General features: G+C 65.7%; 54 protein-coding genes and 1 tRNA gene (1 of these 55 running past the window's edge). 26 read left to right on the top strand and 29 right to left on the bottom strand.

The window, feature by feature from the left end; all coding sequences use genetic code 11:
• A protein-coding gene (locus ACR65K_RS05225; RefSeq protein ID WP_056333882.1) for an undecaprenyl-diphosphate phosphatase crosses the window boundary here: on the bottom strand, positions 1-117 show its start. It extends 717 nt beyond the left edge of the window; 117 of the gene's 834 nt are visible here — the first part of the coding sequence; its start codon is at positions 115-117; the stop codon falls past the left edge of the window.
• Positions 118-168: 51 nt separating this feature from the next.
• Here ACR65K_RS05225 and ACR65K_RS05220 point away from each other — a divergent pair, with 51 nt between their 5' ends.
• Positions 169-1101, top strand: coding sequence for an aldo/keto reductase (locus ACR65K_RS05220; RefSeq protein WP_056333879.1), 933 nt, complete (start codon positions 169-171; stop codon positions 1099-1101).
• Between the two features lie 25 nt (positions 1102-1126).
• Here the strand turns inward: ACR65K_RS05220 and ACR65K_RS05215 are convergent, their stop codons facing one another.
• Positions 1127-1393 carry a hypothetical protein gene (locus tag ACR65K_RS05215; protein ID WP_056333876.1) on the bottom strand — a complete coding sequence of 89 codons (267 nt, stop codon included), beginning with the start codon at positions 1391-1393 and terminating at the stop codon, positions 1127-1129.
• A gap of 40 nt (positions 1394-1433) precedes the next feature.
• Here ACR65K_RS05215 and ACR65K_RS05210 point away from each other — a divergent pair, with 40 nt between their 5' ends.
• The gene (locus tag ACR65K_RS05210; RefSeq protein WP_018771130.1) at positions 1434-1667 is read left to right on the top strand and encodes a DUF5703 family protein; all 234 of its coding nucleotides are present in this window, start codon (positions 1434-1436) and stop codon (positions 1665-1667) included.
• 23 nt (positions 1668-1690) lie between these two features.
• Here the strand turns inward: ACR65K_RS05210 and ACR65K_RS05205 are convergent, their stop codons facing one another.
• Together ACR65K_RS05205 and ACR65K_RS05200 are read right to left on the bottom strand one after the other, a co-directional pair.
• Positions 1691-2851 carry an acyl-CoA dehydrogenase family protein gene (locus ACR65K_RS05205; RefSeq protein ID WP_440151616.1) on the bottom strand — a complete coding sequence of 387 codons (1161 nt, stop codon included), beginning with the start codon at positions 2849-2851 and terminating at the stop codon, positions 1691-1693.
• Positions 2852-2863: 12 nt separating this feature from the next.
• Positions 2864-4168 carry a M20/M25/M40 family metallo-hydrolase gene (locus tag ACR65K_RS05200; RefSeq protein ID WP_440151615.1) on the bottom strand — a complete coding sequence of 435 codons (1305 nt, stop codon included), beginning with the start codon at positions 4166-4168 and terminating at the stop codon, positions 2864-2866.
• A gap of 169 nt (positions 4169-4337) precedes the next feature.
• Between ACR65K_RS05200 and ACR65K_RS05195 the strand changes: the two genes are divergently transcribed.
• From ACR65K_RS05195 to ACR65K_RS05185, 3 genes are all read left to right on the top strand, one after another.
• Positions 4338-4420, top strand: a tRNA-Leu gene (locus tag ACR65K_RS05195).
• A gap of 143 nt (positions 4421-4563) precedes the next feature.
• Positions 4564-4737 (top strand): hypothetical protein, encoded by a 174-nt coding sequence (locus ACR65K_RS05190; RefSeq protein WP_440151613.1) that lies wholly within the window; start codon positions 4564-4566, stop codon positions 4735-4737.
• A gap of 195 nt (positions 4738-4932) precedes the next feature.
• Positions 4933-5496, top strand: a complete 564-nt coding sequence (locus ACR65K_RS05185; protein ID WP_440151612.1) for a hypothetical protein — start codon at positions 4933-4935, stop codon at positions 5494-5496.
• Positions 5497-5614: 118 nt separating this feature from the next.
• Here the strand turns inward: ACR65K_RS05185 and ACR65K_RS05180 are convergent, their stop codons facing one another.
• Entirely contained in the window at positions 5615-6343 is a 729-nt protein-coding gene (locus tag ACR65K_RS05180) for a PspA/IM30 family protein (RefSeq protein ID WP_440151610.1), read from the bottom strand.
• Positions 6344-6658: 315 nt separating this feature from the next.
• On the opposite strand from ACR65K_RS05180, the gene ACR65K_RS05175 reads away from it, so the two are divergent.
• Together ACR65K_RS05175 and ACR65K_RS05170 are read left to right on the top strand one after the other, a co-directional pair.
• Positions 6659-8998 carry a hypothetical protein gene (locus ACR65K_RS05175; protein WP_440151608.1) on the top strand — a complete coding sequence of 780 codons (2340 nt, stop codon included), beginning with the start codon at positions 6659-6661 and terminating at the stop codon, positions 8996-8998.
• 190 nt (positions 8999-9188) lie between these two features.
• Entirely contained in the window at positions 9189-10223 is a 1035-nt protein-coding gene (locus ACR65K_RS05170; RefSeq protein WP_440151607.1) for an AAA family ATPase, read from the top strand.
• An 805-nt stretch (positions 10224-11028) separates the two neighbouring features.
• Here ACR65K_RS05170 and ACR65K_RS05165 read toward each other — a convergent pair.
• Positions 11029-12309 (bottom strand): alpha/beta fold hydrolase, encoded by a 1281-nt coding sequence (locus ACR65K_RS05165; RefSeq protein WP_440151606.1) that lies wholly within the window; start codon positions 12307-12309, stop codon positions 11029-11031.
• Positions 12310-12799: 490 nt separating this feature from the next.
• Positions 12800-13261 carry a GatB/YqeY domain-containing protein gene (locus ACR65K_RS05160; RefSeq protein ID WP_056333858.1) on the bottom strand — a complete coding sequence of 154 codons (462 nt, stop codon included), beginning with the start codon at positions 13259-13261 and terminating at the stop codon, positions 12800-12802.
• Between the two features lie 448 nt (positions 13262-13709).
• Here ACR65K_RS05160 and ACR65K_RS05155 point away from each other — a divergent pair, with 448 nt between their 5' ends.
• Entirely contained in the window at positions 13710-15149 is a 1440-nt protein-coding gene (locus ACR65K_RS05155) for a phospholipase D family protein (protein WP_440151604.1), read from the top strand.
• A gap of 128 nt (positions 15150-15277) precedes the next feature.
• Positions 15278-16303: an NADPH:quinone reductase gene (locus ACR65K_RS05150; RefSeq protein ID WP_440151602.1), complete on the top strand. Its 1026-nt coding sequence runs from the start codon at positions 15278-15280 to the stop codon at positions 16301-16303.
• Between the two features lie 13 nt (positions 16304-16316).
• On the opposite strand, the gene ACR65K_RS05145 is transcribed toward ACR65K_RS05150, so the two are convergent.
• From ACR65K_RS05145 to ACR65K_RS05130, 4 genes are all read right to left on the bottom strand, one after another.
• A complete protein-coding gene (locus tag ACR65K_RS05145) occupies positions 16317-16508 on the bottom strand; it encodes a three-helix bundle dimerization domain-containing protein (protein WP_056333853.1) in 192 nt (63 codons plus the stop codon).
• A gap of 167 nt (positions 16509-16675) precedes the next feature.
• Positions 16676-16906 carry a hypothetical protein gene (locus ACR65K_RS05140; protein WP_056333850.1) on the bottom strand — a complete coding sequence of 77 codons (231 nt, stop codon included), beginning with the start codon at positions 16904-16906 and terminating at the stop codon, positions 16676-16678.
• A 74-nt stretch (positions 16907-16980) separates the two neighbouring features.
• Positions 16981-17952 (bottom strand): glycosyltransferase family 9 protein, encoded by a 972-nt coding sequence (locus ACR65K_RS05135; protein WP_056333847.1) that lies wholly within the window; start codon positions 17950-17952, stop codon positions 16981-16983.
• Positions 17949-19091, bottom strand: a complete 1143-nt coding sequence (locus ACR65K_RS05130) for a glycosyltransferase family 9 protein (protein WP_056333844.1) — start codon at positions 19089-19091, stop codon at positions 17949-17951. The genes ACR65K_RS05135 and ACR65K_RS05130 overlap by 4 nt, the downstream gene beginning before the upstream one ends.
• Before the next feature lie 204 nt (positions 19092-19295).
• Between ACR65K_RS05130 and ACR65K_RS05125 the strand changes: the two genes are divergently transcribed.
• From ACR65K_RS05125 to ACR65K_RS05105, 5 genes are all read left to right on the top strand, one after another.
• Positions 19296-19598 (top strand): DUF4193 domain-containing protein, encoded by a 303-nt coding sequence (locus ACR65K_RS05125; protein WP_018761323.1) that lies wholly within the window; start codon positions 19296-19298, stop codon positions 19596-19598.
• A 157-nt stretch (positions 19599-19755) separates the two neighbouring features.
• A complete protein-coding gene (locus tag ACR65K_RS05120; protein ID WP_056333841.1) occupies positions 19756-20505 on the top strand; it encodes a M50 family metallopeptidase in 750 nt (249 codons plus the stop codon).
• Between the two features lie 20 nt (positions 20506-20525).
• Complete coding sequence (locus tag ACR65K_RS05115; RefSeq protein ID WP_056333838.1) at positions 20526-21578, top strand: glutathione S-transferase family protein; 1053 nt, start codon at positions 20526-20528, stop codon at positions 21576-21578.
• 45 nt (positions 21579-21623) lie between these two features.
• Entirely contained in the window at positions 21624-22733 is a 1110-nt protein-coding gene (locus ACR65K_RS05110) for a serine hydrolase domain-containing protein (RefSeq protein ID WP_056333835.1), read from the top strand.
• 93 nt (positions 22734-22826) lie between these two features.
• Entirely contained in the window at positions 22827-23879 is a 1053-nt protein-coding gene (locus ACR65K_RS05105) for an FUSC family protein (protein WP_056333833.1), read from the top strand.
• Positions 23880-23903: 24 nt separating this feature from the next.
• Here the strand turns inward: ACR65K_RS05105 and ACR65K_RS05100 are convergent, their stop codons facing one another.
• The 3 genes from ACR65K_RS05100 to ACR65K_RS05090 are packed head-to-tail and all read right to left on the bottom strand — an operon-like array spanning position 23904 to position 27517.
• Complete coding sequence (locus ACR65K_RS05100; protein WP_056333830.1) at positions 23904-24815, bottom strand: MaoC/PaaZ C-terminal domain-containing protein; 912 nt, start codon at positions 24813-24815, stop codon at positions 23904-23906.
• A complete protein-coding gene (locus tag ACR65K_RS05095; protein ID WP_440151598.1) occupies positions 24812-26152 on the bottom strand; it encodes a 3-oxoacyl-ACP reductase in 1341 nt (446 codons plus the stop codon). Before ACR65K_RS05095 ends, ACR65K_RS05100 begins: the two co-directional genes overlap by 4 nt.
• Positions 26153-26161: 9 nt before the next feature.
• Positions 26162-27517: an acetyl-CoA C-acetyltransferase gene (locus ACR65K_RS05090; RefSeq protein ID WP_440151597.1), complete on the bottom strand. Its 1356-nt coding sequence runs from the start codon at positions 27515-27517 to the stop codon at positions 26162-26164.
• Between the two features lie 93 nt (positions 27518-27610).
• Here ACR65K_RS05090 and ACR65K_RS05085 point away from each other — a divergent pair, with 93 nt between their 5' ends.
• Complete coding sequence (locus tag ACR65K_RS05085; protein WP_440151917.1) at positions 27611-28306, top strand: TetR/AcrR family transcriptional regulator; 696 nt, start codon at positions 27611-27613, stop codon at positions 28304-28306.
• A 1-nt stretch (position 28307) separates the two neighbouring features.
• On the top strand, positions 28308-30419 hold the full coding sequence (locus ACR65K_RS05080; RefSeq protein ID WP_440151596.1) for an acyl-CoA dehydrogenase family protein: 2112 nt from the start codon (positions 28308-28310) through the stop codon (positions 30417-30419).
• Positions 30420-30501: 82 nt separating this feature from the next.
• Here the strand turns inward: ACR65K_RS05080 and glgA are convergent, their stop codons facing one another.
• Positions 30502-31707: a glycogen synthase gene (gene glgA, locus ACR65K_RS05075; RefSeq protein WP_056333817.1), complete on the bottom strand. Its 1206-nt coding sequence runs from the start codon at positions 31705-31707 to the stop codon at positions 30502-30504.
• A gap of 102 nt (positions 31708-31809) precedes the next feature.
• On the opposite strand from glgA, the gene glgC reads away from it, so the two are divergent.
• The 3 genes from glgC (at position 31810) to ACR65K_RS05060 (ending at position 35243) form a co-directional block, all read left to right on the top strand.
• Positions 31810-33219: a glucose-1-phosphate adenylyltransferase gene (gene glgC, locus ACR65K_RS05070; protein WP_440151595.1), complete on the top strand. Its 1410-nt coding sequence runs from the start codon at positions 31810-31812 to the stop codon at positions 33217-33219.
• Positions 33220-33305: 86 nt separating this feature from the next.
• Positions 33306-34757, top strand: coding sequence for an SDR family NAD(P)-dependent oxidoreductase (locus ACR65K_RS05065; RefSeq protein ID WP_440151593.1), 1452 nt, complete (start codon positions 33306-33308; stop codon positions 34755-34757).
• A gap of 18 nt (positions 34758-34775) precedes the next feature.
• Positions 34776-35243, top strand: a complete 468-nt coding sequence (locus ACR65K_RS05060) for a pyridoxamine 5'-phosphate oxidase family protein (RefSeq protein WP_056333809.1) — start codon at positions 34776-34778, stop codon at positions 35241-35243.
• A 49-nt stretch (positions 35244-35292) separates the two neighbouring features.
• Here ACR65K_RS05060 and ACR65K_RS05055 read toward each other — a convergent pair whose 3' ends face one another.
• The 3 genes from ACR65K_RS05055 to ACR65K_RS05045 are packed head-to-tail and all read right to left on the bottom strand — an operon-like array spanning position 35293 to position 38684.
• Positions 35293-36144, bottom strand: coding sequence for a transglutaminase family protein (locus tag ACR65K_RS05055; protein ID WP_056333806.1), 852 nt, complete (start codon positions 36142-36144; stop codon positions 35293-35295).
• Positions 36141-37067 (bottom strand): alpha-E domain-containing protein, encoded by a 927-nt coding sequence (locus tag ACR65K_RS05050; protein WP_018761308.1) that lies wholly within the window; start codon positions 37065-37067, stop codon positions 36141-36143. Before ACR65K_RS05050 ends, ACR65K_RS05055 begins: the two co-directional genes overlap by 4 nt.
• Before the next feature lie 60 nt (positions 37068-37127).
• The gene (locus ACR65K_RS05045; RefSeq protein WP_056333803.1) at positions 37128-38684 is read right to left on the bottom strand and encodes a circularly permuted type 2 ATP-grasp protein; all 1557 of its coding nucleotides are present in this window, start codon (positions 38682-38684) and stop codon (positions 37128-37130) included.
• A 191-nt stretch (positions 38685-38875) separates the two neighbouring features.
• On the opposite strand from ACR65K_RS05045, the gene ACR65K_RS05040 reads away from it, so the two are divergent.
• Both ACR65K_RS05040 and pepN read left to right on the top strand, forming a co-directional pair.
• On the top strand, positions 38876-39856 hold the full coding sequence (locus ACR65K_RS05040; RefSeq protein ID WP_056333800.1) for a YeiH family protein: 981 nt from the start codon (positions 38876-38878) through the stop codon (positions 39854-39856).
• Positions 39857-39889: 33 nt separating this feature from the next.
• On the top strand, positions 39890-42526 hold the full coding sequence (gene pepN, locus ACR65K_RS05035; protein WP_440151591.1) for an aminopeptidase N: 2637 nt from the start codon (positions 39890-39892) through the stop codon (positions 42524-42526).
• Between the two features lie 78 nt (positions 42527-42604).
• On the opposite strand, the gene lplAB is transcribed toward pepN, so the two are convergent.
• From lplAB to ACR65K_RS05010, 5 genes are all read right to left on the bottom strand, one after another.
• A complete protein-coding gene (gene lplAB / locus ACR65K_RS05030; protein ID WP_440151589.1) occupies positions 42605-43702 on the bottom strand; it encodes a lipoate-protein ligase LplAB in 1098 nt (365 codons plus the stop codon).
• A gap of 98 nt (positions 43703-43800) precedes the next feature.
• Complete coding sequence (locus ACR65K_RS05025; protein ID WP_018771158.1) at positions 43801-44058, bottom strand: type B 50S ribosomal protein L31; 258 nt, start codon at positions 44056-44058, stop codon at positions 43801-43803.
• 156 nt (positions 44059-44214) lie between these two features.
• Complete coding sequence (locus tag ACR65K_RS05020; RefSeq protein WP_440151588.1) at positions 44215-45021, bottom strand: TrmH family RNA methyltransferase; 807 nt, start codon at positions 45019-45021, stop codon at positions 44215-44217.
• Positions 45022-45028: 7 nt separating this feature from the next.
• Positions 45029-45814, bottom strand: coding sequence for a sulfite exporter TauE/SafE family protein (locus tag ACR65K_RS05015; protein WP_440151586.1), 786 nt, complete (start codon positions 45812-45814; stop codon positions 45029-45031).
• Positions 45815-45834: 20 nt separating this feature from the next.
• The gene (locus ACR65K_RS05010; protein ID WP_056333785.1) at positions 45835-46620 is read right to left on the bottom strand and encodes an ABC transporter ATP-binding protein; all 786 of its coding nucleotides are present in this window, start codon (positions 46618-46620) and stop codon (positions 45835-45837) included.
• Between the two features lie 125 nt (positions 46621-46745).
• Here ACR65K_RS05010 and serB point away from each other — a divergent pair, with 125 nt between their 5' ends.
• Positions 46746-47639 carry a phosphoserine phosphatase SerB gene (serB, locus tag ACR65K_RS05005; RefSeq protein WP_440151585.1) on the top strand — a complete coding sequence of 298 codons (894 nt, stop codon included), beginning with the start codon at positions 46746-46748 and terminating at the stop codon, positions 47637-47639.
• A 74-nt stretch (positions 47640-47713) separates the two neighbouring features.
• On the opposite strand, the gene ACR65K_RS05000 is transcribed toward serB, so the two are convergent.
• Together ACR65K_RS05000 and ACR65K_RS04995 are read right to left on the bottom strand one after the other, a co-directional pair.
• On the bottom strand, positions 47714-48475 hold the full coding sequence (locus tag ACR65K_RS05000; protein WP_440151584.1) for an SDR family oxidoreductase: 762 nt from the start codon (positions 48473-48475) through the stop codon (positions 47714-47716).
• 141 nt (positions 48476-48616) lie between these two features.
• Positions 48617-49342: a beta-ketoacyl-ACP reductase gene (locus tag ACR65K_RS04995; protein ID WP_056333780.1), complete on the bottom strand. Its 726-nt coding sequence runs from the start codon at positions 49340-49342 to the stop codon at positions 48617-48619.
• A gap of 154 nt (positions 49343-49496) precedes the next feature.
• Between ACR65K_RS04995 and ACR65K_RS04990 the strand changes: the two genes are divergently transcribed.
• The 3 genes from ACR65K_RS04990 to ACR65K_RS04980 are packed head-to-tail and all read left to right on the top strand — an operon-like array spanning position 49497 to position 51055.
• On the top strand, positions 49497-49922 hold the full coding sequence (locus ACR65K_RS04990) for a DUF3099 domain-containing protein (RefSeq protein ID WP_056333776.1): 426 nt from the start codon (positions 49497-49499) through the stop codon (positions 49920-49922).
• Positions 49919-50179 carry a hypothetical protein gene (locus ACR65K_RS04985; RefSeq protein ID WP_440151582.1) on the top strand — a complete coding sequence of 87 codons (261 nt, stop codon included), beginning with the start codon at positions 49919-49921 and terminating at the stop codon, positions 50177-50179. Before ACR65K_RS04990 ends, ACR65K_RS04985 begins: the two co-directional genes overlap by 4 nt.
• Complete coding sequence (locus tag ACR65K_RS04980; protein WP_440151581.1) at positions 50180-51055, top strand: SURF1 family cytochrome oxidase biogenesis protein; 876 nt, start codon at positions 50180-50182, stop codon at positions 51053-51055. It abuts the gene before it with no gap.
• 436 nt (positions 51056-51491) lie between these two features.
• Here ACR65K_RS04980 and ACR65K_RS04975 read toward each other — a convergent pair whose 3' ends face one another.
• Complete coding sequence (locus ACR65K_RS04975) at positions 51492-53090, bottom strand: ABC-F family ATP-binding cassette domain-containing protein (protein WP_056333766.1); 1599 nt, start codon at positions 53088-53090, stop codon at positions 51492-51494.
• A 211-nt stretch (positions 53091-53301) separates the two neighbouring features.
• Here ACR65K_RS04975 and ACR65K_RS04970 point away from each other — a divergent pair, with 211 nt between their 5' ends.
• Positions 53302-54366 carry a spore photoproduct lyase family protein gene (locus tag ACR65K_RS04970; RefSeq protein WP_440151579.1) on the top strand — a complete coding sequence of 355 codons (1065 nt, stop codon included), beginning with the start codon at positions 53302-53304 and terminating at the stop codon, positions 54364-54366.
• Between the two features lie 26 nt (positions 54367-54392).
• On the opposite strand, the gene ACR65K_RS04965 is transcribed toward ACR65K_RS04970, so the two are convergent.
• The 3 genes from ACR65K_RS04965 to ACR65K_RS04955 all read right to left on the bottom strand — a co-directional run.
• Positions 54393-55409, bottom strand: coding sequence for a DUF808 domain-containing protein (locus ACR65K_RS04965; RefSeq protein WP_440151578.1), 1017 nt, complete (start codon positions 55407-55409; stop codon positions 54393-54395).
• 90 nt (positions 55410-55499) lie between these two features.
• On the bottom strand, positions 55500-55937 hold the full coding sequence (locus tag ACR65K_RS04960; protein ID WP_440151577.1) for a VOC family protein: 438 nt from the start codon (positions 55935-55937) through the stop codon (positions 55500-55502).
• Positions 55938-55972: 35 nt separating this feature from the next.
• The coding region (locus tag ACR65K_RS04955; protein ID WP_440151576.1) for an LGFP repeat-containing protein at positions 55973-56216 on the bottom strand (244 nt) is incomplete at its 5' end.

Below are 56216 nucleotides of genomic sequence, written 5' to 3'. Positions count from 1 at the left end.
GTCCTCCGCGTTGGGGAGGAACTCCCCCACGATCCGCAGGTGTGCGCTCGATGAAATAGGTAGAAATTCGGTCAGTCCCTGCACTAGGCCCAGCAGGGCCGCTTCAAACCAGTTCACGCTAAGACCCTACGGCATGGCAGGAGGGCATCTGCCCGTAAGCTTGCTGCTATGCAGCAGCGTTACGTGGGGAACAGTGGATTGCGAGTCTCTGCCCTCTCCCTGGGCACCCGGTCCTGGGGCGGGGAAACTGATGAACAGGACGCGTCCGAGCTGCTGCGTACTTTCCTTGACGCCGGCGGCCGGCACGTGGACACCTCGGCGTCCTACGCGGGCGGGGGCTCGGAGGCGATCCTTGGCTCGCTCCTGGGTGATGTTGTGTCCCGGACTGAGATTTCCATCTCCACCAAAGCGGGGATGACGACGCCGGACGGGCGCCGTGCGGTGGACACGTCACGCAACGCAATGCTCACCGGACTTGACGCGAGCCTGGCCAGGTTGGGCACCGACTATGTAGACCTCTGGTTTGCCGAGGCGTGGGATGGCAATGTTCCCCTCGATGAAACGCTGGCTGCGCTGGAATTCGCGGTACGGACCGGGCGGGCGCGGTACGCCGGAATTTCGAACTTCAAGGGCTGGCAGGCGGCGAAGGCCGCGGCCACCAGCAGTGTGCCGTTGGTGGCTGTCCAGGCCGAATATTCCTTCCTTGAGCGGACTGCAGAGGCGGAACTGATCCCGGCAGCCGAGGACGCCGGGATGGGCCTGATGGCCTGGGCTCCGCTGGGCAGGGGTGTCCTTACCGGGAAATACCGGGGCGGCATTCCCGGAGGATCACGCGCGGCGTCGGCCAGCGAAGCGGCCTATGTGGAGCCTTACCTGGAGGAGAAGCCATCGCGCATCGTTGATGCCGTGTGCATGGCGGCCAACGGCCTGGGCCGGAGCCCGCAGGATGTCTCGCTGTCATGGCTGCTGTCACAGCAGGGAGTTGCCACCGCCATTGTGGGCGCCCGCACACCTGTGCAGTTGAAGGAGATCCTCGACGTCCAGCCCGCGCCGCTGCCGCCGCAGATTGCGCGCGCCCTGGAGGATGTTTCCGCCTTTTAGAGCCGGCCGCATTCGACCGGGGCTGCTATTCCTCGACGATTTCCAGGTCCTCGTCCTCATCCACGTCGGCTTCTTCGTCCTCTTCGTCCTCGTCGTCAAAGACCTGCAACGGAGTGACCTCGTTGTAGGCCTCGTAGAGCGCGTCCTCGTAAACTTCGAAGGCATCGGCAACGGCGAAGAAAGCTGACTCCACTGAGGGGTCACCGTCCCCGCGGCGGTTCGATGCTGCTATAAGGTGTTCTTCCAAAGCGGTGGTCAGGGACGAAAGCGCGACACGCGGATCGATGCTCATGACTTCACGTTAGCCGGAAAAGGACGAAAATGGAGAGCAAATGAAGGAACAATTTCTCACCAGCTCGGTCCAGCGGGAGCGGGATTATTTGCGGCAGTACGAGTACCTCGTACTGACCGTCAGCCCTGATGACTCCCTGCCGGAGGCACGCCGGCGCCTGGTGGAACACTCCGAATACGGCAAGTGGGAATTGGAACGCAGCAAGCTCTACGTGGGCGGCGGCAGGCGCTTTTGGCTCCGGCGCCGGGTGATGCAGGTCCAGCGGACCGTCTAGGGAATGACAGTCCAGCGGACCCTCTAATTTTCCAGCGGGCCCAGCCAGGCGTTGGCCACGGTGTTGTGTGCGGATTCGTCGTCGGAGGGGTGGAACATTCCCGCGAGCACGTCCCGGTAGAGCCGCTCCAGCTCGGAGCCCCTGAAGTAGCTCGATCCCCCGCTGACGCGGATGGCGAGGTCCACCACGCGCCGCGCCGTTTCGGTGGCATTCACTTTCAGCCCCACCAGTTTGGGGAACCATTGGGCCCCGTGGTCGGCCAGGGCGTCGACGTCGGCCGTGACTGACCGGAGCTGCGGGTACAGGGTGTCCATGGCCATGGCAGCGTCCGCCACTTTCCAGCGGATGTCCGGGGCCTGTGCGTAGCTGCGTCCACCGTTCTTGAACGAGGTGCGGCGCTTGACCGCCTCCACGCCCACGGCCAGTGCGCGTTCACCCAGCCCGGTGTAGACGGCGGCCAGGAGGCTTTCGAAGCACGCGAAGATCGCGAAGATCAGCGGGTCGGCGTTGGGGCCGACAGGCAGCTTCCGGAAGATCCGGTCCGGCGGGACTGTCACGCCGTCAAGGACCGTAGTGGCGGACTGGCTGGCCCGCATGCCCAGGGTGTCCCAGTCGTCCAGGATCCGGTAGCCGGGCGTTTCACGGCTGATGAACCCGTGGACGAGCTCCCCGGCCCCGTCACGCGCAGCAGCATCCTTCCCGAAAATTCCCAACCGGGTCCAGGCCGGCGAGAGGCTGGTGAAGATCTTGGTCCCGGTGAACGAGTAGCTGCCATCCGGATCCGGCGTGGCCACCGTCCGTGAGTCAAAGAGGACTGAGTCGTTGCCCGCCTCCGAGTTGCCAAACGCGAAGAGTTCGCCCTGGGCGGCTTCCTTGAGGACGAAGGCCAGGGAGTGGTCGCCGCGGGCTGCGAGGACGTGCGCGACGCCGGTCCACACCAGGTGCATGTTGACGGCCAGCGCGGTGGCCGGGGCGGCCGTTGCCAGCCTGCGCTGGCACTGCGCCGCCGCTTCGAGCCCAAGGCCCGGGCCGCCGTCGGACGCTGGCACGAAAAGCTTCAGGTACCCTGCCGCCGCAAGCTCCCGCAGGTCCTCGTGGAAAAAGGCGTTGTCCTGATCGTACCCTGCGGCGCGGCCCCGGATGCGCTCCAAGAGCTCATCCGGCAGCAGGTCCTCTGGAGTCACGGTAGATCCCTCTTAGTAGTTGGTGAGCAGCGTGTTCAGCACCCGGGCGCCGAACTTGAGGGAGTCCGCGGGCACACGCTCGTCCACGCCGTGGAACATGCCGGTGAAGTCCAGCTCGTCCGGGAGCATGAGGGGTGCGAAGCCGTAGCCGGTGATGCCCAGCCGGCTGAGCGACTTGTTGTCCGTACCGCCGGACAGCGTGTAGGGCAGCACTTTTGCGCCGGGGTCCTCTTTGTGCAGGGCATCGATCATAGAGTCCACCAGGTTGCCTGCGAACGGGACCTCGAGGGAGACGTCGTTGTGGACATAGCTGACGTCCACTCCGTTGCCGGCGAGTTCGCGCACGATTTCGAGGACCTGCTGTTCCTGGCCGGGCAGGGTGCGGCAATCAACCAGGGCCTCGGCAGACTCGGGGATGACATTGTGCTTGTAGCCGCCCTTGAGGAGCGTCGGGTTCGTGGTGTTCTGCAAGGTGGCCCCGACGAACCGGGCCACGGTGCCAAGCTGGTTGAGCAGGAGATCAGGATTGTCGGCGTCGAACTCGACGCCCGTGAGTTCTGTCACTCCGTCAAGGAACTGGCGGGTGGTGGGCGTGAGCTCGATGGGCCACTTGTATTCACCGATGCGCGTTACGGCGGCTGCCAGGCGGGTCACGGCGTTGTCCGTGTTGATCTGCGAGCCGTGGCCTGCCCGCCCGTGTGCAACGAGCCGGAGCCAGGAAATGCCCTTCTCCGCCGTCTGCAGCAGGTAGGTCCGCTGCCCGCCAATAGTTGCGGAGAATCCGCCCACCTCGGAGATGGCCTCGGTGGCGCCTTCGAAAAGTTCCGGGCGGTTGTCCACGGCATAGCGCGCGCCGTAGACGCCGCCGGCTTCCTCGTCAGCGAAGAACGCAAAGATAATGTCCCGCTTGGGCTTCCTGCCTTCCCGGGCGAAGTTCCGCAGGACTGAAAGGATCATGGCGTCCATGTCCTTCATGTCGACGGCGCCGCGGCCCCAGATGAGGCCATCCTTCAGTTCCGCACCGAACGGGTCCACAGACCACTGGTCGCGAAGCGCGGGAACGACGTCAAGGTGGCCGTGGACCACCAGGGCACTGGCAGAGGGGTCCTCCCCTGCCATCCTGGTGACAACGTTGGCCCTGCCGGGGGCGGATTCGAAAATCTCCGCTTCCAGGCCCACTTCCTCAATGAGTCCTGCGGCATACTCTGCCGCGGCACGCTCCCCCGGCCCTGACCCGTCGCCGTAGTTGGAGGTGTCGATCCGGATGAGTTCCTGGCAGATCCGGACAACTTCATCCTCGGGCAGGACGTCAGGCATTGGAGGCTCCTTGGTAGGGAATGACTGCTTGGCACGAGCTGAATCGCTGTCCTCAGCCTACCTACTCGCCTCGATTCGTTGTTCCCGGAAAGTCATGTTAGAGTTTTTCTCGCTGCTTCGGAGAGGCGCGAAACGCTGAAAGGCGGGACGGCTTCCCGGATTACCACCTGCGCGGGTGGCGGAATGGCAGACGCGCTAGCTTGAGGTGCTAGTCCTCGAAAGGGGGTGGGGGTTCAAGTCCCCCTCCGCGCACAAACGGAAGCCCCGGAAAATCTGTGATTTTCCGGGGCTTTCCTGTATCACGAGCCATGCGAGGCCTGGTTCCAACCATGCATGTATGGGACGGTGCGGAGTTGCGTCCCGGATTCCCGCCTTTTAAGTCCTAGGCTTTCGGCATGAACCCCTTAGTGGCGATCGGACTGGTGCTCCTGGCCGCGATTGCCTGGATGGGCACCATCCTGACCTTACTGATTGCCTTGGTCAAGGCCCGGAGCCGGCCGGCCGACCCCAGGAGCGCTACCCAGACCATGGAGAACCTCAACTCCAATGAGAGGGTTACCCAAATTTAGGTGGGTGCCGGATGTCGCGGAGCTGACGCGGACCGTCCGGGAGAGCGCCCGCAATCACCAAACCACGCAGCGAGCAAGACCCGGAGTCAAGGTTCCAGGTGCTGGCCCGGGTGGTGGGAGAAGCCATCACATGGCCAGCTTGGGCGACCGCCACGGCTGTTGCTTTGAATCGCGGGCGTGGCGACCATGGGAAGCATGGACAAGAAAGGCCTCGGCGCCCGCCTGGCCGTTACGCTGTGCCTTCTGGTGCCGATAGCCGCCACGACGGGGTGCGCCTATGACTACCCGGATCCGGCGAGCACGCCGACAGCCGAACGCGGCCGCCCTGCGACAACTGACCCGTCACTGGTCACGGAATCAGCCACAGGACCCGCTGATCCTCTGGTCCTTCAGCGCGAAGCAAGAAACTACCAGGACCTGGACGCACTCCTGAAAGCCGTGCCCGGGCCGGTCCTCCTCTTCCAGGAGGGTCCAATGGATGGCCCGGCCAGAGGCTTTGGGGGCAGGGAACAGGTGCCAGTTGCGGGCCAGTACACGGTCACTGCTGCCTGCGTCGGTGCCGCCAGCGCCACCATCTTTATCCGGCAGGAGCATCCCACGGTCACCCTCTGGCCCGTCGAGCTCACAGCTGACTGTCCAGGAACCACATCCCAAGTCATCATGCTTCAGCAAGGCTACGTTTCCGCGCACCTCTCCCTGCCAAGCCCGGGCGATAGGCCCCGGACCGGGGCAGTCGCCGGAGTACGTGTGACCGGTTAAAGCCCTCACCCCGTGGTCGGCGCCGCTTCTCCACGAAGTTGAAAGGGCGGCGTCCCCGTTGTCTCCCATAAATTATGCTGTCCGGCGAGGGATCCAGGACCCATGTATAAGCCGCCCCTTAGTAGTCGATGGCTTTCCGGTCGATGGACTTGAGGGCGGCGAGGCGGGCTTCCACTTCGGTCTGCTCCCCGAGGTCTTCCAGGGACGCGAACCGGGCCTCCAGGGACGAAGCGGCTAGTTCCTGCTGGCCGCGGACAGTGGCTTCCTGCCGGCGGATGTTCTCCTCGTACCGGCCGATCGCCGACGTCGGGTCTCCGGCGTCAAGGGCCTTGAGCGCATCGTGGACCTGGGACTGGGCTGCGGCGACCCGGGAACGGTTGACCAGTTCGTTCCGCTTGGCGGTCAGCTCCCCGAGCTTGCCCCGCATCTCGCCCAGACCGTTCTTGAGCTTGTCGACGACCTGGTTCTGCGCGGCAAGATTTGGTTCCTGCGCTTTGGCAGTGGATTCAGCGGTCATCTGCCGGCCGATGGCGACCTTGGCCAGGGCATCGAACTTGTCAGCGTCCACGGCGTTCCCGGCGGCCCGGAACTCGTCGGCCTTGCGGGAGGCAGCGATCGCCTTACTGCCCCAGGTGTTGGCCTCGTTGACGGCGCGGGCGTGGTCTTCCTCGGCCATCCGGAGGTTGCCGATGGTCTGCGCCACCGCGGACTCGGCTTCACGGATGTTCTCCGAGTAGTCCCGGACCATCTGGTCCAGCATCTTCTGCGGGTCTTCCGCGGAGTCCAGAAGGGCGTTCAGGTTGGCCTTGGCCAGCTGGGCGACGCGGGCGAAAATACTTTGCTTCACGGGGATCTTTCTATTGGTGATGGATTTCGCATTTTATGTGTACGGCATCGACGGATGCCAGCACCTCGGAGCGGGTTGAAGGGATCGCCGCTGATTTCCAGGGACGCTCGGCTGATGGTTTCAGTGATGACGATGATGTCGTAGGTCCTCGTCCCCCGCCGTGCACATGGTGGCGTGAGCAGGTCAGCAGGAGGGGTAGCCTAGGTGCAGCCGCGCCAGAACGCGTGTTTGCCCACGTCAATCGAGGTTTACGGCCTTCTGCGCTTCACCGCTCATGAGGATGGCGCCCGGCTGCGCCGACAGGAAGAAGGAACTGTGCACAAAACCAAACCGCTATCTCTGGCGATGGCGGTGATCGCCGTCGCCGGCAGTGCCTTCCTTGGAGCCGGCAGCGCCCAGGCAGCATCCCAGGTGAACAACCCCTGCCAGCGGCTGTCCGCGGGTCAGGTCAAATACAACAGCTTCGGCGCCAACCGCGTCACGTTCGCCACCGCCACAAGCCGTGAATCCAACGTTGTCACCATCACCGGCTGCGTCCGGTCCGGCAACAGCTACATGCAGGAATGGCAGGACTGGGGCTACTCCGGCCTCAAGGGCTTCGCCCCGCCGGGATTGACTTGGGAGGACACCTTCAAGTCCCCCACCGGCTCATACAGTGTCACGGAGGCCCTTGGCCGGGCCAACCCCGGGACAGCTTTGGCGTACCACACGGTCAATGCGGACTCCCGATGGGGCGGGGAATATGGCCCCACCTACAACCAGTACTTCGAGGGCCGCGGCGGGCCCTCTGACGAGAACCTCTACACCTACATGAACCAGGGCTACTACGAGCAGGCGGCGGTGATCAACTACAACCGCCAGCCCGACATGAACACTGTGCAGGGCGCCTCCTATGCGATCTTCCTGCACGCCGGGAGGACCACCTCCGCCGGCTGCCTCTCCACGAGCCTGGATGTGGTCAACCGGTTCCTGCGAAGCAACCGGCCCGGAGACCGGATCATCATGGGAGCTGTCGATGACGTCTTCACCCCGTACTCATCCAACCCCTTCGGATCCATCACCGGGAAGTACTCCCAGACCGACGGGCCCGCCGGCGGCCTGGGCAGCCCGGCTTCCAATGAGACCGGCGGTTTGAGGAACGGCGGCGCCTTCCAGAACTTCCAGGGCGGAGCCATTGTCTGGTCTCCCGCCACGGGCCCGAAGCTCTCCGTAGGTGCCACCCGCAGCAAGTGGGGTGAGTACGGATTTGAGAACGGCCGCCTCGGCTACCCCGTCACCGATGAGGTGGCTGGCCTCAAAGGTGGCGGGGTGTATCAACTGTACGAAGGCGGAGCGATCCTGTGGTCGCCCGCAGGCGGAGTGCACATTTCCGTTGGCGCCATCCGTGACCGCTGGTCGGCTACCGGATTCGAGAACGGCTTCCTGGGCTACCCCGTGAGCGACGAAATCAGCGGACTGAAGGACGGCGGGCTCTACCAGGCCTACCAAGGGGGAGCGATCTTCTACTCGCCGAAGACCGGCGCGTTCGCCGTCGCCGGCGTGATCAACAGCAAGTGGCGGGAACAAGGGGCCGAGAATGGCGTGCTGGGCTTCCCCGTCACCGGCCAAAACGGGGGGATCAAGGGCGGCGGATCCTGGCAGGGCTTCGAAGGCGGCGCCATTATGTGGTCCCCTGCCACAGGCGCCTTCATCAGCAGCAACGGTCCCATCCGCGACAAGTGGGCCTCCACCGGTTTCGAGTCCGGCATCCTTGGCTACCCGGTCAGTGACGTCGTGACCGGACTCAAGGACGGCGGCGCGTTCCAGAGCTACCAGGGCGGCGCCATCCTGCTGACACCTGGCACCGGCCCAATCCTGTCCATCGGTTCCATCCGTAACGTCTGGGCCGGCCAGGGCTTTGAGCACGGCTCACTCGGCTACCCCACCACGGATGAGTACGCCATCTCCGGCGGCGTTGCCCAGAACTACCAGGGCGGCGTCATCTACCACGTGCCGAATGTCGGGACCTACGCCGTCACCGGGGACATATTGACCAAACACGAAGAGATGGGCCGCTCCCTCGGCGCGGCCGTCAGCCCGGAAGTGGCCATCAAGGACGGCGGCCTGTACCAGAACTTTCAGCGGGGCTCCATACTGTGGTCCCCTGCCAGCGGAGCCCATGTCTCCACCGGCGGCACCCGGGGTGCATGGGCACAGGCAGGATTCGAAAACGGCTACCTCGGCTACCCCACCAGCGATGAGATTCCTGTCGGCGGCGGCGTCAGGCAGAACTACCAGGGCGGGACCATCTTTTGGTCCCCACAGCTGGGCGCGTACTCGATGTCCTCGGACTACAGCTCCAAATTCGACGCCATCGGCGGCCTGGCGGCCCTGGGGTTTCCCGCGACCAACAAGGTGACCGGGCTGAAGGACGGCGGCTCGTACGTGAACTTCGAGAGGGGGGCGCTGATTTCCAGTCCGGCCACCGGCGTTCGGCTCTCAACCGGCAAGACCCGCGACGCCTGGGCGGCCACCGGCTTCGAGTTCGGCAGGCTCGGCTATCCGACGACCGACAACTACGTCACGGCCGACGGCGGGACCGGCCAGGATTTCCAGGGCGGACGGATCACCGTTCCCACCGGCGGCCAGGCCAGGATCGAGTACGGCAGCTTCTAGCCCTCCGGAGCGGCTGTACCAAGAAACCCTCCCCGCCTCCACGGGGAGGGTTTTTTGCTGTCACCTTGGGATGCAGGGCTTGGAGTAGCCGTTGAGCCGTCTACCGCATGAATACTGCGACAAAAAACTCGTCCTAATACCGCTGAGGCCAACCCCACTCCGGCCGGGAATCGAGTACTACAGTGGATGCATGGCTCCCAGCCGCCGTCCGCTCGATGACCTCCGCGAAACCATCGGCCATCTGGCCGATCAACTCAAGCTGCCTGGTTCAGAACGCGTCGACGACCTGGTCGGTGATCTCATCGGGGCAAGGCCGGGGCCGGCCAGGCCGCTGTCCGAGGTGCAGGCCGAGCTCGACGCGCTGGTGGGCCTGGAGACCGTGAAGGAACAGGTGCGGGCCCTCGTCGCACTGCTCCAGGTCCAGGCCCGCCGAAAGGCGCATGGCCTGCCGGAGGTGGCCACCTCACAGCACCTGGTGTTCCTCGGGAACCCGGGCACGGGCAAGACCACCGTGGCGCGGCTCCTGGCCGAGATGTACCGCGCGGTGGGACTGTTGCAGAAAGGCCACCTGGTTGAGGTCGACCGCTCGGGTCTGGTGGGACAGTACGTAGGCGCGACCGCCATCAAGACGGACCGGGTAATCCGGCGAGCGCTGGACGGCGTCCTGTTCATTGACGAGGCCTACGCGCTGGCCCCCGAGGACGGCCGGATGGACTTCGGTCCCGAGGCGATCGAGGTCCTGCTCAAACGGATGGAGGACCACCGCCACCGCCTGGTCGTGATCGTAGCCGGGTACCCCCGGTTGATGGAGGCCTTCCTGCTCTCCAACCCCGGCCTGCGCTCTCGGTTCGCCCGAGAGATCACGTTCCCCGACTACTCGGTCGACGCACTCCAGACGATCTTTCACCAGATGCTGGCGCAGCACGAGTACACGCTGGAGCCGGGGGCCGACCAGATGCTCCGCCGTATCCTCACCGGGCTTCACGCGGGCGAGGACTCCGGCAACGCCCGCTTCGCCCGCACCCTGTTCGAGCAGGCGCTCAACCGCCAGGCGCTGCGACTGTCGCTCGACGAGGAACAAAGCCTCGATGCGCTCGACCGCGAGGCTGTCATGACGCTCACCGCGGACGACATTGTCCAAGCCGCGCTGGCTCTGGGTGAGGAACCTGAACCTGAACCGACGCCGGAACCGGAGCAGCCGCGCTGGTGGCGCTGGCTGGTCTGACCACAGTCCGCCACGCTCCTTTTCGTGCCCCCGGGAAGAGGGCAGAGCTGGCGCCGCATGCTATTGCCACGCCGTCCGGACGAGCGGAAACTTGACTCATTGGGCTATGAAGTCAGCCGAACCATCGCGGAAAGCCACGCGCCATGTCCACCCCTGCTGGCCATCACCCAGCGCCTGACCTTCCGTTCGCGGGATTCCTGTCGAAACAGGCTCCCTGGATCTTCCGTCCATCACCTCACCTGCCGGCTGCCGTTGCGCGATGCATCGGCGACGAGGGTGATCGCTCGAGAAGCCTTCGCAGGAACGGTTCCACGTCTACGCAGACAGTCGAGTCATGAGCACGGTTCAGGCGGTAGCTTTGATATTCGTTGCCGCCTTCGTATGGATCGGCCTGACCATTCTCGTTCTCCTGGAGATGCGGCGCCGCAGGAAGGGCTCGTCGAGAGTTGCTTCAGCGCCGGCGCCTCCCGACCCCATCAGCTACCGGCCTCACAGGCCCTGGGGGCGCCCCCGACCCCTAACCAGTCCCACCCCGGCTCAAAGGCGACACAGGGTGAGGATCAGGAGAGTCCGCGGCTGACGACCCTCCCCCGGCCAAGGCGCAAAGGCAGCCCGCCAACCAGCCGGGCAGTCATCGATTCAATGGTCGACACGATCATATTGGAGCCAGCGATACTCGGGCGGCCGGGCTACCCGCCCGCCGGGCCTGAAGCATGGCCCCTGGGTCTCGGCTACCGGGGCAAAAATGTTCGAACTGAAATCAATACAGCGGCTGGCCGTAGCCCGCCGCCGGCGAGCCCCGGCATCACTTTGCCAGGGGCACTGCCGTCCGCACCGAACCGACGACGTCCAGGATTGCTTGGGTGGTGATTGCTGCGGCGTCAGGTTCGGCGACGAGCGCTTCATGGGACGCAAAATCGATGGTTTTGTGAAGGCTGTTGGCAGACAGCGTGGCCAGGCCGTTCTGCGAAGCCTCGTGCTTGGCGTCATTTCCGACGCCCGCTGTCAGGACGACAAGCGGTTTGCCCGCAAAGTCCTGCAACGATGCGGCTTCTTCCATCGAGGTGTTCGCTTGAACGTACTCGTCAAGAGTGCTGCGCATGTTGCCTGCGTCAGCAATATTGGCGCGGACTTCGCCCCGTTGATGTGGCGGGAGGCTGTTGACGTCCTCGAAAGGGGCATACAAACGCAGCGCACCAACCCGGCCCAGTATTGAGATGAAGGCCGTGACCCGGCCAAGGAGGTCATATCCGCCGCGGACTGCAACCGGCCGGGGCACCGGTGCTGGTGCGCGGTCCGTAGAGTCGATAAGTACCATGCCGGCGACCTCGTCCGGGTAGTTGGCGGCGAAGGTCTGCACGTAGAGACCGCCAAAGGAATGACCAGCCAGCACGTAGGGTCCCGGAACGTTTCCGCTGTGCAGCAGGGTGTGGAGGTCCGCAGCTATCTGTGTGGCGTCCTGGACTGTGTCGGCAGGCCCGCTCCAGCCCCTGCCGGCCCGATCGTAGACACACACCCGTGTCCGGCCGGAGACTGCAGTCGAAAGCAAGGCGTGGTTGGATGACATCTCACCGGCTCCGGGCTGGAGCACCACGGTGGGGCTTCCCGTGCCTGTGCAGTTGAGGTGCAGGCTGTAGCCGCCGACGTCCACCAGCTGGCCGGGCATTGGGAAGGCTCCCGCATCAGCCGCGGCGCCCAGGGTCTGGTAGGCGCCACCCAGCGAGGCAAGCCCCAGCACCGCGATGACCGGGTACAGCACCCATCGCCTGCTCCGGCTATGCAGTTGCCGGCGTGAACGGAAAAACATCCAGATCACCAAAGCCAGCAGGACGGGCGGCCACACCCAGCTGACCACGATATCCACCGGGGCGCCGAACCACGCCAACAGCAAACCGGAAACCCCCATGAAGAGTGCAGGTGCCACAGCCCACCGCTGCGGCTGGTCAGTGAAACGGACTGACAGAAGGGCCAACAGGCCCCACCCCACCGCAAAGCCGCACAAAACGGCACCCATGACCTCACTCTCACGCGCCCGGATGAAAGGGGCAGCGGCCAGCAGCATTCCAGCGAAGAGGCCTGCTGCCATTGTTCCGGCCACAACCCAGCCAATGCGCCATCCTGCTCCGGAACTCTGGCCGGATGGGTGTGTTCGACCACTGCGCAGGGGACGGGGGCCGGGAAGGGGCGTTCTGGGGGTAGCGGCCACGGTGGGCTCGATTCGTTGTAATGCGGCTCCGGGCGAGGACAGTCAATCCCCCACACAAATGGCACGTGCCGTCCCTTTGACTATAGGCCCGGATCGCAGGGTTTGACCCTGCTTTCCGTTGGGATTCCGATGCGTGCCCGGGAACGTCGAATCCAAGAGGTGCCGGGCCCAGTCTTGAGCGAAACTTGCGGCGAACGTGGGCTGCCGTTTCGGAACCGGCCTTACCGTTGAAATCAAGGTCCTGCTGCTGGGGCAGGGCCTTACACATAGGGACAGGGCCGGCGGCCAAGGTATCTCTGAGACCGGATGCCGCCCCCCCAATCGCCGCCGGCCCAAATCCCATGTCCCCGTGTGAGCCCGGCCTTCAGGATCAGGCCAGACGGGCCTTCACAATCTCGCTGACGGCCTTGCCGTCGAAGCGGCCGCCAATTTTGGGGGTAACGGATTTCATGACCGCGCCCATGGAGCGCATGGTCAGTTCCGTGCCATCCGCTGTCAGGGCGGCGATGACCTCATCGACGATCTGTTCAGCTTCCGCCCGGGTCAGGGCTTTAGGGAGGTAGGCTTCGATGATCTCAGCTTCGGTGATCTCCGCCTGGGCCCGGTCGTCGTGGCCGGCAGAAGAATAGGTGGCGGCGGTGTCACGGCGTTTGGCCGCTTCCTTCTGCAGGAGGGCGGTGATCTGTAGGTCGTCGAGCTCCACCGGGGTTTTGCCGGATTTTTCCCGCGTCTCGATTTCGCCCAGGACGTTGCGCACAGTTGTCAGGCCAACCTTGTTGCCCGCCTTCATGTGGACGATGACATCGGCCTTCAGCTTTTCCTTCAGTGACATGGGTCTGACTCATTCTCTCGTTGCAGATGGGAGCTATAGGGATGCCGCGGCCGGCAGTCCAATACCACCGGACGCACTTTTGCGGGAGCCGGACCACGGCCACGGCGAGCGCGCCCTCGTTTGGGACGATCCTGCATAAGCCTATTCCCGCCGGCCCGGTTGGGCGTTTCTGCTTTGAACCTTTTCGGTTCCGTCTACCAGCAGCGGCAGGTTCATGCCCGGCCGTAGGCTAGTTTGAAAACCGCAGCGGCCTGTTCCCCGGGCCCGGAAGGAGCGCCGAGTGGACAGCACGGTTGGCAGGTGGTTTCTGAAGTGGGCTGAGTGGGGCAGCGCTGCATCGGATGTACATGCTGCCGGTACGGAATCCGGCCCCTGGTCAGAAGGCAATCTGGTGCGTCCCCTGATTCATGGGGCATCCTACTTTTCCAGGCTGCATGAGGAGCTGTCGGTGCTGCAGGCGGGAGACCGCGTGTGGTTCACGGACTGGCGCGGCGATGCCGACGAGCAACTGGAGGCAGGCGGCACGACCATTGGCGGGTTGCTCGCAGGGTTGGCGCGCTCCGGCGTGGAAGTACGGGGCCTTGTCTGGAGATCCCATGGCGAAAAGGTGTCCGCCCCTATCAGCGGCCGCTCGAATGAACTTCTCAGCCGGAAGATCAACGACTCCGGCGGCGAGGCGCTGTTGGATCAGCGAGTGCGTCTCTTCGGCTCCCATCACCAGAAGCTGGTGGTCATCCGCCGTCGTACCGATCCCTCCCGCGATGTGGCGTTTGTGGGCGGACTGGACCTTTCACACAGCCGTCGCGACAACGCAGGCCACACGGGAGATCCCCAGGCGGTAAAAATGGATTCCCGTTACGGGCAAAGGCCCCCGTGGCACGATGCCGCCCTTGAACTGCGAGGCCCGGTGGTTGCAGATGTGCTGGCGGTGTTCGCCGAGCGGTGGAACGATCCCCACCCGCTGGACCGGCGTACCCCGTACCGGATGCTGCTCCAGCGCCTTGCCCGTATGCCCAGGCATCCCAAGCCGCTCCCTGAGTCCGCTCCTCCCCCTCGGCCGGCAGGTCCGCATGCCGTGCAGCTCCTGCGGACCTACGGCGTGAAGCACCCGCCATTCCCCTTCGCACCACATGGCGAGCGGAGCATAGCGCGCGCTTACACGAAGGCGTTCGCCCAGGCCCGTTCGCTCATCTACGTCGAAGATCAATATCTGTGGTCCACAGAGGTGGCGGCGGGAATCGCAAGCGCCCTGGAACGCAACCCCGGGCTGAACGTGATCATCGTTGTGCCCAGGTACCCGGACACCGATGGCCCGCTGAGTGGACCGCCCAAGCGCCTGGGGCAACTGCGCGCCATCAGCATGCTCCGCCGGGCCGCGCCTGACAGGGTAGGGATATTCGACCTCGAAAACAGCCAGGGGACTCCGATCTACGTCCACGCCAAAATCTGCATCATTGACGACACCTGGTTCACCTGTGGATCAGACAATTTCAACCGGCGGTCCTGGACCACCGACAGTGAGCTCACCTGTGCAGTAATGGACACCTCCGCCGACAGCACGCCGCATGCTGACTCCGGAACCTTCCCGCACCAGCCGCTCGCCAAGGAACTGCGGCTCGAGCTCTGGGCGGAACACCTGGGCCTTGAGAAAGACGATCCACGGCTCCACGGAAACGGGGCAGCACTGCAGCTGTGGAACAGCACGGCCGATGCCCTGGACCAGTGGCACAGTGAGGGCCGCCATGCGCCCCGCCCGGCAGGTCAGGTGCGCCACCATGTCACGGAACCCGTCCCGCCCCTCCACCGCCTGTGGGCCGATCCCATCTACCGGTTCCTCGTGGACCCTGACGGCCGGCCCCGCCGGCTCCGCGGCACGCCCCGGTTCTAGGGACACCCGCCGGCCGCGTGCCCGCTTCCAGCCCCGGGGCATGTCCCCTGACCCTTCCTGCCTCCTGGGCGGCAGGGGTTCGGTAGGTTTGAGGCGTAAAGCAAATGCATCCGGACGTGGGAGAAGACGTGAAGGCAATTGTGTACGGGGAAACCGGTCCCTCATCAGTGCTGCAGCTCCGGGACAAGCCTGTGACGGACCCAGGTCCGGGCGAGGTCCGGGTCCGTCTGGTGGTGTCGGGAGTGAACCCCACTGACTGGAAGTCACGGGCCGGAAGCGGCAGCAGCAAACTGGACACCGCCAAGGTTCCCAACCAGGACGGAGCCGGCCTTATCGACCAGCTCGGTTCGGGAGTGGCAGGATTCGGCCTGGGCGACCGTGTCTGGCTGTGGGATGTGGCCTGGGGCAGCAACGAAGGAACCGCGCAGGAATATGTCGTGGTGCCCGCCCACAAAGCAGTGGCGCTTCCCGACGCCGAATCCTTTGACACCGGCGCCTCGCTCGGGATCCCCGCACTGACAGCGCACCGGGCGCTGACGTCAAGGGAGGATGGACCGGCGAAGCTCTCCCCCGGCACCCTGGCGGGCCGGACCGTGCTGGTCACCGGCGGTGCAGGCGCGGTGGGCCATGCAGCCATCCAGCTGGCACGGTGGGCCGGTGCTGACGTCATCACAACCGTCAGCGGAGACCGGAAAGCGGAACTCGCCCTCCGCGCCGGCGCCGCCGAGGTCATTAACTATCGGAAGGCCGACGTCGTCCATGCCGTCCATGAGGCAGCCCCCGGCGGGGTGGACATGATCGTGGACGTCAACGCACCGGCAAACATCGACGCCGACCTGCACGTGCTCAAGCCTGGCGGCACCATCGCAATTTACGCCGCCAACCCCGGCGAATCACTCACGGTCCCCATCCGCGAAAGCATGACCAGGAATGTCCGCTATCAATTCATCCTCACTTACACGGTCACGGACGAGCAGAAACAGAATGCGGTAGCCGGCGTTGCCGAGGCCCTCGCCGCGGGCGCGCTCAGGGTAGGCGAAGAACATGGCCTGCCCCTGACGCGGTTAACCCTCGCGGAGACGGCCGCAGCCCACGATGCAGTGGAGCAGGGAACAGTCGGAAAGGTGCTTATAGACGTGGCACCGGCGCCCTGAAAAGGCAGTGGCACTATCGCGCCAACCGGTCCCTGGCAGCATGTTCAACCAGGACCGGTATGAACGCACGGACCCTGCCGGCGTCGAGCAGGCTGTGCTCCTGGTGCACCACGTCCTCAATGCGTTCCCGGGGCAGCGCGGGAAACCGTGCCGCAAGCCGGTCCACCACGCCAGTCAGCGCCCGCAACTCCTCGCTTACTCCCATCGGGAAAGTGTCAGGGTTCCGACGAACGCCGTCAAGACTTGACAGCCCGGCCAACTGACCGGCTGCGGGGCCTTCAGCGCAAGGCGTACGACGGCGGGCGCCTGGCTGGGCGTGCTTACCCGCCCCAGGTGCTCCACGCCGATGCACCCGGGGCGGGTCCGCCGTCGTCAATGCAGGTGCAGCCTGCGGCCGCGCGGATGCCGGGTCCGTGCCTGGGGATGGGAACCCGCGGCAACCGGACGGTACCCAATCCGCCGATTCTCCATGCGGAGTTCGCGCCGTTCCTGCCGGCGCGCTTTCCTTTCGGGCCGGTCAATGGCAGACAGGATGGTCAGCGTTATGGTGACCCATAAGAACGCCGACCCCAACACCAAAGCAATCACCAGCTCAGTGCTCATGCACCCAATTTTAGGCCCTCGGGCCCAAAGCCACCCCCTGCAGACCCGCATTAATGCGGCTCAAACCCGCAGGCCTAGAGCAATCCCAGCCCCCTGACGGCAGCCATGACGTCGGGAACCTGGACGGCAAGCAGGGCAGGGTCCGGCTGGGCCGCGAACGTGTCCCCGCGCCGCAATTCAGCGCGGGTCAGGACAACGTGGGGTCCCGGGGGCGGCCCCCAGATTTCCGGCGGTGCCGGTCCAAAAAGCACGACGGAAGGAGTGCCGTAGGCGGACGCCAGGTGTGCGGCGCCGGTGTCGGCAGAGACCACCAGGCGTGCGGCCGCGATGGTGGCCGCGAACTCCCCGAGGCCCAGCACACCGGCCAGCATGGTGGTGCCCGGGAGCCCCGCCAGCCGGCATACTTCCTCGGCGCGTTCCCTTTCCGAGGTCCCGCCGGTGAACACCACCTGGTGCCCGGCCTCTGCGAGCGCCGCTGCCACCGCCGCAAAGCGTTCCGCCGGCCACAGCCTGCTGCCGTAGGCAGCCCCGACGTGGAGGACCGTTGCGCCGGGGACGGGACTGGGGACGTGGGGCGTGTTCAGGCCTACATCCAGCGGGTCCGCATCGATGCCATGCCACTCCAGGAGCCTCACCCAGCGTTCGCGCTCGTGCAGTTCAGGCCGCCACGGCGGGCCCTCCCGGAAGGCGCTGCGGTGGCCAACGGTCTGCCTGGCCTTCAGCGCCTCAATCCGCCCCTGGCTCTCCGGGCCGCTGCCGTGCAGGTTCACGGCCACATCCACCAGTCCTGGTTCCATCGCCAATGGCTCGTCCAAGCCGTGCGTGGGGAACAGTTCGTATCCGCCCACCAGCCCCAGTGCTTCCGACAGCCACCCCTGCGCCGCATAGCGCAGCCGGTGTTCGGGAAACGCACGCCGGATGCCTTTCAGGGCAGGTACGGCCACCAGCAGGTCGCCCAGCTTCAAGGCCCGCAGGACCAGGAGCTCCGGTTTACCGTCAGCGGGAAGCCGCTGGCTGGCTTGCTCCGCTGCCGCCGGGCCGCTCATGCGTCCTGCTTTGCATATACCGTGGCAGCGAGGCTGCGGACATCCTCGTAGACCTCCTGCACGCCGATAGCCGCCACCATGGAGTCGTCATGGATGCACCGGGGTGCGGTCCAGCCCACCTGCGTCACGTCAATGCCGCAGGTGGGGCAGGCCGTAACCCAGGAAGCGTGCACGCGGTGCAGGCTCCGGCCCAGCGCACCCGCGTTGATGACGTTGCCGGCCCAAAAGATACCCACCGTAGGCACGCCCAGCGCCTGGGCGAGGTGCCGGGGGCCACTGTCATTGGCAACCACCACGTCTGCTTCCGCCAGCAGCGCCACAAGCCCTTCCATATCCAGGGCGCCGGCAGCGGAATGGACAGCCGCCGCCCCCGCCCGGGACGCGATCCCCTCCGCGAGATCCTGCTCGCTGCTGTCGCCTATGATGACCACCTGCGAGCCGTCGGCTGCGCAGGCTGCGGCAAGTTCAGCGAACTTTTCAGCGGGCCAACGACGGCGGGGGTCAGTGGCGCCGGGATGGATTACCACCAGCGGACCGTCGCCACCGCCGTTGCCGGCTTTGTGGGTTGCCAGCCCGGCAGCGGGTGCCAGCCGGGCTTCGAGATCGACAGGGAAGGCGCCGGCGAAACCGGCCACTTCCAAGGCCCTGAGTGGTTCGTGCTGGTAATAGAGGTAGGGAATGGTGCGCTCCAGGCTGGCCGCATCGGCGGTCCGTGTCCCTACGGTGTGGCGGGCGCCGAGCCGCAGCAGGAAGGGATTCGAATAGCGGCCGCCGCCATGCAACTGGACAGCGAGGTCGAAGCTGCGGCCGCGCATGTCAGCAAAAAAACGGTCCAGTTCAGCTGAATCTTCTTCCCCGGGCCGGACTCCTTCGGCGAAAGGCAGGACTACCACCTCATCCACCGGGCTTTCCAGGGCTCCCAACAGCGCCTTGTGGATGGGGGTCCCCAGCAGTGTGATGGTTGATCCCGGATACGCCGCCTTCAACGCGGCCATCGCCGGGATGGCGAAAATCAGGTCGCCCAGGCCCCCACCACGCAGGACCACAATCCTCGACACGTCGATGAACTTCTCCAGCACAGGACCGACGCCCACGCCGATTTGTCCTGCACCTCCGAACTCTGCCGTGAGTTGTTCCACACACTGCCCCTTCCGTCATGCAGGGGGACCGGCACACTGTCCCCGCACTGCCCATGCAGCCACACTGCGCTAACAAAGCCTGCGGCTTCTCCTTTGAACCTTTACCCAATAGGCAGCGGATCTACCCTCCCTGTTGGGGAATACCCGCCCTATGCTGTACGTTTCATACCCGACAGCCAATCAAAGAAAAGAGAAGCACCCAAAGTGGCAACCGATTACGATGAACTGCGTTCCGACGTCAAGGAATCGCAGGACAACTCACTCGAGCAGCTCCAGTCAGCAAATGCTCCCGACGCCCGCAGTGTTGTGCAGGAGTTGGACGAGGCTGACGGACTGGACGGCGCCGGCGTCCCTGGCGGCGAATTTGTCGCTGAGGAGCTCGTAGTCCAGGTCATCCCGCAGGCCGAGGATGAGTTCACCTGCTATTCCTGCTTCCTGGTCCGCCACCGGTCGCAGATTGCCCGTCAAAAAGACGGCCACAGCTACTGCACCGAGTGCGAAGGATAATCAAGAACCTTCCCGGGGCGGTAATCCCAACGATACGTCCCAAGCCGAAAGGCACGCCGCACACGGCGTGCCTTTCGGCTTTAAGCCGGCGCCCAGCTGGAGTGCGTAGCGTTGGAGAAGACAATTACGACGCCGACCGGCAGCCAAGGAGGCAACGGTGGACAGCGCAGCCAGCTTATGGAACGCCTTCACCTCAGCGTTCACTCAGTCAGAGGTGCCAAACATCACGTGGGTGGAGATGCTGCTGTCCCTGGCTGCCGCCGTCGCGCTGTCCATACCGCGCCGCACCTGGCGCTACTTTGGGCTCCTGGCCACTGCCATTCATGAACTGGGCCACGCGTTCGCGGCGGTGACGTCCGGGCAGCGGCTGTCCGGAATCCGCCTCAGACTGGACCATTCCGGCACCACCACCTCCTACAGCAGGAGCAGGGTTGCGACGGCCTGGTCCTGCTTCTGGGGGTATCCGGTACCCGCAATGGCCGGCGCCGCTTTTGTATGGTGCGGGCTCCGCGGGTGGGGCCCCGCCGCCATGGCCGTCAGCGCGCTGGTCCTGGCTGTATCGCTCATCTTCCTGCGCAACCTGGCCGGTTTCCTCATCACTGCCGCCGCCATTGCCGCCGCGGCCGCCCTGACAATCCTTGCGCCGGCATCAGTCGTGGGCCATGTGGCCGTCATCTTCGGCCTTGCACTCCTGGTGGCTGCTGTCCGCGACCTGCTCAAACTCACCCAGGTCCACGTCCGGCGTCGGGGAAGCCTTGGGACCTCCGACGCCTACCTGCTGTATCGGGCCACGTCTGTTCCCTCCGTGGTGTGGATTGCCCTGTTCACCCTCCTGGTGGCGGGGTCCTGGCTGGTCGCCTGGCAGCCCGTCTCGGTAATCCTGTTGGAAGGCGCCTGGAACCGGTAGGTGGCGCATAGGCTTGGGGCATGAGCCAGGAAACGCACAGTACCCGAGGAGCCTATGTGACCGGCGGTGCCGAATTCACCCGGGACACCAATTACATTGAGGACCGGATCACCAGGGATGCCGCTCCGGGGAGCAACGGAGAACCGGGGTGGCCGGTGGAAGCAGGCCGGTACCGCCTCATCGCCGCCCGCGCCTGCCCGTGGGCAAACCGGACGGTCATTGTCCGCAGGCTCCTGGGGCTGGAAGAAGCGATCTCGCTGGGCCAGCCCGGCCCCACACACGACGCGCGGTCCTGGACGTTCGACCTGGACCCCGGCGGAGTTGATCCGGTCCTTGGCATAGAGCGCCTTCAAGAGGCCTATTTCAAACGTTTTCCGGGTTATCCGCGGGGAATCACCGTGCCTGCCATCGTGGATGTGCGCACCGGCGAAGTCGTGACCAATAACTTCCCCCAGATCACCCTGGACTTCTCCACCGAGTGGACCGAGTTCCACCGGCCAGGTGCGCCGCAGCTCTACCCGGAACACCTTCGGGACGAAATCGACCAGGTCAACAAGCGCGTCTTCACCGAGATCAACAACGGGGTCTACCGATGCGGTTTCGCCGGTTCCCAGGAAGCGTATGACACGGCGTACGACCGCTTGTGGACTGCAATGGACTGGCTCGAAGACCGCCTGTCGCGGCAACGCTACCTGGTGGGCGACACCATCACCGAAGCAGATGTGCGCCTGTTCACCACACTCGCCAGGTTCGACCCCGTGTACCACGGCCACTTCAAGTGCAACCGGCAGAAACTGAGTGAGCTGCCCAACCTGTGGGGCTACGCACGGGACCTGTTCCAGACGCCGGGTTTTGGGGACACCATCGACTTCGTGCAGATCAAGCAGCACTACTACATCGTCCACGAGGACATTAATCCCACCGGCATTGTTCCTGCCGGCCCGGACCTGGGTGGATGGCTGGAGGACCATGGCAGGGAGTCCTTGGGCGGCCGTCCATTCGGCGACGGCACGCCGCCGGGGCCGGTGCGCCAGGGCGAAGAAGTCGCGCGGGGACACGGAGCTTCCCGCTAAGCTGATCACTTAGCAGGAAACCGCTTTCCTCCTACACTGGAGGACATGCAGACATCTCTTGGTTTCGTGGCCGACGGGTACGAAAATGTCCTGGCCTTGTTTGAGTCGTTCCTTGCTGAGGACCCCCGCTACAGCGCGCAGCTTGCCGCCTACCGGCACGGGGTACCGGTAGTGCGCCTGACAGGTGGCCCCGACATGGGTGTCGAAACCCTGACCGGAGCCTATTCCTGCTCAAAGGGGGTTGCGGCCATGGTCATCGCCCTGCTTGTTCAGGATGGTGTCCTTGACCTGGACAAGACAGTCGCCCATTACTGGCCGGAATTCGGCGCCCAGGGAAAGGACAGGCTGCTGGTCAGGGAAGCGTTGTCGCATCAGGCGGGGCTGATGGGTGTCGAGGGCGGATTCAGCCTGGACGAGTTCACCACGCCCGCTGCCGCGGCACGCCTTGCCGCTGCCGCTCCGTCCTGGGAACCCGGGCGGCAGTTCGGCTACCACGCCCTGACCATTGGAATCCTGATGGAGGAGCTGTGCCGCCGTGTCACAGGCGAGGCGCTGCAGGATATGTACCACCGCAGGATCCGGAAGCCGCAGGAAGTGGATTTCTTCCTGGGGCTCCCGGAGGATCTTGAGCCGCGATACCGGGACGTGCTCTACGAGGAAGGCCCCGGCCAGGTTTGGATTGACCCGCTCAGCCTCGAAGGCCTCAACAGCAATGCGCCCGTCAGCACCATCATGGAGCTGCCGAACAACCCCGGCGTCCGGGCCGCCGGAATGTCCGCCGCCGGCGGGGTGGGCTCAGCGGAGGGCCTGGCGCGGCTCTACGCCGCCGCGACCACAGGTGTCGACGGCGGGCAGCCGTTCCTGACGAGCCGGACGGTGGAGGCCATGAGCCGGGAACAGGTGTGGGGCCTGGACCGCTCTTCCGGCCTGGACAACGCCTTTGCCGTCATCTTCATGAAGCCCCACCCGTCGCGGAATTTTGGCAGCCACCGGGCTTTCGGCCACGAGGGCGCCAACGCGGCGATCGGTTTTGCGGACCCCGCCTACGGGCTGGGCTTCGGCTACATCCCGCGCCGCCAGGAGGAAGGCCGCACGCCGGGAAGGGCGCATCGCCTGGCAGCGGAAGTGCGGCGTTCCGCAGCCGGTTTGTCCTGACGGGCCTCCGGCCCTACTGTGGTCCGGATGGGCAATACTCAAGCACGACCGGATGCACGGTGGGCTCGGGGGACCCAACTTCTCAAACAATCGGTGGCGGGGCTTTCCGCTGCCTTTGCGGCGCAGCGGCTGCAGTTGGCTGCCAAGGCCGCGCTTGCCGCGGGCCTTGCGTTCGCCATTGCGCCCCTCATGCCGGGCGCGGCCTCGCATTACGCGTACTACGCGCCCCTGGGCGCCCTGGTGGCCATGTACCACAATGTTGCCGGCTCGGTGCGGCAGGGGGCGCAGGCGCTCGCGGGGCTGGCGATGGGAATCGGCCTCGCCTTCATCCTGGTCAGTATTGCCGAGCCCTCCCCGTTGACGGTGGCACTCTTCATGGGAGTAGGCGTGCTCCTTGGCGGTTTGCCCGGCATCGGTTCGGGAAGCGACTGGATTCCGACGGCGGCCCTGCTGGTCCTGTTGGTGGGCGGCAGCAACGCGGACGATTTCTCGTTCGGATACCTGGTCCAGATGGGTGCCGGCGTGGCCGTGGGCATCGCCGTGAACTTCCTCGTTTTCCCGCCACTTCACTTTGACGCGGCGGCTTCAAGCCTGAATGAACTGCGCATTGCCCTTGGCCGGCAGCTGACCGACATGGGGGCGGCGATCACCGAGGAGTGGCCGCCGAAACATGAGGACTGGTCGCGGCGGTCGGATGAACTGGCCTCCGCCGCAAGCTCGGTGCGTCACCTGGTCAAGGAGGCAGACGCCAGCCGCCGTGCCAACCCCCGGCGGAAACTGCACCCCAGGGACGTGGACAAGGACTACCGCGACCTGCGGGAACTTGAGCGGGTGACGTTCCATATCCAGGACATGACGGACGTGCTCTCCGACGTCATCTGGGAGAGCGAGGTCCCGTACGAAATCCCGTTGCAGGACAGCGAGCCGCTTGCCGCTGCCATCACGGCAACCGGAGAGCTGCTGTCCTCCTACAGCGAGGCTGACGAAGAGACCCAGAATCAGCGGTTCGATGCCGCGAAGGAAGCACTGGAATCCTGCATGGCAGCTGCCGCGGGCAGGGAATCGACCGAAGGTGCCCTGCCCGCCTCCGAGTCGGTCCTCCTCAGCCTCCACCGCATCCTGCGGGCTGTTCGCCCGCAGGACTAGGCCCCGCTGCGGAACACGGGCCGGCTAAAGCGCGGCAACTGTCCCGCTGAAATGCCGGCGCCCGGAGCGGGGGCTCCAGGCGACGAACCGGGAGTGCTTCCACGACCCGGAACCGCTGTGCTCGGTGGCAATTTCCAAGGCAACCCGGGAGGGCAGGAACACCGGAGCCTCGAACTCCACGTCCCATGTGAAAGAGTCGCCACGGGCAGGCCCGACATCTGCGAGCGCACGCGAGGCCAGGTACATCCCGTGTGCTATCGAACGCCGCATGCCCAGGGCCTTGGCCGAGAGCACGCTCAGGTGGATCGGGTTGAAGTCCCCTGACACTGCGGCGTAGGCACGCCCCGTATCGACGCCGAGGTGCCACAGGGCCGTGGGGTCCGGCGGCTGGAAGTCGGCCCTGGGCGGAACGGCAGTGGGTTTGTCGATCCCGGGCAGGAACACCCCCTTGGAGAGGTAGGTGGAGACGCCCCGCCAATACACTTCCCCCGAGCCCCCAGGGCGCACTTCCGCCACGACGTCCACCTGCGTTCCGGACCGGTGGCCGCGGAGGTTTTCCACCCTGGCGGTCATGTCCAGGACGTCCGTGAAGACCAGTGGCGACCTTTGCTGCACGCTGTTGCGCAGGTGGATCATTCCCAGCAGGGGCAGCGGGAAGTCATCGCGGTTCAGGACGCTCATGGCCAGCGGGAACGCGATGGCGTGGATAAAACCTGCGGGCAGGACGTCACTTGCCGTCTCACCGATGAGGTGCTGGTAGGCGGTGAGGTTTTCCACCCCTACCCTCACTCCCCTGACCTCATGGCTCTCGGCCGGGAGGACGGCGGAGTCGTGGGTTCCCAGGAGCCTGCGCCTTGCTGCCTGGGCGGCGGCATTGACGTAGAGCTTGGACAAGGACGGCATCTCGGCCAGGATGACCGGCTGTGCGAGGGTCATGCCCCCACCAGGTTTTGCCCGCACACCCGCAGCACCTCCCCGTTGATTCCGCCTGCAGCATCGCTTGCCAGGAATGCTATGGCCTCGGCAACGTCGGAGGGCAGGCCGCCCTGCTGCAGGGAGTTCAACCGGCGTGCCACCTCCCGGACGCCAAAGGGAATGCGTGCGGTCATGTCGGTTTCGATGAATCCGGGGGCCACGGCATTGATGGTTCCGCCATTGGACGTAAGCAGCGGGGCGCTGGCACGGACCATTCCCATGACTCCCCCCTTGGACGCAGCGTAATTCGTCTGCCCCCGGTTACCGGCGATACCGCTGGTGGAGGCAACAGAAACGATACGCGGCGAAGAGCGGAAGTGTTCGGAGGCCAGCAGTGCCTGGTTGATCCGGAGCTGGGCGGCGATGTTGATGTTGATGACCTGGTTCCATCGTGCCTGGTCCATGTTGGCCAACAGCTTGTCCCGTGTGACTCCGGCATTGTGCACCACGATGTCCAGCCGTCCGTGCCGCTGCACCGCGTGGTCGATGATCCGCCGTCCCGCGTCGGCGCCGGTAATATCCAGCTGCAGTGCAGTGCCGTGTACCTCGTTGGCTACGGCTGCCAGCTGGTCTCCCGCTCCGGGGATGTCCACCAGGACCAGCGTGGCGCCATCGCGGTGCAGCGTCCGGGCAATCTGGGCACCGATGCCGCGGGCCGCACCGGTTACTACGGCCACTTTTCCTGCAAGTGGCCGCTCCACGTCCGCGGGCAGCGCGCCGTCCTCCGTTGAGACCGTCAGGAACTGCCCGTCCACGAACGCTGAACGGGCTGAAAGGAAGAACCTGACAGCACCCAGGGCGCTGGGGCTGGTGGAGGTGGTGCCATCAGCAAGGAGCACGCCATTACCCGTTGCTCCCGCCCGGAGTTCCTTGGCCAGGGAGCGCAGGAAACCATCCACCCCCTGCCGTGCCGCGGCAGCTTCGGGAGTAGAGGCTTCCCCCGCGCGGCGGGACAACGTTATGACCCGGCCGCCGGCTCTCAGGTCCCGGAGGGAACCTGCTGCGGCCAGAACCGGCATTTCCAGGTCTGCCGGGTGCCCGAGCTCATCGAGGACCAGGATGATGGCGCCCAGCTTTTCGGCCGGAACGGCATGCCTCCTGACGTCCAGGCCCCAGGACAGCAGCTCAGCGGCAAGTTTGTCTGCGCCGCCTGTGTCGCCCAGGACAACGACGGGGCCCGCAACCAGGGGCTGGCCGGGCTCGTAGCGCCGCAGGACAGCGGGCTGCGGAAGGCCGAGTTTCCTGGCGAGGTTGCGGCCCGGGCCGCTGTTGACCAGTTGGGCGTATGTATCAGCCATGCCGTCCCCCTACAGAGATTCCAGGATCGCGACGACGCCCTGGCCGCCGGCTGCGCAGACCGAAACCAGGCCGCGGGCAGGTCGACCGGTGGAAGCCGCCTTGGCGTGGAGCATCTTGGCGAGCGTGCCAACGATGCGGCCACCGGTCGCCGCAAACGGGTGGCCTGCTGCGAGCGAGGACCCGTTGACGTTGAGGCGCAAACGGTCAATGCTGCCAAAGGCGCCGTCCAGGCCCAGGCGGGTGCGGCCGAAGTCTTCGTCCTGCCATGCGGCCAGGGTACTGAGGACGGTGGCGGCGAATGCTTCGTGGATTTCGAAGTAGTCGAAGTCCGCCAGCGTAAGATTTTGGCGGGCCAGGAGCCTGGGTACGGCGAACACGGGGGCCATCAGCAGCCCGTCCTTGCCGTGGACGAAGTCCACCGCTGCAGCTTCGGCGTCCACTACTGTTGCCAGCTTGGGCAGGTCACGGGCATCTGCCCATTCATCGGATGCCAACAGCACGGTGGAGGCACCATCTGTGAGTGGTGTTGAGTTGCCTGCCGTCATGGTTGCATCTGCCCCGAGGTTCCGGCCAAACACCGGCTTTAGGGAGGCGAGCTTCTCAAGGGACGTGTCGGCCCGCAGGTTGCCGTCCCGCGTCAGTCCGCGGTAGGGGGTCATCAGGTCATCGAAGAAGCCGGAATCGTAGGCGGCCGCCAGGTTGCGGTGGCTGTTCAGCGCCAGTTCGTCCTGTGCTTCCCGCGGGATCTTCCATTGCGCTGTGGTGAGGGCCTGGTGCTCGCCCATGCTCAGGCCGGTGCGGGGCTCGGCCGTGCCGGGAGCCAGGGGTGCCAGGTCCTTGGGCCGCAGCCGGGCCAGGATCTGCAGCCGCTGGGGCAGCGTCTTGGCCCGGTGAAGGTCCAGGACCACCTCGCGCAGTCCCTCGCTGACCACTACCGGCGCGTCGGAGGCTGAGTCCACTCCCCCGGCAATGGCCGAATCGATCTGCCCGAGTTTGATCTTGTTGGCCAGGCCAACCACGGTTTCGAGACCTGTGGCGCACGCCTGCTGGAGGTCGTACACGGGGGTCTCGGCGGAAAGTGCCGAGCCCAGGACGGCCTCACGGGTGAGATTGAAGTCCCTGGAGTGCTTGAGTACGGCTCCCGCGGCCACCTGGCCGATCCGTTCATCCTGGAGGCCGAAGCGTGCGATCAGGCCGTCGAGGGCGGCTGTCAGCATGTCCTGGTTGGAGGATTTTGCGTAAGCGCCGCCGGAGCGGGCGAACGGAATCCGGTTGGCCCCGACGATCACCGCCCTGCGGGTTGCCGGGACGGAGGCGCGGGGCGATCCCTCTGCTGCGGGGGTGGACTGTCCGTCTGTGGACATGATGGCTCCTCTGGTCACAAGTGGTTACCGATACCCAGCGTACCTGATACGCTGGGTATCGTGAACTTCCCGGACGCAACTCTTCCCCCGGCCATGGAGGCTCCGTCTCCCGCAGCCACTGACGGACGTTCCGCACGCTGGCAGAGCCACCGGGAGGAACGGCGCCGCGAACTGATTAAGCAGGCCCGCCGTGCGGTGCACGCGCTGGGCAGTGACGCCTCCATGGAGGACATCGCCACGGCCGCAGGCACCTCGAAATCGGTTTTCTACCGGTATTTCGGGGACAAAGCCGGGCTGCAGCAGGCCGTGGGCGAAGTTGTGCTCAGTCAAATGCAGCAACGCATCCAGGAAGCTGCCCAAAGTGCCGTCACTCCCCGGGAAGGCCTGCTGGCCATGGTGGCTGCCTATCTTCAAATGGCGGACACCAGCCCCAATGTCTATACGTTCGTCACCAGCTATGCCCCAGCGGAACCTTCCAACCCGCCACATCCGGCCGCCCTGGGCGGCCCTCTGGGCCACTTCTTTGACGCCATCGCCGACATGATCGCCACCCCCATGCGTTCGCATCTGGGCGACGTCGGCGAAACCGTCATCGGCTACTGGCCCAAAGCGGCCATCGGCCTGGTGCGGAACGCCGGCGAGCAATGGCTCAGCACCCCGGACTCCCCCGCCAAGCCAACCCAGGAAAACATGGCCCGCCAGATCACGGCGTGGCTGTGTGTAGGCATAGCCCCCGAACTCACTCCCGCCCCATCGACCACCAAGTTATCCGCCAAAGAAGGACTGTGACATGACTGACGTAGTGGACCGCCCTGCCCGCAAGGGTCTTCGGCCCGCGGCAACCCCTGCAGCCACACCCATGGGCGACAGCCCTGCCCCCGCCGTCGACGTCGAGGCACTGGGACGGCAACTCCTCGGCAAGTGGGCCGACGTACGGCTCCAGGCAAGGGAGCTGGCCGCAAGGCCGGAATTGCACAAGATCGAGGGCCTGACGCATACGGAGCACCGTGCCCGGGTGTTCGGCCAGCTGAAATACCTCGTAGAGCATGAAGCCGTGCACCGCGCCTTCCCCGCAGAGCTGGGCGGCGCCGATGACCACGGCGGAAACATCGCAGGGTTCGAGGAACTGGTAGTGGCTGACCCTTCGCTGCAGATCAAGGCCGGCGTCCAGTGGGGACTCTTTGGATCCGCGGTGATGCACCTGGGCACCGCAGAGCACCACACCAAGTGGCTGCCCGGAATCATGAACCTGGAAATACCCGGCTGCTTCGCTATGACCGAAAGCGGCCATGGCTCCGACGTGGCCAGCATCGCCACCACCGCAACCTATGACCCCGCCACCGAAGAGTTCATCATCCACACCCCGTTCCGCGCGGCATGGAAGGACTATATCGGCAACGCTGCCATCGACGGCCTGGGCGCTGTTGTCTTTGCCCAGCTGGTCACCCGCGGGGTGAACCACGGGGTACACGCCTTCTACGTCGACCTGAGGGACCCGGCCAGCAGGGAATTCCTGCCCGGAATCGGCGGGGAGGACGACGGCATCAAGGGCGGCCTGAACGGCATCGACAACGGCCGGCTGCACTTCACCAATGTCCGCATTCCACGGACAAACCTCCTGAACCGGTACGGCAACGTCGATGCCGACGGAACCTACACCTCGCCCATCGCCAGCCCCGGCCGGCGTTTCTTCACCATGCTGGGCACGCTGGTCCAGGGCCGGGTTTCGCTTGACGGCGCCGCCGTCGCGGCCTCAAAGGTGGCCCTGAAGGCGGCCATCCAGTACGCCACCGAACGCCGCCAGTTCAACGCCTCCTCGCACACTGAGGAAGAGGTCCTGCTGGACTACCAGCGGCACCAGCGTCGCCTCTTCACCCGGCTTGCCACCACCTACGCGGCTAGCTTTGCCCACGAGCAGCTGCTGCAGAAGTTCGATGATGTCTTCTCCGGCGCCCATGACACGGACGCGGACCGCCAGGACCTGGAAACCCTTGCAGCGGCACTGAAGCCCCTGAGCACCTGGCATGCCCTGGACACCCTCCAGGAATGCCGGGAAGCGTGCGGCGGGGCCGGCTTCCTGATCGAGAACCGGTTCGCCTCACTGCGCGCGGACCTGGATGTGTATGCCACCTTCGAGGGCGACAACACGGTGCTGCTGCAGCTGGTGGCCAAGCGCCTGCTGGCTGATTACGCCAAGGAATTCCGCAGCGTGGACTTCGGCGTGCTGGCCCGCTACGTGGTGAACCAGGCTGCGGGTGCAGCTGTCCACCGCACCGGGCTGCGCCAGGTGGCCCAGTTCGTGGCCGACACCGGCTCGGTCCAAAAGGCTGCGATCGCGCTGCGGGACGAGGAAGGCCAGCGCGCCCTGCTGACCGACAGGGTGCAGACCATGGTGGCCGAGGCCGGGACCGCCCTGAAGGGCAGCAAGCGGCTGCCGCAGGACAAGGGCGCCGCGCTGTTCAACCGGCACCAGAACGAACTCATCGACGCCGCCCGGGCACATGCCGAACTCCTGCAGTGGGAAGCGTTCACGGACGCGCTGCGGCAGGTGGACGATCCCGGGACCAGGAAGGTCCTGACCTGGCTGCGGGACCTCTTCGGCCTGTCGCTGATCGAGAAGAACCTGTCCTGGTACCTCATGAACGGCCGGCTTTCCATGCAGCGCGCCCGGACTGTGGGCGGATACATCAACAGGCTGCTGGAGAGGATCCGGCCGCATGCCCTGGACCTGGTGGACGCCTTCGGCTATGGCGAAACCCATGTGCGGGCTGCCATCGCCACTGGCGCCGAAAAGACGCGGCAGGACGAAGCGCGGGCCCACTTCCGGAGCGAGCGGGCCAGCGGGCAGTCGCCCGTGGACGAGAAGGTCCTGCTGGCGCGCACGGCCGGGAACCGGAAGTAGCCGTCCCAAACAGCAGCAAAGACGACGGCGCCGCCCACCTTGCAAGGCGGGCGGCGCCGTCGTCGTTAAAGCTTCAGGTGGGTCAGCTCTGTGCCGGCAGCACCGAGCGGTACACCTCGAGGGTGGTTTCCGTAATCGACTCCCAAGAGAAGTGCTTCTCGGCCCGTTCCCGGCCGGCCTGCCCCATGGCGCGGGCCCGTTCGGGATCGGACACCACCTCGGTGAGAGCCGCAGCGAACTCCTTGACGAACTTTTCAGGGTCCAGGGGCGTGCCGGTGCCGTCGGTGACCTGTTCCAGGTCCACCAGCAGTCCGGTCCGGCCGTGCTCAACCACCTCGGGAATGCCGCCCGTGGCGCTGGCCACGACAGCAGCGCCGCAGGCCATGGCTTCGAGGTTGACGATCCCCAGCGGTTCGTAGATGGAGGGGCAGGCGAAGGCGGTGGCGTGGCTGAGCACCTGGATCAGTTCGTGGCGCGGCAGCATCCGTTCGATCAGGACAACGCCCGTCCGCTGCTTCTGCAGGTCCTCGATGAGGGCGGCGGTTTCGGCTGCCAGTTCCGGGGTGTCCGCCGCGCCCAGGCACAGGACCAGCTGGACGTCGGCCGGAAGCTTCGCGGCCGCCCGCAGGAGGTACGGGACGCCCTTCTGCCTTGTGTTTCTTCCCACAAAGACCACGCTTGGCTTGGCGGGGTCGATGCCCAGGGCACGGACGGCGTCGTCGTTTTCATCACGCTGCCACAGCTCCACGTCGATGCCGTTGTGGACCACCCGGACCTTGGCCGGATCAACGTTGGGGTAGCTGCGCAGGATGTCCTGGCGCATGCCCTCGGACACGGCGATGATGGCCGCTGCCGCTTCATAGGCAGTCTTTTCCACCCAGGAAGAAAGGGCGTAGCCGCCGCCGAGCTGCTCAGCCTTCCACGGCCTCAGTGGCTCGAGGCTGTGGGCGCTCAGAACGTGCGGAATTCCGTGCAGCAGGGAGGCCAGATGCCCCGCCATGTTGGCGTACCAGGTATGCGAATGGACCAGGTCCGCGCCTTGGACGTCCGGCACAATGCGCAGGTCCACGCCCAGGGTCTGCACCGCCGCGTTCGCCCCGCCGAGGTCCTCCGGGACCTGGTATGACGTCACCGCGGCGCCATGGTAGTCGGCGTCGCGGGGAGCACCAAACGCACGAACCTGCAGGTCAACGTGCTTGCTAAGCACCCTGCTCAATTCGGCGACATGCACCCCGGCGCCACCGTAGATCTCGGGCGGGAACTCTTTAGTCACAATGTCTATTCGCACAAGACCCAAGGTAGTCCTTCACGCATAACTGTTCTAGTGTGAAGGAGTCCGGGCCTACCGGACTGTCTTGGGGAGTTACGAAGGCGTACAGGAGCGACCATCATGCCGTTAACGAAAAAAGTCCTGGCCATTGTCCTCGCAGGTGGCGAGGGAAACAGGCTGATGCCACTGACGGCAGACCGGGCCAAGCCCGCCGTGCCCTTCGCCGGCAGCTACCGCCTGATTGACTTCGCGCTGTCCAACCTGGTCAATTCCCGTTACCTCCAGATCGTGGTGCTCACCCAGTACAAGTCGCACAGCCTCGACCGGCACATCTCCGAGACCTGGCGGATGTCCACCCAGTTGGGCAACTACATCGCTTCGGTTCCCGCCCAGCAGCGCGTGGGCAAGAGCTGGTTCCTGGGCAGCGCCAACGCCATCTACCAGTCCCTGAACCTCATCCACGACGCCAACCCCGACATCGTGGTGGTGGTCGGCGCGGACCACGTGTACCGGATGGACTTCGCCCAGATGGTGGCCCAGCACGTGAACAGCGGAGCCAAAGCCACCGTGGCGGCCGTACGTCAGCCGCTGCACATGGCCGACCAGTTCGGCGTCATCGAAGTGGACCAGAACGATCCCCAGAAGATCGCCGCCTTCGTGGAAAAGCCCGCCAGCACCCCCGGGCTTGCCGCAGATCCTTCCCAGTTCCTGGCTTCCATGGGCAACTATGTGTTCGACGCCGACGCCCTGGTGGCCGCGCTGCACGTCGATGCCGAGCGCCTGGACACCAAACACGACATGGGCGGGGACATCATTCCGTACTTCGTGAACCAGGGCGAGGCGGGCGTCTACGACTTCACCCTCAACGACATCCCCGGCTCCACCGAACGCGACCGCACCTACTGGCGCGACGTTGGCACCATCGACTCCTTCTACGACGCCCACATGGACCTCATCTCCCCGCTGCCCGTGTTCAACCTGTACAACTCCGAATGGCCCATCTACACCCGGCAGAGCATTTCCCCGCCGGCCAAGTTCGTCCGGGGCCAGAACAACACCGTGGGTACAGCCCTGGACTCCATCGTTGCCAACGGTGTGGTGATCTCCGGCGGCATCGTGGAAGGCTCAGTGCTCTCCAACGACGTCTACGTGGCCAGCAGCAGCCGGGTCATCGACTCGGTCCTGATGGACAAGGTGCAGGTGGGGGCAGGGGCAGTGATCAACCGCGCCATCCTGGACAAGAACGTCAAGGTCCCTGCCGGTGCCGCCATCGGGCTGGACCCGGACCTTGACCGCGCACGCGGCTTCAAGGTCACCGAGTCCGGCATCACGGTCCTGTCCAAAGGCCAGGAAGTCCCGGAACCGGGCGATGAAGAACGCCAGCTCGCCGCCAGGCACCTGAGTCAGCTCCCCAGCGCCGTGAAGGCGGCCGCGGACCAATACCCGGACATGCGCGAGGCTGCGGACAAGGTGGCCAGCACCCATGCGGCTGCGGCTGCGGAAGCCGCACCCGGCGCCCGGGTTTCCTGACCCGGACACCGCATCCCAAGGCATCTGCGGGCCGGGGCACCACTGATGGTGCCCCGGCCTGCGGCGTACGCTGTAAAATTTTCCCAATGAGCTCCCCCGATCTGACCCCTGAGGACATCCAGGCCTGCCTCAAGGTCCTGAACACCATCCACGCGTACGACGAGGAGCACCCGGACTACATCTCGGTGCGCCGCGCAACCGGAAAGATGTTCAAGGCGGTCAAGCGCCACCGCAGGGTCACCAAGCGGGATTCCATTGCCGACGCCGACCGCGCCGTCATTGCCCAAACGGCCACCGCTGCGCCGGACCGGATCGACGACGAGACCCGCGGCAACAAGCTGGCACCGTCGGCCACGGGCAACATCGCGGGGCACCTCATCCGGTCCCGCCCCTGCTATATCTGCAAGCAGCACTACACCCAGGTGGACGCCTTCTACCACCAGCTCTGCCCCGAATGCGCTGCTTTCAGCCACAGCAAGCGCGACGCCCGGACCGACCTGACCGGACGGCGGGCCCTGCTGACCGGCGGCCGCGCAAAGATCGGGATGTACATCGCCCTCCGGCTGCTGCGCGACGGAGCGCACACCACCATCACCACCCGTTTCCCCAAGGACGCGGCCCGCCGCTTCGCCGCCATGGAAGACAGCGGGGAATGGCTGCACCGGCTCCGGATCGTGGGCATCGACCTGCGCGATCCTGCCCAGGTCATGGCCCTGACTGACTCCCTCAACGAGGCCGGTCCGCTGGACATCATCATCAACAACGCCGCCCAGACCGTGCGCCGTTCCGGCAACGCCTACAAGCCGCTGGTGGACGCCGAGGACGAGCCGCTGCCCGCAGCACTGGAACAGGCCAACGGCGGCCCCGAACTGCTGACCTTCGGCCATGCCCACGACAAGCATCCGCTGGCGCTCGCCGGCAGCGTCACCGAACACCCGGTCCTGGCCGGCGACGCCATCACTTCACTGGCACTGTCCACCGGGTCCGCCTCGCTGGAGCGCATCGCCTCCGGCACCGCCATCGACGCCGGCGGCCTGGTCCCTGACCTTGCCACCATCAACAGCTGGACCCAGGTGGTGGACGAAGTGGATCCGCTCGAAATGCTCGAGGTTCAGCTCTGCAACGTCACCGCGCCGTTCCTGCTGGTCAGCCGGCTGCGCGGGGCCATGAGGCGCTCCAGCGCACGGCGGAAGTACATCGTGAACGTCTCCGCGATGGAAGGCCAGTTCTCCCGGGCCTACAAGGGGCCGGGACATCCGCACACCAACATGGCCAAGGCCGCGCTGAACATGATGACCCGCACCAGTGCCCAGGAAATGCTGGACACTGACGGCATCCTGATGACGGCCGTCGATACCGGTTGGATTACCGATGAACGCCCCCACTTCACCAAGGTCCGGCTGATGGAGGAAGGGTTCCACGCTCCGCTGGACCTGGTGGACGGTGCGGCACGGGTTTACGACCCCATCGTCATGGGCGAGAACGGCGAGGACCAGTACGGCGTCTTCCTGAAGGATTACAAGCCCAGCCCCTGGTGAAGGGCGTATGCTCACCGCATGAGCAACGAGTCATCTACCCCAGTCCAAAACCTCGAACACCATGAATGCTGGGCCTTGCTGCGGACGGTCTCCGTGGGCAGGCTGGCTGTGCTCGTGGATGGGCGCCCGGACATCTTCCCGGTCAACTACACCGTGGACAGCGGCACGCTGGTCTTCCGGACAAGCCAGGGAACAAAGCTGTCGGCAGCGTCCGGCGATGCCCCCGTGGCCGTGGAGGCGGACGGCGTGGATCCGGAAACGGGGCTGGCCTGGAGTGTGGTGATCAAGGGCACCGCGGCACTGGTCAAGAGCACTGAGGACGTGCTGGAAACCTCCCGCCTGTACCTCTTCCCGTGGCAGTCGGGGCGGAAGGACGCTTTCGTCCGCATCACCCCGGATTCGGTCACCGGCCGCCGCTTCCAGGTCACCGATCCGATGACGTGGTGGACCCAGATCAGCAGCGCCGCCAGGACGGCGCCGGAATAAAGCCCCCGGCATCAGGTTCCCCGGCCGTGGCGGCCGGGAACCTGATGCCTCAGGCGAGCTGGGTGATCTCCACGCTGACGTTCAGGGCGGACCCGCCGCCGCCGGACAGGATGCCCTTGAGCGGGGGCACGTCCCGGTAGTCGCGGCCCCGGGCCACCGTGACGTGGAAGTCACCGGCAGGTTTGTGGTTGGTGGGGTCCCAGCTGCGCCAGTCACCGTCCCACCATTCCAGCCAGGCATGCGACTGTCCGGCCACGGTCTCGCCGATTCCCGCGCTTGACCGCGGGTGCAGGTAGCCGGAGACGTAGCGTGCCGGAATGCCGCAGCTGCGCAGGGCACCGATGGCCAGGTGAGCCAGGTCCTGGCACACGCCCTGGCGCTGGCCCCAGGCCTCCTCCGCATTGGTGGTCACAGCGGTGGAGCCGGACATGTAGGTCATCTCGCCCCGCATCCAGGCAAAGACGGCCATGGCAGCTTCGTGCGGGTTCTTCCCCGCCACAACGTCCGGGATGATGCCCAGTACTTCCTCGCCCGGCCCACTTAGACGGGATTGCGGCAGCCAGTCACTGAAGGTGTCCAGTGTTTCCGGTGCGGCCAGGACGTCCCAGCCCACGATGTCCGCTTCCGCAGGGATTTTCCCCGCCCGGTGCACCTCCACCGTGATGTTGGAGACCACCTCGAGGTTCTCGTGGGGCATTTGCATGTCAAAGGCTGTGACCCTGGTCCCCCAGTAGTCGCGGTAGGTGCTCACCGCCGCCTGGGACGGGGACACCTTCACCACGGACTCCAGCACCACCTGCTGCGAATCCGTCAGCGGCGTCATCCGGGCCTCGTTGTAGGACAGGGTGACGCGCTTGTTGTACTTGTAGGCCGTCCTGTGGACGATGCTCAACCGGGTCATGACACTTCTCCCACCCAGGCCAGTTCGTCCGCCTGATTGAAGTACTTACGGGAAATGGCGTCCGAGGCCTGGGACACTGCCTTCTGGACCCGTTCCATGTGCTCGGGAAGCTCGGACATGAGGTCGTCGGTCCGGTGGAACTCAAGGAAGGTCCTGGCCTGCCCCACGATGCGGCGGGCATCGTTGATGAAACCCACCCGCTGCGCGGACGGGTCCAGCTTGGCCAGGCACTCGTCGGCGTCCCGCAGCGCGTAGACGATGGAGCGGGGGAAGAGCCGGTCCAGCAGCAGGAATTCGGCGGCGTGCTGGTCACCGAACGCGGCGCGGCGGGTGCGCAGGAAGGACTCGTAGGCGCCGGCGCAGCGCAGCATGTTCACCCAGGACATGCCGGCGGAGAGCACGTCGCGGGTGGACAGCATCCGGGCCGTCATGTCCGCACGTTCCAGGGAACGGCCCAGGACCAGGAAGAGCCAGCTTTCGTCGTGGCTCACCGTGGTGTCGGCAAGTCCGCTGACCATGGCGGTGCGTTCCAGGGTCCAGTTGCAGAAGCGGTAGGTACCCACCACGTCCTTGCGGTGCTGGCTCAGGCCGTAGTACGTGGTGTTCAGGCTCTCCCAGAGCCCCGAGGACACGGTTTCCCGGGCCCGGCGGGCATTCTCGCGGGCGGCGCCCAGGGAGCCGGCGATGGACGTGGCGCTGGTCTTGTCATAGGCCAGGGCATGGAGCAGTTCGGGCAGGCCAAAATCCTCGCTCTGGGGGCGGGCGCCCATGACCGCGAGCAGTTCCTGGGCGACGCTCCTGCGCTCCTCCATGGGGAGGTGGTTGAGGCGTTCCAGGTGCACGTCAAGGATGCGGGCGGTACCGTCCGCCCGTTCGACATAGCGGCCGATCCAAAACAGGGACTCGGCAATTCGGCTAAGCATTCGCGGCTACCTCCTGCGCGCCCGGAACGGTGTAAGGGAAATGCCCGACGGCGGCGCGGCTCACTGCTGCTGCTCCGACTGGCGGTCGCGCCAGTTGCTTTCCACCGGCCACACGGAGACCCGTTCACGGACCGTGACGGATTGGCGGGGAACGGTTTCCACCGGCATCTGGGGTGAATCGGCAAGGACCCAGGTGTCCTTGGATCCGCCGCCCTGGCTGGAGTTGACGATCAGGGACCCTTCCTTGAGTGCCACGCGGGTCAGGCCGCCGGGGAGGACCCAGACGTTGTCGCCGTCGTTGACTGCAAAGGGCCTGAGGTCCACGTGCCGGGGGCCGAACTTGTCTCCACTCAATGTGGGGACGGTGGAGAGCTGCAGCACCGGCTGGGCGATCCAGCCGCGGGGGTCAGCGATGATCCGCTGGCGGAGGGCGTCCAGTTCATCCCTGGAGGCATCCGGGCCGATGACCAGGCCCTTGCCGCCGGAACCGTCCACGGGCTTGACCACCAGTTCCGCGAGGTTGTCCAGGGTGTACTCCCTGGCTTCCTTTTCCTCGAGGCGGAAGGTGTCCACGTTGGCGATGATGGGCTCCTCGCTGAGGTAGTAGCGGATCAGGTCAGGGACGTAACTGTAAACCAGTTTGTCGTCGGCAACGCCATTGCCCACCGCGTTGGCAATCGTGACGCCGCCGGCGCGGGCGGCGTTGACCAGGCCGGGGCAGCCAAGCATGGAGTCGGAGCGGAACTGGAGGGGGTCCAGGAAGTCGTCGTCGATCCGTTTGTAGATGACATCCACACGCTGTTCACCGGCGGTGGTGCGCATGTAGACGCGGTTGCCGCGGCAGATCAGGTCGCGGCCCTCCACCAGTTCCACACCCATCAGGCCGGCCAGGAGGGTGTGCTCGAAGTAGGCGCTGTTGAACACGCCCGGGGTCAGGACGACGACGGTGGGATCGTCGACGCCTGCCGGTGCGGTTTTGCGCAGGGCCGAGAGCAGCCGGCGCGGGTATTCCTCGACGGGACGGATGAGCTGCTGACCGAAGGCCTCCGGCAGGCCCTTGGCCATCGCGCGCCGGTTCTCCAGCACGTAGCTGACACCGGAGGGTACGCGGACGTTGTCCTCCAGGACACGGAACGTGCCGGCGGCGTCGCGGACGACGTCGATGCCGGAGATGTGGACGCGGACCCCGCCTGCCGGTTCGAAGCCGTGGACCTGCCGGTGGAAGTGTGCGCTGGTGGTCACCAGCTGGCGCGGGATCACGCCGTCGGACACCACCGTCATTTTGTCGTAGACGTCGTTCAGGAAGGCTTCCAGGGCACGGACCCGCTGGGCGACCCCCTTTTCCAGGACGTCCCACTCGGCCGCCGGGATGACGCGGGGCACGATGTCGAGCGGAAAGGGCCGTTCCTCGCCCGCGTAGTCGAAGGTCACCCCGCGGTCCAGGAAGGTGCGCGCCATGGAGTCGGCGCGTGCGGTGACGTCCGCCAGGGAGAGCTTCCGGAGTGCGTCCGCCACCTGCCCGTACGAGTCCCTGGCCTGTTGCCCCGGGGCGAACATCTCGTCGTAGGCTCCGGATCGGCCCGCGGCCTCGGAGTAATCCTGGAATAGGTCTGACATGTCCAATAGCCAACCATCTTTTTGTTTCGAATTCATTACTGCCATCCATTGTGGCGTGTTGGCGCCAATGCCCCGGTTCGTACTTTACGGGCCTCGTCGGGCACAGTAGGTGAGTGCCAGTCAGCAGAAGCCTCCCAGCGCCGGGCCGCGGCAGTTCCGGGCCGCGGATTGCCCGCCTGGTTCCGGGGCTGATGACCGCCGCTGCCGCCGTCGCAGCGGCTTTCCTGGTGCATGGACTGCTGCCGGCCCTGCCGGCAATGACCCTCGCCGTGGTCCTGGGCGTTCTGGCCGCCAACCTGCCCGGTGCCGGCACGTGGACGGGAGGCCGCGCACGGCCGGGGCTGGACTTCGCCGGCAAGCACCTGATGCGCGGCGGAATCGTACTCCTGGGCCTGAAGGTCAGCGTCATGGATGTCCTGGGCCTCGGCTGGCTGGCCCTGGTCCTGATTGTGGGCGTGGTGGCAGCCAGTTTCGGCGGGACGTATGCGATTTCGCGGTTGTTCCGCCTTCCGCCCGTGACCTCACTGCTGGTGGCCACGGGATTTTCCATCTGCGGCGCCTCCGCCATTGGCGCCATGGCCGCCGTCCGCCGCATCCGGCACGCGGAAACCGTCCTGCCCGTGGCCCTGGTCACTCTTTGCGGCACGCTCGCCATCGGCGTCCTCCCCCTCCTCGCGCAACCCTTGGGGCTCACGGCCACAGTGTTCGGAGCCTGGACCGGTGCCTCGGTACACGACGTGGGCCAGGTGGTGGCCACGGCGCAAACCGCCGGGACCGCCGCCCTGGCGGTCGCCGTCGTCGTCAAACTCACCCGGGTGCTGCTGCTGGCCCCCGTGGCCGCGCTGGCAGGTGCGCACCACCGAAACGGGGTGCGTGCCGTGGGCACCGGGGATGGCGTGGCTGAGAAAATGCCGCCGCTGGTGCCGCTGTTCGTCGTGGGCTTCGTTGCCATGGTGGCGCTGCGCTCAACCGGCTGGCTGTCCGCAGGCTTGCTCGACCTGGGGGCCACCCTGCAGGACATCCTGCTGGGTGCGGCCCTGTTCGGCCTTGGCTCTGCGGTCCGTATCCGCACCCTGCTCCACACCGGCGGACCGGCGCTCCTGGCGGCACTCGCTTCGTGGCTCCTGATTGCCGTGCTGGGCCTGGCTGCGGCCTTCCTGATCGCCGGCTGAACCAATGAATCGGCGCCGTGATTAGATAGCCGGGTGTCACATGAGAATCTGCAGCGCCGTGAAGCCGCCGAACGTTCAGCCCTGATCAGCACTACCAGCTACGACATCTCCCTGGATGTGCGGCAGGCAGCGGATCCGGCGGTCACCGGCTACACGAGCCGCAGTGTCATCACCTTCACCGCCGAACCTGGCGCAAGTACGTTCCTCGACTTCATCGGCGGTGACGTGCACAGCGTGTTCCTCAACGGGAGGGGCCTGCGGGTTGAGGATGTGGTGGACGGCGCGCGGATCCGGCTGGACGACCTGCGGGCCGAGAACCAGGTCACGGTCACGGGAACGGCGCTGTACAGCCGTTCCGGCGAAGGCATGCACCGGTTCGTGGACCCGGCGGACGGCCGGTGCTACCTGTACACCCAGTACGAGCCTGCTGATGCGCGCCGCGTCTTCGCGAACTTCGAGCAGCCCGACCTGAAGGCGACCTACACCTTCCACGTGATGGCCCCCGCTGACTGGCACGTGGCGTCCAACGGCGCGGAGGTCAAGCGCACCCTGCTGACCAGCGACCCCGCCACGGCATGCTGGGACTTTGCCACCACCCTGCCGATGTCCACCTACATCACCACCATCCTGGCCGGGCCGTACTTCAAGGCCACGGACCGCTGGCAGGCAACGCTCGACGACGGCAGCCAGCTGGACGTCCCGCTCGCCCTCTACTGCCGTGCATCCATGGCGGACTCCTTCGACACCGGGGAGCTCTTCAGCCTCACGAAAAAGGGCCTGGACTTTTTCAACCGCCTTTTCGATTTCCCCTACCCCTGGGGCAAGTACGACCAGGCGTTCGTTCCCGAATACAACCTCGGCGCCATGGAGAACCCGGGGCTGGTGACGTTCACGGAAAGCTACGTGTTCACCTCGCGGGCCACGGACGCCCAGTACCAGGCGCGTGCCAACACCCTGATGCACGAGATGGCGCACATGTGGTTCGGCGACCTGGTGACCATGCAGTGGTGGGACGACCTGTGGCTGAAGGAGTCCTTCGCCGACTACATGGGAACCCTCGGTGTTGACCGGGCCACGGACTGGGACACCGCCTGGGTCAACTTCGCCAACAAACGCAAAGTCTGGGCCTACGTGCAGGACCAGCTCCCCACCACCCATCCCATCGTGGCCGACATCCCGGACCTTGAAGCGGCAAAACAGAACTTCGACGGCATCACCTACGCCAAGGGCGCGTCCGTGCTTAAGCAGCTGGTGGCCTACGTGGGCTTTGACGCCTTCATTGCCGGGTCGCGGGAGTACTTCCGGAAGCATGCCTACGGCAACACGTCGCTGGCCGACCTCCTGGCTTCCCTGGCGGCGGCCTCGGGGCGGGACCTGTCCGGGTGGGCCCGGCAGTGGCTGCAGACCTCCGGCATCTCCAGCCTGTCCATGGACTTTTCAGCTTCCAGTGCAACGGACGACGACGGCGTGCCGGGCCGGGTGGCCATCGTCCAGGAAGCGGTGGATCCGGTGACGGGACGTGAGGAGCTGCGTCCGCACCGGCTCCGGATAGGTTCCTATGACTTTGATGCCGGCGGCGCCCTGGTGCGGACCGGGAGCATCGAAACGGACGTGGCCAGCGAGCGGACGGAGCTCCCCCAGCTCGCCGGGCAGCAACGGCCGGCGCTCCTGCTGGTCAACGATGAGGACCTGACCTACGCCAAGGTGCGGCTGGACCCGGTCTCCGAGGCAACGGTGCGCGCATCCCTGGACCGGATCACGGACCCCATGGCGCGTGCCCTCTGCTGGACCGCGCTTTGGAACTCCGCCCGCGACGGTGAAACTCCGGCATCGTTGTACGTTGACGCCGTGACGGCGTTTGCCCCGGCTGAAACCGGCATCGGGGTCCTGCTGAACATCCTGGACAACGCCACCACCGCCGTCGAACGTTACACACCGGCGGGCACCCGCGGGAGTGTCCGTGCTTCCTTACTTGAGGCCGCCGCCGGCGAACTGGACCGGGCCGTCCCCGGTTCTGACGCACAGCTTGCCTGGGCCCGCACCCTTGCCGCCCTCAGCCGGCATGATGCGGCAGCGCTCCCCCGGCTCCGTGGCCTGCTGGACGGCACGGCTACCGTGCCGGGGCTGTCCGTGGACGCAGAGCTGCGCTGGCAGCTGTGGCATGCGCTCGCCGCCAACGGACAGGCCGGCGCGGCCGAGCTCGACGCAGAGCTGGCGCGGGACACCACGGCATCCGGCCGCGCCGGCCACGCAACGGCCATGGCGTCCCGACCCGACGCGGCGGTCAAGGCTGCGGCCTGGGAAGCCGCCGTTCACGGAAACGAGCTCTCCAACCAACTCCTCACCGCCACCATCAATGGATTCAGCACCGCGCCTCCGGTGTTGTTGGAGCCGTACGTGGAACCCTACTTCGACTGCCTGCTGGCTGTCTGGGAAGAACGCAGCATCGAAATCGCCAGCCGGATTGTCCGCGGCCTCTATCCCGGCGCCCAGGACCTGACAGGCACCCGCCCCGGGGACCATCCGGTGGTGCGGCGGACGGATGACTGGCTGGACGCCAACCCGGACGCGCCGCACGCCCTGCGCCGGATCATCATCGAGCAGCGCAGCCACCTGCTGCGCGCACTCACCGCACAGGCCGTCGTCGTTCCTTCATCGACTGCTCCGTAACTGCCGTTTTCAGGCCGCAAAACGGCAGTTACGCAGCAGTGGATAGGCTGCGGGACGAGTAGGCAGCAGTCGATGGGGCTAGGGGACGCGGTGGAGCCATTCCCTGGTGCCGAACTTGGTGGCCACGCGTTCCTCGGCTGCCGCCAGTTCGTGTCCCGCCAACGATGACGGGGTTGCACCGTAACGCTCGCTGAAAACGCCCATCATCGCCTCAATGATCGCCGTGCGCGCCAGGCCGGTTTGGCGACGCAGCGGATCCACCCGCTTCTTGGCGCTGCGGGTGCCCTTGTCCGAAAGCTTCTCCTTGCCGATCCGGAGCACCTCCACCATCTTGTCGGCGTCGATGTCGTAGCTCATGGTGACGTGGTGCAGCATGCCGCCGTTGGCCAGGCGTTTCTGCGCGGCACCGCCGATCTTGCCCTGGTCCGTGGCGATGTCGTTCAACGGAATGTAGAAGGCGTTAATGCCCAGCCGTTCCAGTGCCGCCATGACCCATGCGTCCAGGAAGGGGTAGGAGTCGGCGAAGCTGAGCCCGTCCACCAGGGTCTGCGGCAGGTAGAGCGAGTAGGTGATGCAGTTGCCGGCCTCCATGAACATCGCTCCCCCGCCGCTGATCCGGCGGACCACGTTGATGCCGTGCCTGGCCACGCCCTCGGGGTCCACCTCGTTCTGCACCGACTGGAAGCTGCCGATGACCACCGACGGCTCCTGCCAGTCCCAGAACCGCAGCGTGGGCGTGCGGGCACCGGCGCCAACGGCCTCGGTGAGGACCTCGTCAAGGGCAACGTTGATTTCGGTGGGCAGCACGGTCGGCGCAATGACGTTCCACTCGTGGTCGCCCCAGGACGTTGCCTTGGCCAGGGCACGGCGGACGGTCAAGGCCACGGCGTCAGCGGAGAAGCCGAACAGCACGGCACCGGCGGGCAGGGCGGCGGTGACGGCCGCTGCCAGGTCCTTGGCAGGCGTGGTGTCAGGAAGGCCGGTCAGGGCGCGGTTGATGTCCTCCAGTGCCTCGTCCGGCTCCAGGAAGAAGTCGCCGCTCACAGAGACGTCAGCCAGGGCGCCGTCCGCCACGGCCAGGTCCACCACCACCAGCTTGCCGCCCGGGACCTTGTACTCACCGTGCAGGTGCTGGTTGGTGGTGGCATCATGGGCAGGAATACGTGGCTGGGTCATGCTTTCCATCCTGCCCCAGAAAACAGGTGCACGGTTAAAAGCAGAAAGCCCGCGCCGTTGCCGGTGCGGGCTTTCCATCAGACCTTGGGGAAAGAAGATTACTTCTTGCCGCCGAAGCCCTTGAAGCGAGCGTTGAAGCGCTCGACGCGGCCTGCAGAGTCCATGATGCGCTGCTTGCCCGTGTAGAACGGGTGGGACTCGGAAGAGATTTCGACGTCGATGACCGGGTAGGTGTTGCCGTCTTCCCACTCGATGGTCTTGTTGGAAGACACGGTGGAGCGGGTCAGGAACTTGGTGCCGGAGGCCAGGTCGTTGAAGACAACAGCTTCGTACTTCGGGTGGGTATCAGACTTCATAATGGGACCTTTGTTCGCGCAACTGGATTTTGCCAGCTGCCAGGTATGAATGGGATGGCTGGGATCTGTTGCATCAGCCGAAGCTGAAAAAGCAGGACAACCAACTATCCATCATAGCCGATGCGGGAGGGGCTGACGAACCGGTTATCCGCCCCCTTACCGCGCCCGCAGCTCCCAGAACGCCACGGCCGACGCAGCAGCCACATTGAGCGAATCCACGCCATTGCGCATGGGGATTTTGACGGCGAGGTCGACGGCGGCGAGCGTCTCCGGGCTCATGCCGGCGCCTTCGGTGCCCAGCACCAGGGCGAGCTTGTCAAGGTTGCGGGACGCGACGGCGTCGATGTCCTCCGCGTCCGGCGTCAGCTCCAGTGCCGCGACGGTGAAGCCGTGGTCCTTCAGCACCTGCAGGTCGCCCGGCCAGTCCCCCATGCGTGCCCAGGGAACCTGGAACACCGTGCCCATGCTGACCCTGACGCTGCGGCGGTAAAGCGGATCACCGCAACGCGGGGAGACCAGCACGGCGTCGATGTCCAGCGCTGCGGCGGAGCGGAAGATGGCACCCACATTCGTGTGGTCCACGATGTCCTCCAGCACGGCCACGCGGCGGGCGCCGGCCAGGAGTTCCGGCAGCGGCACCGGCGCGGGGCGCTGCATGGCCGCCATGGCGCCACGGTGCAGGTGGAAACCCGTGATCTCCTCGAGCAGGGCTGCCGAGCCGATGAAAGCGGGAATGTCGGGATACGCCCGGAAGACGTCGTCGAGGTCCGCCATCCACTTTTCCGCGAGGAAGAACGAACGCGGCCGGTGGCCGGCTGCCAGGGCCCGGCGCAGGACGCGCGACGACTCGGCGATGTACATCCCCTCGGCCGGTTCACGGAGCTTGCGAAGGTGCACGTCGGTCAGGGTGGTGTAGTCGCTGACGCGCGGGTCGTCGGCGGATTCGAGGTAGTGGAAGGTCACCGGGTGATTATTTCAGCAGGTTGGCGATCATGACGGCAAGGGCCACGATGCCCAGGCTGAAGATCACGGCCCGGAGGACGCGCGGCGAGAGCTTTCGGCCCACCTTGGAGCCCAGGATCCCGCCGATGGTGGAGCTGACGGCGATGAGCAGCACCACGAGCCAGTTGATCCGGTCGAAGGCGAAGAGCAGGTAGGAGATGGCGGCCACCATGTTGACGCCGAGCACCAGGATGTTCTTCATGGCATTGGCGTTCTGGATGGTCCCGGTGAGGAAGACGCCCAGGATTCCCACCAGCAGGATCCCCTGGGCTGCCACGAAGTAGCCGCCGTATACGCCGGCGAGGTAGACGAGGACCACCAGGAGGATGCCGTGGCGTTTGTCCCGGACGGCGTGCTCCGGATTGGCCTCGCGGTTGCGCACCCAGTCCTGGAGCCTTGGCTGGAACACCACCATCAGCAGCGCCAGGACCAGCAGGACCGGCGCAACGTAGTGGAACACCTTCTCCGGCAGGTGCAGCAGCAGCCAGGCGCCGGACACGCCGCCCAGGACCGACGCCGGCAGCAGGCGCAGCACCTGCCGTCCCCGCCCGGCAAGTTCACGCCGGTAGCCGAAAGCCCCGGCCGCGGTGCCGGCCACCAGGCCCATGGCGTTGCTCATCGATGCCACCACCGGGGCCACGCCTAGGGCGATGAGTACGGGGAACGTGACCAGGGTGCCGGAGCCCACTACGGCGTTGATGGTGCCGGCCCACAGACCGGCGATGAACACAATGATGCTGCTGAAGAGTTCCAAGGCAGTAGCGCAGGCCGCTTCTAGCGGCGTGCGGTGGCGGTGTAGCGTCCCGCCTTCTCGGTGACCGCAAGCGGCAGGCCGAAGGTGGTGCTCAGGTGCTCTTCAGTCAGGACTTCGGTGATGGGGCCGGCCGCCACGACGCTGCCGTCGCGCAGGAGCATGGCATGGGTGAAGCCGGGCGGGACTTCCTCAAGGTGGTGCGTGACCAGGACCATGGCCGGCGCGGACTCGTCGCCGGCGAGTTCGCCCAGCTTGTGGACCAGCTCTTCGCGGCCGCCCAGGTCCAGCCCGGCGCCCGGCTCATCCAGGAGCAGCAGTTCCGGGTCCGTCATGAGGGCACGGGCAATCTGGACGCGCTTGCGCTCGCCTTCGGACAGCGTGGCGAAGGTCCTGTTGAGCAGTGGCCCCATGCCCCAGTCGTTCAGCAGCCGGAACGCGCGCCGTTCGTCGTCGCGCTCGTAGCCTTCGCGCCACCGGCCCGTGACGCCGTAGGCGGCGGTGACCACGACGTTGAGAACGTTCTCGTGTTCCGGGATCTGGGTGGCAAGGGCTGCAGAGGAAAGGCCGATGCGCGGCCGCAGTTCGAAGACGTCAACGCGGCCCAGCACTTCGTCGAGGATGCCCGCGGTGCCGCTGCTCGGGTGGAGACGGGCCGCAGCGATCTGGAGAAGGGTGGTTTTGCCGGCGCCGTTGGGGCCAAGGATGACCCACCGCTCGCCTTCATTGACCTGCCAGTCGACATTGTCCAGCAGGGTCTTTTTGCCTCGGACAACGCTGACGGAGTCCAGTTCCAGAACATCACTCATAGGAGTAGACACTAGGACAAAATAGAAGATGACTGATAACCGGTGTGAAGGCCCGTGGCTGCTTCGCAGCGGCGGGTCCGCAACGGATTCCAGCGGTCCCGTCGGCGCTGGCTAAGATTGCAGGCATGACTTCGAACGTGACTGCGGTCAGCTATGGCCTCAATGTGACCCCCACCGGGCTGGAGCAGCTGCGTTCCGTCCTCGCATCGCACGGCGCCCAGGTACTGTCCGAATCCTCCCCGGAAGGCGACCGGTACCAGGTCCACATCCTTGACCTGGCCCTTTCGGATGCGACCGAGGCCGGGCTCGCCGCCCTGCGCAGGTCCGTGGCCGGGGCGGCCACCAGCGATTTCGATACTGCCGTTGTTCCGGCCGGCCTCCGCTCCGCTGCCCGGAAGCTGTTGATCATGGATGTGGATTCCACCCTGATCCAGCAGGAGGTCATCGAGCTCCTGGCGGCCTATGCCGGCAAGCGGGACGAAGTCGCCGCCGTCACGGAAGCTGCCATGCGCGGGGAACTGGATTTCGCCCAGAGCCTGCACGCCCGGGTGGCCGTGCTCGCCGGGCTGCCGGCCGACGTCGTCCATTCCGTCCGCAACGAAGTGAAGCTCAGTGAAGGCGCTGGCGATCTGGTGGCCGCTTTCAAGGCGGCCGGCCACACGGTGGCAGTGGTGTCCGGCGGCTTCAACCAGATCCTCGAACCGATCGCAGCCGACCTGGGCCTGGACTACTGGCAGGCCAATGAACTGGAAATCGTCGACGGCGTGTTGACCGGCAAGGTGCTGGGCGCCGTGGTGGACAGGGCGGCCAAGGAAAAGTACCTGCGCGAGTGGGCGGCGGCCGAAGGCGTCGCCCTCGAGCACACCATCGCGGTGGGCGACGGCGCCAACGACCTGGACATGCTCGGTGCCGCCGGGATCGGCGTCGCGTTCAACGCCAAACCTGCCGTCCGCGCCGTGGCCGACGCCGCCCTCAACATGCCGTACCTGGACGCGGTCCGCCACGTCGCCGGGGTCTAGCCGCTCTTAACAGGGAAGGGCCCACGTCCGCAGGAATTCCTTGCGGCGTGGGCCCTTCTCACGAAGTGGGAAGCCTAGCTGGCGGGCTGGGTACCCTTGCCGAAGTAATCTGCTCCGCCGGCGTACTCGGTATGGCCGGATTCGACGTCGGCTGTTGCCATGCTTGCCACCACCTCGGCGAACTCCTCCACGGAGTACAGCTTGCCGGCTTCAGCCCGCCGGGCCTCGATGGCGCCCGGGGTGGAGCGGTCCAGGAGCGTGGCGGTGACGGTTCCCTCGATCATGTCGCCGGACACCACTACCAGGGAGATGCCCTTTTCGGCGAGGTTGGGGATCAGTTCGCGCAGCGCGTCCTCACCCGCGCGCTTGCTGCGGGCCACCGGCTCGTAGGCCTCCATGGTGGGCACGGTGTTGATGAAGTGCGCCTGGTGGCTGGTAACGAAAACCACGCGGGAGCCTTCCTTCATCAGGGGCACAGCGGCGTTGAGCATGTTGACCTGTGCGTCGCGGTTGAGCTTGAGGGCGTAGTCCTCCCCCATGCCGGTTTCCATGCCGCCCGAGGCGTTCAGCACCAGGATGTCCAGCGAACCGAAGTTCTCCATCGCGGCGCTGGCCAGGGCCTGCACGCCCTCCTGCGTGGTGAGGTCGGCGCCCACGGCGACAGCGCGTCCGCCGGCGGCTTCAATTCCCTGCACCACCTTGTTGGCGCGGGGCGCCTTCTGGCGGTAGTTGACCACGACGGCGGCACCATCCGAGGCGAGGATCTTTGCTACGTCGGCGCCGATGCCCCGCGATGATCCCGTGACGATGGCCGTCTTGTTGTCCAGCAGTCCCATTCGAGCTTCCTTTGTTCGAAACATCTAAATCGTTGTGGTCTGCAGTCCATCATGCCAGCGGCTGCTGCGGATATCCGTTGTGCGGCTCCGACAAATAAGGGGCGCCCGGCTAGTTTCCTGCAGGGGCAATGACCGGAAGGGTCAGTGGCCCATGCCCAGGCCGCCGTCCACCGGGATGACCGCACCGGAGATGTAGGCGGCCTCATCGCTGGCAATCCACCGGACCACATTCGCAACCTCGGCGGCTTCGGCAAAGCGGCCGGCGGGGATGCTGGTGAGGTAGTCCTTCTGGGTGGCTTCGGGGAGTTCGGCTGTCATGTCGGTGTTGATGAAGCCGGGCGCCACCACGTTGGCGGTGATGCCGCGGGAACCGAGTTCGCGGGTGAGGGACCGGGCGATGCCCACGAGGCCGGCCTTGGATGCGGAGTAGTTGATCTGCCCCGGTGCGCCGTAGAGGCCGGAGACCGAGGAAATGAGGACCACACGGCCCTTGCGGAGGCGGATCATGCCCTTGGACGCGCGCTTGATGACACGGAAGGCGCCGGTGAGGTTGGTGTCGATGACGGAGGTGAAGTCATCCTCGCTCATGCGCAGGAGCAGGGTGTCCTTGGTGATGCCGGCGTTGGCCACCAGTACTTCGACGGGACCGTGGGCAGCTTCCACTTCCTTGAAGGCCGCGTCCACGGATGCCTCATCGGTGACGTCCGCCTTGACGCCCAGGATTCCTTCCGGAAGCTGGGTTTCGCTGCGGTAGGTCACCGCCACCTTGTCACCGTTGGCCAGGAACGCCTGGGCGATGGCCAGGCCGATACCGCGGTTGCCGCCAGTGATGAGGACACTGCGTGGTGCGGAAGCTGTTTCAGTCATAAAGGGGCTCCGGGATTCTGCGGCAGGCTGCGCCGCGGTAGTGGGGGTGTGGTTTGGGCTGCCTCCGATCTTAGCGGCAGGCCCGCTGCGGGTTTGGGCAGCACTGCCGATGGTGCGAGAATTGAGGGAAGCCTTTGGAGCGTGATCATCCACCGTGACCCTTGAAAACCATGCGGGACATTCCGCGCCCGAAGAACCGGGCCGGTTCTCCGGCGATACCGAGGTCCACAGCATTACTGACGCCGCCGGAGCGCACTCTGAGGACATGCGCCAGCGGATGATCAAGTACGCGCTGGCCATGGGAATCCGCATGGTGTGCCTGATCATGATCTTCGTGGTGGACGGCTGGTTCAAGATCATCGCGGTGGCCGGCGCTGTATTCCTGCCCTGGATTGCGGTGGTCATCGCCAACGGCAGCGACAAGGCCGAGGCCCACAGTGATTTGCTGCTGGATTCCGCCCCCCTGGCGGAGATTGAGAGCCCGGTTCTTCCGGATCCGGAGGATGAACCCGGAAGCGCTGTGCTTCAAGGCGAACTGGTGAAGGATGAGGACCCCGGGGAGGAGCGGCAGGCATCATGAGTCTTTTCGATTTCGCGGCAGGATCGGACGTGGCGTCCGGGACCGCCATGTGCTCACGGAAGGCGTGCAGGGCCCAGGCGTCCTGGCAGCTCCTCTGGAACAACCCCAAGATCCACGCCCCCGAGCGCCGCAAGATCTGGCTTGCCTGCGCCGACCACCGGGAATGGCTGGAGGACTACCTGCAGACCCGGGGGCTCTGGAAGGAAACGCTTCCCCTTAGCCCCGGCGATGACGGTTCACCGGCACAGGACATCTGAATGTACCGGTTCCTTTTTTCCAGCAAATGGCTGGGCTATCTCCTGCTGGCCGCGATCTTTGCCGCCGCCTGCGTATTTTTAGGCCGCTGGCAGATGGACCGGCGTGCGGAGACGCTGGCCGAGATCAACCGGGTGGTCAGCAATTACTCCGCCACCCCCATCCCCTTTGCGCAGGCACGGGACCAGTTCAACCAGCTTGACCCTGCCAAGGAGTGGACCCAGGTTGAATTGAAGGGCTCGTACGATGCGGCCGGCCAGCGGATTGTCCGCAATCGGCCGCTGAACGGCCAGCCGGGCTACGAGGTGGTGGTCCCCTTCCGCCTCACCACCGGCGAAACGGTGGTCATCGACCGCGGCTGGCTGCCCATCGGCAACAGGAATCCGGGCAGCCCGGATTCGGTGCCGGCACCCCCCTCGGGTGAGGTCACCGCCGTCGTTCGCCTGAAGCATGGCGAGCCGGAACTTCAGCGCGGGGCCCCCGAAGGCCAGCTCGCGTCCATTGACCTGCCAACCTACGCCACGCAGCTGGGCTACCCGCTGCTTACGGGCGCCTACGGCCAGCTTGCGTCGGAAGCGCCTCCGTCCGCCGACATGCCCGTGGCGTTCCCCAAGCCGTCCACGGACGAGGGGACGCACCTGTCCTATTCGCTGCAGTGGTTCGCCTTCGGCGTGCTCATGTTCGTCGGCTTCGGCTACGCGGCCCGCCAGCAGGCCCGGAATGCGGCGATCGACGCAGAGGACGAGGAAGAAACGCTGCCGGACGGCGCCGTCCATTCCGCCGTCCCTGCCGCCCGCCGCCCGGCCCCGCCGCGCAAGCGCAAGAAGGCCACAGCGGAGGAAGAAGAAGACGCCCTCCTGGACGCGCAGGGGTACTAGGGCATGGAGTACGACGGCGGCGCTTTGCTGATTGCGCTTGTTCCGTCCGCTTCGCGACGCGCGTGATTTCCCCTTGGCTGTGCCGAAAGGGACGGCTCGCTGCCCCGGGCGGAGCGGTCGATAGTCGGACAGGACCACGGACTCCTCTGGGCCCGAGCAGGAGACCACACGGCGATGTTCAGCATCACCTACGACGAGCTGCACAGGATTACAGGCGCTAAGGAAATGCCCCTCCGCTGAGCAAAGGCCACAAAGGCACGAGCGGAGCGGCGCAGGTGATTTATGTAGCGTGCGTCAAAGGCGAGGAACGAGCCAGCACGCGGGAAATCGCCTGCGTCGCGCAGCGAAGTAGCCACGGGCGCGCACCTGCGTCGCGCAGCGAAGTAGCCACGGGCGCGCACCTGCGTCGCGCAGCGAACGCAAGGCATGGAGCGGCTTAGGCCAGGGTGATCAGGTCCAGGTAGTCCTCGTTCCAGAGGTCTTCGACGCCGTCGGGAAGCATGACCACGCGTTCGGGGTTCAGGGCTTCGACAGCGCCTTCGTCGTGGCTGACCAGAACGACGGCGCCGGTGTAGTTGCGCAGGGCGCCGAGGATTTCGGCGCGGCTGGCGGGGTCGAGGTTGTTGGTTGGTTCGTCGAGGAGGAGGACGTTGGCGCTGGAAGCCACGATGGTGGCCAGGGCCAGGCGCGTCTTTTCGCCGCCGGAGAGAACGCCGGCGGGCTTGTCGACGTCGTCGCCTGAGAACAGGAATGAGCCCAGGATGCCGCGCACCTCGGCGTCCTTCATGTCCGGTGCGGCGGAGCGCATGTTCTCGAGAACGGTACGGTCGTGGTCCAGGGTTTCGTGTTCCTGGGCGTAGTAGCCCACCTTCAGGCCGTGGCCGGGGATGACCTCGCCGGTGTCCGGGGCGTCCACCCCGGCGAGCATGCGCAGCAGCGTGGTCTTGCCGGCACCGTTGAGTCCCAGGATGACCACCTTGGAACCGCGGTCGATGGCCAGGTCCACGTCGGTGAAGATTTCCAGCGAGCCGTAGGACTTGCTGAGCCCGTCTGCGGTGAGCGGGGTCTTGCCGCAGGGTGACGGATCGGGGAACCGCAGCGCCGCCACGCGGTCCTGCTCGCGGACGGCTTCCAGGCCGCTGAGCAGACGCTCGGCACGCTTGGCCATGTTCTGTGCGGCCACAGCCTTGGTGGCCTTCGCCCTCATCTTGTTGGCCTGGTCCATGAGGACCTGGGCCTTCTTCTCGGCATTGGCGCGTTCACGCTTCCGTGCGCGCTCGTCCGTCTCCCGCTGCAGGAGGTACCGTTTCCAGTCCATGTTGTAAAAGTCGATCTGGGCGCGGTTGGCGTCCAGCAGGAACACCTTATTGACGGTGGCTTCCAGCAGGTCGGTGTCGTGGCTGATGACGATGAGGCCGCCCTGGTGGTTCTTCAGGAAGTCACGCAGCCAGGCGATGGAATCGGCGTCAAGGTGGTTGGTGGGTTCGTCCAGGAGCATCGTTTCGGCATCGGAATAGAGGATGCGGGCGAGCTCCACGCGGCGCCGCTGGCCGCCTGACAGCGTTTTGAGCGGCTGGTTCAGCAGGCGGTCAGGGAGGGCCAGGTTGGAACAGATTGACGCAGCCTCGGCCTCGGCAGCATACCCGCCGGCTGCGAGGAATTCGGACTCCAGCCGGTCGTACCGGTTCATGGCCTTGCGCTGGACGTCGGCATCTTCGCTGGCCATTTCATCGTGCGCTTTCCGGAGCTTCCCGACGACGATGTCCAGGCCGCGGGCGGAGAGGATCCGGTCGCGTGCCAGCTGCTCCATGTCCGGGGTGCGGGGGTCCTGCGGGAGGTAGCCGATTTCGCCGCTGCGGGTCACCTTGCCGGCGGCGGGAAGGCCTTCGCCTGCAAGGACACGCGTCAGGGTGGTCTTGCCCGCGCCGTTGCGGCCCACCAGGCCGATCTTGTCCCCTTTATCGATGCGGAAGCTCACCTGGTCCATCAGGAGCCGGGCACCGGCACGCAGTTCAAGATCCTGGACAGTAATCACAGCAGGTAAGGCCTTTCACAACAGGGAACGCCGCGGTCCGCGTACACGGTACGAAGGGACGCCAGGGCAGAGTAGCCGGAGAACGGCACAATCCAGTCTACCGTCCGGCAGGGCAGCCAATTTTCAACAACAGCATGCGGCGGGAGGTTTCCTGCTGATGCCGTGGACTCAAGGCGGCCTGCTGCCCGGGAAGGTCGTGGAGAATGTGGTCATGGAATTCGATCGGCTGCTCCAAATCCGGCGCATCTACGCACAGGCGGCCGCTTTGGAGCTGCCCCGGGGCCAGGAGATCGTGGCACGCTGGCCGGATGCCGACGTCGTACTGGTGGACAACCATTGGAATATCCCGGACGTCCATGGTGATGAAGCCAACGTCCCGCGCTGGTCACGGATCAAAACCGAGGCGCTGGTTCTGGGCGTCAAGAAGTCCCTGTCCGTCAAGCCGAACGGCCGGTCAGCGGACTTCATCGCGCCCTCCACGGCGAACGGGTGCGCCATGGCGTGCGCCTACTGCTACGTGCCGCGGCACAAGGGGTACAGCAACCCCGTTACCGTGTTCGCCAATATCGACCAGATCGCCGCCACGCTCGAACGGCACGCCACCCGCCAGGGGCTGAAGCTGGAGCCCAATCAGTGCGACCCGGAGCTGTGGGTCTATGACATCGGCGAGAACAGCGACTGTTCGGTTGATGCGCTGATCAGCGACAACGTGGAGGATCTCGTCACGCTCTTCCGCGAACTGCCCAACGCCAAGCTGTCCTTTGCCACCAAGTTCGTTAACCCGGCAATGCTGCACTGGAATCATGGCGGGCATACCCGGATCCGGTTTTCGCTGATGCCCGCGGACCTGGCGAAGTCCGTCGACGTCCGGACATCACCGGTGGCGGAACGGATGGCGGCCATCAACGACTTCGTTGCCGCCGGGTACCAGGTGCATGTGAACTTCTCCCCCGTCATTGTCACGGACACCTGGCTCGCGGACTGGGAGCAACTGCTGCGCCAGCTCGACGCCACCCTGACGCCGGCAGCCAAGGCACAGCTGGCCGCAGAGGTCATTTTCCTGACGCACAACGAGCAACTGCACCAGGTCAACCTGGGCTGGCATCCGCAGGCCGAAAACGTCCTGTGGCGTCCCGATCTTCAGGAGTCGAAGACCTCGTCCAATGGCTTCAACAACGTCCGCTACCGGTCACGTGCCAAGGCGGGCTACGTGCGCCAGCTCACCGCGCTCATTTCAGACATAGCCCCTTACTGCCGCATCCGGTACGCGTTTTAGAGGGCATCCTCCCGGATGACAGACAGTTATCGTTCTTCGTGTTTCTCCGGCTGATGGCCGTTTGTCCGGGCCTCCGCGGCACCTTCTTCGTGGCTGCCCTTCGCCTTGCCGAATGGCAGGACTTTCAGCAGCGGACCCACGACGGCCAGGACGACGAGGCCCCAGGCGAGTCCGAGGACCGCCGAGCAAAGGGTGTTGACCAGCCAACCCAGGAGCCCGCCGGCAACCGGAACCTCTGCTGCCGGGGATTCGAGGGCGTGGACCAGGTCGTAGGGCGCATGCCAGCCGAGGTCATGGGCTCCCTGCAGCATGATGTGCCCACCAACCCAGAGCATCGCGATCGTTCCGACGAAGGTAATCGCGGCCAGCACGGCCGGCATGCCTCTCACCAGGAGCCTGCCGAGGCGCTGGGAACGGGCAGAGTCCTTGGCAGCCAGGTGGATTCCGATGTCGTCCATTTTGACGATCAGTGCCACCGCGCCGTATACGAGCACTGTGATGGCGAACGCCACCATGACCAGGATGAAGGCGCGGACCCAGATGGACTCCGCCGCCACCTCGTTCATCGAGATGACCATGATCTCGCAGGAGAGGATGAAGTCGGTGGTGATGGCACCCTTGACAACCTTGGCCTCGGCGTCGGGCCCGCGTTCCACTGACGGGGAGTCCTCGTCCTCATGGTGACTGCCGCGGAGCTTGTGCCAGACCTTCTCCGCGCCCTCGTAGCATAGGTAGGTGCCGCCCAGCATGAGGATGTAGGGAATCACGCCCGGGACGAAGGCGCTGATGAGCAGCAGTGCCGGGAGGATGATGAGCAGTTTGTTCCGGATGGAGCCCCAAAAGATCCGCTTGATCATGGGCAGTTCGCGGGACGGGTCCGCTCCTGAAACGTACTGCGGGGTGACGGCGGCGTCGTCAATCACCACGCCGGCGGCCTTGGCCCCCGCCTTTGCGGCACCGGCGGCCACATCGTCCACGGAAGCTGCAGCAATCCGGGCAAGGGCCGCAACGTCGTCGAGCAGGGCAACGAGACCGCCGCTCACAGGTGGCCTCCGCTCAGAACGGTAACGGACCGATGGGCATTAAGGGCTGGGTGCTTTTTGGGCATGTTGGGAGTATATTGCAGCAGGCGGTCAGCCCTTCTTCAGTTCCTCGGCGAGCATGACAATAATTCCGCTCGGTCCCCTGACGTAGGTGAGCTTGTAGACGTCTTCGTAGGTGGCAACCCCGCGCAGGGGGTGGCAGCCGTGCCTGGCCGCAGTTTCCAGTGCGGCGTCGATGTCGTCCACCGAGAAGGCCACGCGGTGCATGCCGACCTCGTTGGGCAGGGTGGGAAGAGTCTCGATCGCTTCGGGGTGGATGTACTCGAACAGTTCGAGCCGGCCGTGGCCGTCCGGTGTCTGAAGCATGGCGATTTTGGCATGGTTGCCGTCGAGGCCTACGGCGGTATCGGCCCACTCTCCACTGACCGTCTGACGGCCCAGGACGGTGAGGCCGAGGTCGGTGAAGAATGCGATGGCCTCCTCCAGGTCCCGGACTGCAATGCCGACGTTCTCCAGTTTGATGGGCATGCGGCACACATTACCAAGTCATCAGGCCCGGTCCTTTACGACCAAGAGATGTAGAAGCCGCTTGGGCTCCAGTGAATGACGCCACCCTGGTAGTTCTGGGCCACGCCTCCATTCCCCGTAGCGTATTCATCACTGGTGGGATAGCCGAGTCGACCCGATTCATACCCTGTGGAGGCCCAGATGGAGCGTATGGCGCCGACGGAGATATGGGGTCCTGTGGCCGGTGACCAGATTATGGCCCCGCCCTGGTAGTTCTGGTAGACCCCGCCGTCCCTGAGG

This window comes from Arthrobacter sp. SAFR-179 (assembly GCF_059414945.1).
The sequence above is the reverse complement of the archived record's forward strand: the minus strand, read 5'-3'. Positions and strand labels throughout refer to the sequence as shown.

Bases quoted from the DNA above. Each gene is read 5' to 3' on its own strand.
- ACR65K_RS05220 (WP_056333879.1), top strand. From the start codon at position 169: ATGCAGCAGCGTTACGTGGGGAACAGTGGATTGCGAGTCTCTGCCCTC.
- ACR65K_RS05215 (WP_056333876.1), bottom strand. From the start codon at position 1,393: ATGAGCATCGATCCGCGTGTCGCGCTTTCGTCCCTGACCACCGCTTTG.
- ACR65K_RS05210 (WP_018771130.1), top strand. From the start codon at position 1,434: ATGAAGGAACAATTTCTCACCAGCTCGGTCCAGCGGGAGCGGGATTAT.
- ACR65K_RS05200 (WP_440151615.1), bottom strand. From the start codon at position 4,168: ATGCCTGACGTCCTGCCCGAGGATGAAGTTGTCCGGATCTGCCAGGAA.
- ACR65K_RS05190 (WP_440151613.1), top strand. From the start codon at position 4,564: ATGAACCCCTTAGTGGCGATCGGACTGGTGCTCCTGGCCGCGATTGCC.
- ACR65K_RS05185 (WP_440151612.1), top strand. From the start codon at position 4,933: ATGGACAAGAAAGGCCTCGGCGCCCGCCTGGCCGTTACGCTGTGCCTT.
- ACR65K_RS05170 (WP_440151607.1), top strand. From the start codon at position 9,189: ATGGCTCCCAGCCGCCGTCCGCTCGATGACCTCCGCGAAACCATCGGC.
- ACR65K_RS05165 (WP_440151606.1), bottom strand. From the start codon at position 12,309: ATGGCAGCAGGCCTCTTCGCTGGAATGCTGCTGGCCGCTGCCCCTTTC.
- ACR65K_RS05160 (WP_056333858.1), bottom strand. From the start codon at position 13,261: ATGTCACTGAAGGAAAAGCTGAAGGCCGATGTCATCGTCCACATGAAG.
- ACR65K_RS05145 (WP_056333853.1), bottom strand. From the start codon at position 16,508: ATGGGAGTAAGCGAGGAGTTGCGGGCGCTGACTGGCGTGGTGGACCGG.
- ACR65K_RS05140 (WP_056333850.1), bottom strand. From the start codon at position 16,906: ATGAGCACTGAGCTGGTGATTGCTTTGGTGTTGGGGTCGGCGTTCTTA.
- ACR65K_RS05135 (WP_056333847.1), bottom strand. From the start codon at position 17,952: ATGAGCGGCCCGGCGGCAGCGGAGCAAGCCAGCCAGCGGCTTCCCGCT.
- ACR65K_RS05115 (WP_056333838.1), top strand. From the start codon at position 20,526: ATGAGCCAGGAAACGCACAGTACCCGAGGAGCCTATGTGACCGGCGGT.
- ACR65K_RS05110 (WP_056333835.1), top strand. From the start codon at position 21,624: ATGCAGACATCTCTTGGTTTCGTGGCCGACGGGTACGAAAATGTCCTG.
- ACR65K_RS05100 (WP_056333830.1), bottom strand. From the start codon at position 24,815: ATGACCCTCGCACAGCCGGTCATCCTGGCCGAGATGCCGTCCTTGTCC.
- ACR65K_RS05095 (WP_440151598.1), bottom strand. From the start codon at position 26,152: ATGGCTGATACATACGCCCAACTGGTCAACAGCGGCCCGGGCCGCAAC.
- ACR65K_RS05090 (WP_440151597.1), bottom strand. From the start codon at position 27,517: ATGTCCACAGACGGACAGTCCACCCCCGCAGCAGAGGGATCGCCCCGC.
- ACR65K_RS05085 (WP_440151917.1), top strand. From the start codon at position 27,611: ATGGAGGCTCCGTCTCCCGCAGCCACTGACGGACGTTCCGCACGCTGG.
- ACR65K_RS05080 (WP_440151596.1), top strand. From the start codon at position 28,308: ATGACTGACGTAGTGGACCGCCCTGCCCGCAAGGGTCTTCGGCCCGCG.
- glgC (WP_440151595.1), top strand. From the start codon at position 31,810: ATGCCGTTAACGAAAAAAGTCCTGGCCATTGTCCTCGCAGGTGGCGAG.
- ACR65K_RS05065 (WP_440151593.1), top strand. From the start codon at position 33,306: ATGAGCTCCCCCGATCTGACCCCTGAGGACATCCAGGCCTGCCTCAAG.
- ACR65K_RS05060 (WP_056333809.1), top strand. From the start codon at position 34,776: ATGAGCAACGAGTCATCTACCCCAGTCCAAAACCTCGAACACCATGAA.
- ACR65K_RS05055 (WP_056333806.1), bottom strand. From the start codon at position 36,144: ATGACCCGGTTGAGCATCGTCCACAGGACGGCCTACAAGTACAACAAG.
- ACR65K_RS05050 (WP_018761308.1), bottom strand. From the start codon at position 37,067: ATGCTTAGCCGAATTGCCGAGTCCCTGTTTTGGATCGGCCGCTATGTC.
- ACR65K_RS05045 (WP_056333803.1), bottom strand. From the start codon at position 38,684: ATGTCAGACCTATTCCAGGATTACTCCGAGGCCGCGGGCCGATCCGGA.
- ACR65K_RS05040 (WP_056333800.1), top strand. From the start codon at position 38,876: ATGACCGCCGCTGCCGCCGTCGCAGCGGCTTTCCTGGTGCATGGACTG.
- lplAB (WP_440151589.1), bottom strand. From the start codon at position 43,702: ATGACCCAGCCACGTATTCCTGCCCATGATGCCACCACCAACCAGCAC.
- ACR65K_RS05025 (WP_018771158.1), bottom strand. From the start codon at position 44,058: ATGAAGTCTGATACCCACCCGAAGTACGAAGCTGTTGTCTTCAACGAC.
- ACR65K_RS05010 (WP_056333785.1), bottom strand. From the start codon at position 46,620: ATGAGTGATGTTCTGGAACTGGACTCCGTCAGCGTTGTCCGAGGCAAA.
- serB (WP_440151585.1), top strand. From the start codon at position 46,746: ATGACTTCGAACGTGACTGCGGTCAGCTATGGCCTCAATGTGACCCCC.
- ACR65K_RS05000 (WP_440151584.1), bottom strand. From the start codon at position 48,475: ATGGGACTGCTGGACAACAAGACGGCCATCGTCACGGGATCATCGCGG.
- ACR65K_RS04995 (WP_056333780.1), bottom strand. From the start codon at position 49,342: ATGACTGAAACAGCTTCCGCACCACGCAGTGTCCTCATCACTGGCGGC.
- ACR65K_RS04985 (WP_440151582.1), top strand. From the start codon at position 49,919: ATGAGTCTTTTCGATTTCGCGGCAGGATCGGACGTGGCGTCCGGGACC.
- ACR65K_RS04980 (WP_440151581.1), top strand. From the start codon at position 50,180: ATGTACCGGTTCCTTTTTTCCAGCAAATGGCTGGGCTATCTCCTGCTG.
- ACR65K_RS04970 (WP_440151579.1), top strand. From the start codon at position 53,302: ATGGAATTCGATCGGCTGCTCCAAATCCGGCGCATCTACGCACAGGCG.
- ACR65K_RS04960 (WP_440151577.1), bottom strand. From the start codon at position 55,937: ATGCCCATCAAACTGGAGAACGTCGGCATTGCAGTCCGGGACCTGGAG.